We start from the raw sequence: 57,671 nt of genomic DNA, 5'->3' as shown, positions 1-57,671 counted from the left end.
GGAGTATAAAACAATTAATATTTGGCAAAAATACAAACAGCTTCCTTTAGAAGATCAGGAATCTTCAAGTTTGAAAGAAGCGATGCGTCATTTAGATTATACTGTTAATATTAAATGGGTAATGCAGCATTTTAATGTTGCGGTTAAGTATATTGATCAAAGTGGTATGGGAGATGGCGAAGCAACCGGAGGAAGCGACTGGCGTAAATACATGCATCCGAAATATCAAAAAAGGATATTTTTTCCGGAACTTTGGTCTAAGGATGAAATTGAAAATTGGGGACAGGAACAATAAAATAATAATTTAAGTAGAATTGAATAAATAGATTAAGTTTGAAATACGTTTTAACATTTATAATTGCATTAACTCTCGTCGTATCTTGTAAAAAATCAGATAAAGAAACGGAAAAAAAGAAACTGGTAAAGAAGGAAATTCCCCAAAAAGACAATTCGGATTTTGGGTTTAATTTTGCTGACTTTAATGTGATTCAGGATACCGTCAGAAAAGGAGATACTTTTGGAACAATTATAAGTAAACAAAACATTGGAGAACGTAAAATTTATGAAATTGTAAACAGTATTAAAGATACTTTTGATGTTCGTGTGATTCGTCCTAATAAGGCTTACACGATGTTGCGTTCTAAAGATAAAACCAATAAGCTTCAGGTTTTTGTATATCAGCCAAATGATTTAACCTATTATATTTTTGATCTTCGGGATTCGGCGGTGGTGGCTCACAAAAAAGTCAGACCGGTTACTTTTAAAAGAAGATTAATTACCGGAGTTTTGAAAGGTTCTTTATCGGAAACTTTATCGAATGCGGGGGTTGCAGCTAATTTGGCTAGTCAGATTACAAAAATTTATTCCTGGTCCATCGATTTCTTCAAGTTGAAAAAAGGAGATCGTTTTGGGATTGCTTTCAACGAGCGCTACATAAATGACACTATTTATAATGGAGTAAGCGATGTCGAAGCTGCTTTTTTTGAATACAGAGGCAAGATTATGTACGCTTTCCCATTTGTGCAGAATGAAGCTTCGGGAAAAGTTGATTATTATGATGAGGAGGGTAAGACGATGAAAAATTTCTTCCTGAAATCGCCAATTAAGTTTAGTCGAATTACATCGAGATTTACTATGAACCGATACCATCCTGTTCAGCATAAATGGAAAGCGCATAAAGGGACTGATTATGCGGCTCCAACCGGGACTCCTATTATGACAACAGCCACCGGGGTTGTTGAGAGAACAGGTTATACTGCCGGAAACGGAAATTATGTTAAAGTAAAACACAACGGAACATACTCGACTCAGTATTTACACATGTCTAAAATTCTGGTAAGACGCGGGCAACATGTCAATCAGGGAGATGTTATTGGAAGGGTAGGGAGTACCGGTTTAGCAACAGGGCCGCATGTGTGTTATCGTTTTTGGAAAAATGGAGTACAAGTGGATGCTTTAAGGTTGAAATTGCCTACAGGAACACCAATGGAAAACAGAAATAAAGCAAGATTCTTAAAAACGATTGAGCCGCTTAAGAGAGAGTTGGACAGTGTTGGTAATTTATAATGCGAATTGGTAATCCCTGAAAATATAAAGGAGAAGTAGTTGTTAGCAACTTGCTTCTCTTTTTTTTATGTAGAAACTGGTTGGTTTTTAAATTATATAGTGGGGATTTTTCCGGCTATTCGAACTAAATTCAGTATTTTTACGACCATCTAAAAACACTAAAAACAAATATATAAATGGCTTTAAGTACACTAAATCCAACGCTTACTGCTTCATGGAAGAAGCTTGAAAAACATTTTGAAGAATTGCAACATGTTTCCATGCAGGAAATGTTTAAACAGGATGCTTCAAGAGCAGAAAAATTCAGTATTCTGTGGAAGGATTTTCTAATTGATTATTCTAAAAATATAGTGAATCAGGAAACAATGAATTTGTTGCTTGAGTTAGCTAATGAAATGGGACTTAAAAAAGGAATTCAGGATTATTTTGAAGGAGGAATCATTAATCAAACCGAAAACAGAGCGGTGCTTCATACAGCTTTAAGAGCCAAAGAATCGGCGGTGATTAATGTAAATGGTGTGAATGTTGTTCCGGAGGTATATGAGGTAAAAAATAAAATTAAAAATTTTACAAACGAAATTGTTTCGGGCAAAAAAACCGGATATACCGGAAAAGCATTTACCGATGTGGTGAATATCGGAATTGGAGGTTCTGATTTAGGGCCGGCAATGGTGGTGGAAGCTTTGCAATATTACAAGAATCAGTTGAATGTTCATTTTGTTTCCAATGTTGACGGTGACCATGTAAATGAAGTAATTAAAAAATTAAATCCGGAAACAACGCTATTTGTTATTGTTTCCAAAACCTTTACAACTCAGGAAACTTTAACCAATTCAGAAACGATCAGAAAATGGTTTTTACAATCGGCGACTCAGGAAGATGTAGCAAAACATTTTGTGGCGGTTTCGACCAATTTGCAAAAAGTGACTGAATTTGGAATCAATCCGGACAATGTATTTCCAATGTGGGACTGGGTTGGTGGTCGTTTTTCCCTTTGGAGTGCGGTAGGTTTGTCAATCAGTTTGGCAGTTGGTTTTGAAAATTTTGAAGCTTTGTTGAACGGAGCAAACGAAATGGATGAACATTTTAAAACAGCTGATTTTGATCAAAATATTCCGGTTGTTTTGGCTTTGTTGAGCGTTTGGTATAATAATTTCTTTGGTGCCGAAAGTGAAGCTTTGATTCCATATACGCAGTATTTGCAAAAATTAGCGCCTTATTTGCAGCAGGGAACTATGGAAAGTAACGGAAAAAGTGTAGGTCGCGATGGTAAGGCTGTGGATTATCAAACGGGAACGATTATTTGGGGTGAGCCGGGAACCAATGCACAACATGCTTTCTTTCAGTTGATTCATCAGGGGACTAAAATAATTCCAACCGATTTTATTGGTTATGTTCAGTCGTTGTACGGAGATAATAATCATCACGATAAGTTGATGTCTAACTTTTTTGCTCAAACCGAAGCGTTGTTAAACGGGAAAGACGAGAGCAAAGTACAGGCAGAATTTGATAAACAGAGATTATCGGCTGAAGCGGCACAGTTTTTATTACCGTTTAAAGTATTTGCAGGAAACAAACCAACAAATACATTTTTGATTCAAAAATTAACTCCGAAGTCTTTAGGTTCATTGATTTCGTTATACGAACACAAGATTTTTGTTCAGGGATTCATTTGGAACATTTTTAGTTATGATCAATGGGGAGTAGAATTAGGAAAGCAATTGGCTAATTCTATCCTGGATGAAATTAATGCGAATGAAGTTAAAAATCATGATAGCTCAACTGCTTTATTATTAAGTCATTTTTTAAGAAATAAATAACATTTTGCTGGTTTTTGCTTAAATGTTTGATTATCAGTTCGTATTTTAAAAAGTACTGATTTTAAATGACAAAGCCCCGATTTGCTTTTAGTAATACGGGGTTTTTTTTATGTCTTTTTTGTTTATATTTGTTAAAAAAAATATCAAAACATGTACGTATTTATTCAAAAGTTTCATTCGGGTTGGGCTTATATAGCACTTGTATTGTTAGTAATTGCAGTAGTAAACGCTTTTATAGGTTTTACGGCTAAAAAAGAGTTTACGGCCAAAGACAGAAAGATTGCGATTTTTGGATTAATTGGAACTCATACACAATTGTTAATTGGATTGGTATTGTATTTTGTTTCTCCGCTTGGGTTTACTTCTTTGGGGCAAATGTCAGACAAAATGTTACGTTTAACTTCATTAGAGCATCCTTTAATTAACATCATTGCTATTGTGTTGATTACAATTGGATGGTCTAAACATAAAAAATTAACCACAAGCGAGTCTAAATTTAAAACATTTACTATTTTTTACGGTTTAGGATTAGTACTTATACTAAGTAGAATCCCTTGGTCGTTATGGTTTCAATAAAAACTTAGAAAAGTCCTTTTTAGGACTTTTTTTATCGAGGTATGGTTTTTGTTTTAAATAGATTTGAACTAAAAAGTTAATATGAAAAAAATAACAACACTACTTTTTTTATTTGCTGCGGTTGTTTTTGCCAACGCTCAAAGTGCTAAAACTTCCGAACAAAAGGTAAATAATCAACAAGTTGCCGGCCCGGAAGAAGATAATGTTCCGGGAAAACTTCCTTTTACAGTTGATAAAAAAGGTGTCGTAACTGATACTCTTTTTGGTGAAGCAATCGGGAAATTGAAAGTGTATAAAAAAAGTGTGCATGCTTCTTATTATGCCGATAAATTTAATGGAAAACGCACTGCAAGCGGATTGAAATTCAGCAATAGAGATTATACTGCGGCTCATAAAAAAATTCCTTTTGGAACTAAGCTGAAAATAACTAATGAAGCAAATGGGAAATCGGTATTTGTAGAAGTGATTGACAGAGGTCCTTTTGTTAGATCCAGAGAAATAGACCTGACTAAGAGAGCATTTATGGAAATTGCATCAAATAAAGGAGCCGGTTCTATTATTGTAACTATCGAAGAAGTTATAAAATAACTACCAGTTTTTAAAAGGATTTTTGCTCAAATACGAATTGTAATACCTTTTGTCATTGGTTACTTCTTCTCCCAACCAATCGGGTTTTTCAAACGATTCTGTTTCTGATTGAAGTTCGATTTCGGCCATTTCTAATCCTTCATTTTCACCGTAAAATTCGTCCACTTCATAAATGTGGTTCGCTATTTTTACTTCATAACGTGTTTTGTCGATAACTCCTGTTTCGCAAAGCAACAATAAATTTTGGGCATCTTCCACGGGAATTTCTTTTTCCCATTCAAAACGCGACATGCCGGAGGCATTGGAGTTACCTTTTACGGTAATATAAGCTTTATTGTCTTTTATTCGGATGCGAACAGTACGTTCCGGATTTGAATTCAAATAACCCTGTTTAATGCGTTTTTGTGAAAAAGCTTCGTTTTTATAAGCGTCTGATTTGACTAAAAATTTTCGTTCTATTTCCAGCATTTTATAAATAAGTTTAAAAGGTGTTTTTTACGGTTTTTTGATGTTCAAAAGTATCAAATATTTTGAGTTTATTGATTTCATTTTGAAAAATTGAGCCTAATTTTGTTCTATGTCCGAAATGAATCCGAATAGAAAAATCATACACATCGATATGGATGCTTTTTTTGCTTCTGTGGAGCAAATGGATAATCCTGAACTTCAGGGAAAACCTATTGCGGTTGGTGGTGCCGAAAATCGGGGTGTGGTGGCAGCGGCCAGTTATGAGGCTCGAAAATTTGGCGTTCGTTCGGCTATGAGCGGGATTTTGGCTAAGAGAAATTGTCCTGAAATTATATTTGTTCGTCCGCGTTTTGAACGATATAAGGAAATTTCGAATCAAATTCATAAAATTTTTCGAGATTACACTGATTTGATTGAACCGCTTTCTCTGGATGAGGCTTATTTGGATGTGACCCAAAACAAAAAAGGGAATCCCAGTGCCAGTTTGTTAGCGCAGGAAATTCGAAATCGTATTTATAATGAAGTGGGATTAACGGCTTCAGCAGGGATTTCGATTAATAAATTTGTGGCTAAAATTGCCAGTGATTATAATAAACCTAACGGGCAAAAAACGGTTACTCCTGAGGAAGTAATTCCGTTTTTGGAAGTTTTGCCTATTCGGAAATTTTACGGAGTTGGTAAAGTCACGACCGAAAAAATGTATCAGTTGGGTATTTTTTCCGGATTGGAACTGAAAAGTAAATCTTTAGAATTTTTAGAAAAACACTTTGGTAAGTCAGGAAGTTATTACTACAACGTAGTGCGCGGTATTCATAATAGTGAGGTAAAACCCAGTCGCATTGCAAAATCGGTGGCTGCCGAACATACTTTTGAAGTAAATCTTTCTTCTGAAGTTTTTATGTTGGAACAACTGGAACTGATTGCGAATAGTTTGGAGCGCAGACTTAAAAAGCATAAAGTTTCCGGAAAAACAGTGACTTTAAAAATTAAGTTTAGCGATTTTACACAGCAAACCCGAAGTAAAACTTTGCCTTATTTTATTGTTGATAAAGGTTTGATTCTGGAAACGGTTAAAGAATTATTATATCAGGAGCGCATGAAAGATTCCGTTCGTTTATTGGGGATTTCAATGAGTAATTTGAATACTGAAGTGAAAAAAGCTGTGGTTGCAGTGCAATTAAAATTTGACTTTTAAATAAAAAAAGAAACCCTTCTTTGTGAGAAGGGTTAGTATTGAATATTTTGTTACAAAATTAATCTCTGCTGGATAATTTGGAAAGTAATCTTAAGAATTCAACATAAAGCCAAACCAAGGTAATCATTAGTCCCATAGCACCAAACCATTCCATGTATTTTGGCATTCTTTTTTGAACACCTTGCTCAATTTGGTCAAAGTCTAAAAATAAGTTTAAGGCTGCAATTACAATTACAAAAACACTGATGCCAATACTCCATAAAGAATTTCCATAATGTACAGGCTGGAAGCTTGTAAATAAAGAAAACAACCAGGAAATTAAATAATAAGTTGCAATCGCTAAGGTTGCGGCTAATACAATCGATTTAAATTGTTCGGTAACTTTTACAATTTGATATTTGTATAATCCTAAACAAACGGCAAAAGTGACAAAAGTAGCTCCAACAGCCTGGATAACAATACCCGGATATTGAACTTCAAAAATAGCTGAAATTCCTCCGATAAATAAGCCTTCAAACAGGGCATAACCCGGAGCAAGATAAGATGAATACTGCGGTTTGAAAGAGGAAATAACCACCAGAATTAATCCGATTATTGCTCCTCCGATAGCGGGGATAATAGGGTTCATTCCATTAAAAGTCAACCACCAGATTACCATTGCCGATGCTGTAAGTAATAAAAATAATAAAATGGTTTTGTTGATGGTTCCTGAAAGCGTCATTTCTTGTTCGGAACCAATTACAGTTGCTTCGTGTACTTGTTCGGTTCTCGAAGTTGACGAAAAGCTTTTATTGTTTAAAAACGGATTTTTAGATTTAAAATTCATAATACATTCATTTTATATTAGTCAAATATAAATTTTATTTTGCATTTGAATGTTTAAATAGTCTTAAAATTTTCGCAGGATAATTCCTGAAGAATTATTTTGAAGATAAAATTTGTTATTCGCTATTTAAAAATGAATTTAGTTCCGTTGAAAGTTTTTTGAATAAAAAAATCCGTCACGATAAATCGGGACGGACTTAGTATTTAAGGAAAATAGTTTTTTAGCTAATTTCAGAAACTCTCAAGGTATTAACCATTCCTCTTTCTTTAATAGGCATCGAAGCCAGGTTGATGATGTAGTCACCGGCTTGAACATGCCCATTTTCTTTAGCAATATTGTTGATTTCCGTTACAGTAGTATCTGTACTTTCTTCTTTATCATAGAAAAAAGTTCTAACACCCCATAGTAAGTTTAATTGCGTAAGGATTCTTTCGTTAGAAGTGAAAACTAAAATTTCGGCAGTGTTAGGTCTCCAGGCAGATAATTGAAATGCTGTGTAACCACTGTTAGTCATTGTAGAAATAGCTTTTGCTTCAATAGAATTTGCCATTACAGCAGCATGGCGACAAATAGTTTTAGTGATAAAACGATTCGTTTTAATTTGTGGTGTATTTTGTGGAACCTGAATTAACGGAGAGTTTTCTACTGCTTCGCAAATTTGAGTCATTTTTTTAATTACCTGTACCGGGTAGTTTCCGGCAGCTGTTTCTCCCGAAAGCATTACTGCATCGGCACCATCCATAACCGAGTTAGCAACGTCATTAACTTCGGCACGGGTTGGGGTTAAACTACTAATCATCGTTTCCATCATTTGAGTAGCAACGATAACCGGAATTCTGGCTGTTTTAGCTCTGCGGATTAAGTCTTTTTGTACTAATGGAACTTCGTGAGCTGGTAATTCAACTCCAAGATCTCCACGAGCCACCATTAAACCGTCGCAATAAGCTACAATTTTGTCCATGTTTTCTAATGCTTCCGGCATTTCGATTTTGGCAATAATTGGAATTTTGTATTCAGAGTGTTCTGCAATTAAATCCTGAAGATCTTTCAAATCCTGTGGTGTTTTTACGAAAGAAAGAGCAATCCAGTCTACTTTTTGTTCAATGGCAAAAATAGCGTCAGCGATATCTTTTTCTGTTAATGCAGGAAGAGAAATTTTAGTGTTTGGTAAGTTAACTCCTTTTTTAGATTTCAATTCACCACCTTGAATTACTTTGGCAACTACTTCAGTTTTTTTATCTGTAGAAACGATTTCGAAAATTAATTTTCCGTCGTCTAGTAAGATTCTTTCTCCCGGATTTACGTCGTTTGGAAAGTTTTGGTATTTCATGAAAACTCTTTCGGCAGTTCCTACAATGTCTTCGGCAGTAGTAAAGGTGATCAAATCACCGTCGTTTACAACAACGCCGTCGTTCATTACTCCAACACGAAGTTTTGGCCCTTGTAAGTCTGCTAGAATGGCTGTAGTGTATCCAAATTCTTTGTTAAGTCCTCTGATGATTTCAATTCTGTTTTTTACATCATTGTAATCAGCATGAGAGAAATTGATTCTAAATACATTTACACCTGCTTCAACCATATCTTTTATGGTTTCTCTCGTGCTGCAAGCAGGCCCAAGAGTAGCCACAATTTTAGTTTTCTTGTTTGTAGTAATCATTTGCGTTAAAAAATTAGATTGTTTTTAGATTTTATTTGTTTTGTTTCAACAGTATAAACTGCTGTTATATTGTCTATTGTATTTAATATTGTCTTTATTGTATTTACATCAATGCTGTCATCGGTGTTGTCTATTTTTAAAAAATAGTCGGCTTTTTTTAATTCGGGCAACAAATATGCTTTTGCTGAAATACCTTCCTCTGTGTTTGAAAATAAATCCTGAGCCTGAAAGTTATTGCCCGGTACAACTTCATTTTTGTTTTGAACCAAATTCCAGGACACAGTATTTTCTTCGTCATAAAAATAAAATCTCGAAAACATTGTTTCGCCTTCTTTGACATTTATATGAACTTCATCTTCGCTCTTGGCGAGATTTATGGGAAGTTTTTGATTGATAAAATATGCCAATCTATAATCGTCTAAAGATGTGTGAATTGCGATTAGATTATAGTCTATTTCGTCAAATTCATCAAGACTTAGTTTATGAACAGCCATCTTCTTTAAAAATAAAGATGTAAATATACTATTTCTCCCTAAGTTTAAGTGTTGAAAATACAAGGAATTCGTTAAATTTAAAACGAAAACGTTGTAGAGTAAAGAAAAATAGTCTTATTTTTTGTTCATTTTTTCCTGAAATGCAAAATAAGCGCGTTGGGAAGCTTTTTCTTCGGCTTTCTTTTTAGAAGTTGCACGTGCTTTTGCAACTACTTTTTCATCAATGCTTAATTTTACTCCAAATAAACGCTGCCCATCTATGGCGTTGTCTTCGTAAATGTCATAATGAAATTGTCTTTTTTCTTTTTGACACCATTCGATAATTAAACTTTTGTAGCTGATAACTTTTCCTTCCAGTCGGGGAATGTCAACATAAGGAGTAATTACTTTTTTTTGAATGAATTTTTCGCAGAAAAAATAGCCTTTGTCCAGATAAATAGCTCCAATGAGTGATTCAAAAATATTGCCGTGGATGTTTTCACCAAAATGTTGCACCGGAACTTTGCTGTCAACAAATCGTATCAGATCTAAATCTTTTCCCAATTCATTAAGGTGTTCTCTGCTGACAATTTTTGAGCGCATTTTAGTTAAGTAACCTTCGTCTCCGTGTGGTACTTCGTTAAATAAATGTGCCGCAATTACTGAGCTTAACATGGCATCGCCAAGAAATTCCAAGCGTTCATAGCTAACAGGATTTCCTGTTGCATCGGTTTTTCCGGAGGAGCGATGTGTAAAGGCTTTTTGGTAATGACTCAGTTTTCCAGGGGGAAATCCCAGTATTTTTTGGATGGCATCAAAAAAAATCCCGTCTTCTTGAGAACGGGATTTTTTGAATATTTTTTTGAATATACTCATAGTATCAAATTAGAATCCTAATTTTTTCACTAATACACAAGCATTATGACCTCCAAAACCAAAAGTGTTGCTCATAACCACATTCATTTCTCTTTTTTGAGCCGTATTGAAAGTGAAGTTTAATTTTGGATCGATAGTTTCGTCATCTGTAAAATGATTAATTGTCGGAGGAACAATTCCGTGTTTTAAAGACAGAATAGAAGCAATTGTTTCAATAGCTCCGGCAGCTCCTAACAAGTGACCGGTCATAGATTTTGTAGAATTCAAGTTCATGGTGTAAGCATGTTCTCCAAAAACTTGTAAAATAGCTTTTGATTCGGCCTGATCTCCAAGTGGAGTTGAAGTTCCGTGCATGTTAACACCATCAACGTCAGTTGGTTTTAAACCGGCATCTCTCAAGCAGTTTAGCATTACATTTTTGGCACCTAATCCTTCCGGATGTGGAGCTGTAATGTGGTGAGCATCAGCAGACATACCGCCTCCGCCTATTTCACAATAGATTTTAGCGCCACGTGCAATTGCATGCTCGTATTCTTCTAAGATTAACGCTCCGGCACCTTCACCTAAAACAAAACCATCTCTGTCTTTGTCCATCGGTCTTGAAGCTGTTTCAGGGGCGTCATTTCTTGTGGATAATGCGTGTAAAGCGTTAAAACCTCCCATTCCTGCAATAGTTACTGCGGCTTCAGAACCTCCGGTTACCATTACGTCAGCATGACCTAAGCGGATATAGTTGAATGCGTCAATAATAGCGTTTGTAGAAGAAGCACAAGCAGAAACAGTTCCGAAATTTGGTCCTCTAAAACCGTATTTTATGGAAATATGCCCGCAAGCAATATCGCCAATCATTTTAGGGATGAAGAAAGGGTTAAATTTTGGTGTCCCGTCACCAGCGGCATAGTTTAGCATTTCTATTTGAAAAGTTTCTAAACCTCCGATACCTGAACCCCAAATAACTCCTGCTCTGTCAACATCAATTTTGTCTAAATCGAAATTGGCATCTTCCATCGCCTCAGTTGCAGAAACTACTGCATATTGTGTAAAGCGATCCATTTTTCTGGCTTCCTTGCGATCAATAAAATTTTCAACATTGAAGTTTTTTAATTCACAAGCAAACTGTGTTTTGAATTTTGACGCGTCAAAATAAGTGATTGGTGCAGCTCCGCTAACTCCGTTAATAAGACTATTCCAATACTCCTCAACAGTATTACCTATTGGGGTAAGCGCTCCTAAACCTGTTACAACTACTCGCCTTAATTCCATACATTTAAATTTTGTTATGTATTAACAAATAAACCCACTCTCTTTACTGTATAATTATAAAGTAGTGGGTGATTTAGATTGTGTGTATCTTTTTTGATTGAAATTCAATCTGTAATTCTCAATTGAAAAAATAATAACACCCATACCTAAAATTCAGATATGGGTGAATATTTATTATTTTTTAGCTTCTTCGATGTAAGAAATAGCTTGACCAACAGTAGCAATGTTTTCAGCTTGATCGTCTGGAATTTGAATATCGAATTCTTTTTCGAATTCCATAATAAGCTCAACAGTGTCTAATGAGTCAGCTCCTAAATCATTAGTGAAGCTTGCTTCTGTTACAACTTCGTTTTCGTCAACGCCTAATTTGTCTACGATAATCGCTTTTACTCTTGATGCAATGTCTGACATAATCTTTAATTTTAGAATTTAATTTTGTGGCAAAAATAAAAAACTTTATTTTAAAACAACTATTAAGTTGATAAATGTGACATCTAAAATAAAAAATAATTTTAAACAAAGAGATATCAAAGCTATTTAATTTCGTTTTTTATTCTTTTTTTTGTGTGACTTAAATGAGATGAAATATGAAAAAAATTGTTGTTTTTGCTTCTGGATCTGGGACAAATGCTGAAAATATTATTAAATATTTTCAAGGAACGGCTCTTGCCGAAGTAGTAAGTGTTTTTACTAATAATGCAAATGCAAAAGTGATTGACAGGGCAAAAAATAATAATGTTCCTTGCGTGATTTTTACAAAATCAGAATTAAACGAAAGTGAATTATTACAAAAAATAAATGATATTCAACCTGATTTGATAGTTTTGGCTGGTTTTCTATTAAAATTTCCGGATGCTGTCATTGAGGCTTATCCGGATAAAATTATTAATATACATCCTGCCTTGTTGCCAAAATATGGCGGAAAAGGGATGTATGGGATGCATGTGCATAAGGCGGTTGTAGAAAACAGAGAAAAAGAAACAGGAATTACCATTCATTATGTGAACGAACATTATGATGAAGGGGCAATTATTTTTCAAAAACAGCTAACCGTTTTAGAGACTGATACGCCTGAGGTAGTGGCTGAAAAAATTCATGAATTGGAACAAAAGTATTTTCCGGGAGTTGTTGCTGATTTGTTAAAGGCTAAATCGTAAAATTGGAATATCAGGTACATATATATACTGATGGTGCTGCAAAGGGGAATCCCGGCCCCGGAGGTTATGGAGTCATTATGGAATTAGTGGGGACAACTCATAAAAAAGAGTTTTATGAGGGGTTTCGTTATACTACAAATAACAGAATGGAATTGTTGGCGGTAATCGTAGGGTTAGAAAAATTAAAAAATCCGAATATGAAAGTGCTGGTTGTTTCAGATTCTAAGTATGTAGTGGATTCTGTGGTTAAGAAATGGGTTTTAGGTTGGGAAAAAAAAGCTTTTGCAGGAAGAAAAAATGCCGATTTGTGGCAGCGCTTTTTAAAAGTGTATCGCAAACATCAGGTGGATTTTAAGTGGATTAAAGGGCATAATAGTCATCCTCAAAATGAACGTTGTGATGAGTTGGCTGTTTTTGCTTCCAACCAAAAGAGTTTGTCAATTGATGCTTTTTATGAAAATGAAGACGGAAAATTGATTTGATTTTTTATAAATTCACAAGATGACTAAATTCTTTTTTATTTTCATTTTTATGTTCTCCGGTTTTGTTTTTCAGCAAAGGCCGTGGGAGTTAGCTATTGATAAAGAAGGGATAAAGGTCTATACCCGAAAAACCGATTCGGTTGCAATAAAAGAATATAAGGTAACCATGCAGGTTAAGTCGCCAGTTGATACGGTGCTGAAAAAAATTCTTGATATAAAAAATCTTAAAAACTGGAGTTACAGGATAGCGGAGTCGGATTTGGTAAAAAAAATAAATGACTCGACCTGGATTTTTTATATCCATAATGATGTGGAGTGGCCAGTGAAAGATCGGGATCATGTTTCGAAAGTTCAGCTTCAAAAAAGAAAAGAGGATTATGTTGTTTTGCTTACGCCTTATAATGATTATGTGAAGGAGAAAAAAGATGTGGTTCGGTTAACAAAATTCAAAGGGATTTGGACTTTGAAAAAGTTGGATGCTAATCATACTCAGGTTACACAGCAGTTGTATGGTGATCCCGAATCTAATATTCCGGCTTTTTTTATTAATATGATGATAGCTAAAGCGCCTTTTTACACTTTTAGAAATATGAAGAGTCAGCTGGAGGCAAAAGCTGCTAAGTAATAAACTGAGCTTAAAACTTTGCAACTTTGCAAGAGATAAATTATCTTTGCAGCTTAAATTTCGAAATTCATAAAATGAATAAATTATTGATTGTTGGAACTGTTGCTTTCGACGCAATTGAAACCCCATTCGGAAAAACCGATAAGATTTTAGGTGGAGCGGGAACTTATATTGGGCTTTCGGCAGCTTTTTTTAACCTGCAATCAGCTATCGTCTCTGTTGTTGGAGATGATTTTCCTCAGGAATATATTGATTTACTGACGGATAGAAATATTGATATTTCCGGTCTTGAAGTAGTACAAGGAGGTAAAACTTTCTTTTGGAGCGGTCGTTATCACAATGATTTGAATTCAAGAGATACTTTGGATACGCAACTAAATGTTTTGGCCGATTTTCAGCCAAAGGTTCCTCAAAATTTTAAAAATGCCGATGTGGTGATGCTTGGAAACCTGCATCCGTTAGTACAAAGTGGTGTTTTGGATCAGTTAGAGAGCAAGCCTAAATTAGTAGTTTTGGATACTATGAATTTTTGGATGGATTGTGCTTTGCCTGAATTACTGGACGTTATTAAACGTGTAGATGTTATTACTATTAATGATGAAGAAGCCAGACAACTTTCGGGAGAATATTCTTTAGTGAAAGCTGCGGCTAAAATTCAGGCGATGGGGCCGGAATATGTGGTGATAAAAAAAGGAGAGCACGGAGCATTGTTGTTTCATGAAAACAATGTGTTTTTTGCGCCGGCATTACCATTAGAAGAAGTTTTTGATCCAACAGGGGCAGGAGATACTTTTGCGGGAGGTTTCGCCGGATTTATTACTCAAAGTGAAAATGTTTCTTTTGAGAATATGAAAAATGCAATTATTTATGGTTCCAATTTGGCTTCCTTTTGCGTGGAAAAATTTGGAACAGAACGAATGCTTAGTTTAGATAAAGAAGAAGTTGTGTCGCGATTAAAACAATTTAAATCATTGACACAATTTGATATAGAATTATAATGCTTTGAAGCCTCGGAAACGGGGCTTTTTTAATTAGTATTGTTTTTAATAGTTTAGTAAAAAACTCACACTACAAATAAATTTACAATGAGCGACGCTTTAAAACATGAATGTGGAATAGCTTTAGTTAGACTGCTTAAACCGCTTGAATATTACAAAGAAAAGTATGGTTCTGCCTTTTATGGGATACAAAAAATGTATCTGATGATGGAGAAACAGCACAATCGTGGGCAGGATGGGGCCGGATTTGCAAGTATCAAACTGGATGTGGAGCCGGGAGAGAGATATATTAGCCGAGTTCGTTCTAATCAGGCTCAGCCTATTCAAGATGTGTTTACTCAGATTAATGAAAGAATTAATGAAGAGTTGACTGCTAATCCGGAATATGCTGATGATGTGGCGGCGCAAAAAAAGAATATTCCTTATATAGGAGAATTGTTCTTGGGGCATGTGCGTTATGGAACTTTTGGTAAAAATAGTATTGAAAGTGTGCATCCTTTTTTAAGACAAAGTAACTGGATGCATCGTAACCTAATTTTGGCGGGTAACTTTAACATGACTAATGTTAAGGAGTTGTTTCAAAATTTAGTTGAATTAGGACAACATCCAAAAGAAATGGCTGATACCGTAACGGTAATGGAAAAAATCGGTCACTTTTTAGATAAAGAAGTAATGCAGTTGTATCAGGATTGTAAAGCGGAAGGTTATTCGAAACAAGAGGCTTCTCCGGTAATTGCAGAAAGACTGGATGTGGCTAAAATTTTGGCGCGTTCGGCTAAAAATCTTGATGGAGGATATGCTATGGCTGGTTTATTAGGTCATGGTGATGCTTTTGTATTTAGGGATCCGGCTGGAATTCGTCCGGCTTATTTTTATCAGGATGATGAAATTGTAGTGGTGGCTTCTGAAAGACCGGTAATCCAAACAGTTTTTAATGTCCCATTTGATGAAGTTAAAGAAATTGATCCGGGAAGTGCTTTGATTATCAAGAAAAACGGAGCGGTTTCAATGAAAGAAATTTTGACTCCAACGGTTAAAAAAGCCTGTTCTTTTGAGCGAATTTATTTCTCCAGAGGAAGTGACGCTGAAATTTATCAGGAAAGAAAAAATTTAGGGAAATTAATCCTGCCGGCAGTTTTGAAAGCTATTGATCAGGATACAGACAACACGGTATTTTCTTATATTCCAAATACAGCGGAAACTTCTTTCTTTGGATTGGTTGAAGCGGCTCAGGATTTTTTAAATCAAAGAAAAAACAATTGCATCTTAGAAAATAGAAATACGTTAACTGCAGAAACTTTAAAGGAATTATTAGAGGTTAAAATTCGTACCGAAAAAGTAGCGATTAAAGATGCTAAATTAAGAACTTTTATTACAGCGGATGATAGTCGTGATGATTTAGTAGCTCACGTTTATGATGTAACTTATGGAGTAATTAAGCCTGAAGATAATCTGGTGATTATTGATGATAGTATTGTAAGAGGAACTACGCTTAAAAAGAGTATCATCAAAATGATGGATCGTTTGAATCCAAAACGAATTGTAATTGTTTCTTCAGCACCACAAATTCGTTATCCGGATTGTTACGGAATTGATATGGCTAAATTAGAAGGTTTAGTTGCTTTTAGAGCGGCATTAGCACTTTTAAAAGAAAGAAATCTATATCATATTGTGGATGAGGTTTATGCAAAATGTAAATCGCAGGAAGATTTCAAAGATGTGGATGTGGTGAACTATGTGTCGGCTATTTATGAACCGTTTACCGATCAGGAAATTTCAGATAAAATTGCTGAAATGTTAAGCTCTCCGGAAATTAAAGCAGAGGTTAAAATTATTTTCCAAACAGTAGAAGATTTACATATAGCTTGTCCAAAAAATTTAGGTGACTGGTACTTTACGGGAGATTATCCTACGCCGGGAGGAAACCGTGTGGTGAACCGCGCTTTCATGAATTTTTATGAAGGTAAAGATGCCAGGGCATATTAATTGATAAATCACGTTATTTATCGGTTTTTTGTGTCGTTTGTCCTGAATATTTGTTATTAAGTTATATCTGAGATAAATTTGTCATACCATAATATTAGTAGGTTAAGTTTATGGTAGATTTGGGGCAAAAAAGGTGGAAGCAATTCCACCTTTTTTATTGGATTAAAGTTGAGTAAAGTAAATAGGGTAAAAGACGAGCGAAATATATATTTGGCTCGTCTTTTTTTATTAGAATAAAGTTCTAAAAAGATAAAATCAACTTTGGAATAAAAACAAAAAAAATAGACAAATAACTTTTTAGTCATTTGTCTATTCTCTATTTTCTGTATTCTTTTATCTAAAAATACTATTTTTCTGAAGCGTATCTTCTGGCTACTTCAGTCCAGTTAATTACATTGAAGAAAGCTTCGATATAATCTGGTCTTCTGTTTTGGTAGTTTAAGTAGTAAGCGTGTTCCCAAACGTCCATTCCTAAGATTGGAGTTCCACCACATCCAACACCTGGCATTAAGGGGTTGTCTTGGTTTGGAGTTCCGCAAACGTCTAATTTTCCATCTTTTTGTACACATAACCAAGCCCATCCTGAACCAAACTGTGTTGCTCCTGCTTTGCTGAATTTAGCTTTGAATTCTTCAAAAGATCCAAAAGCAGCTTCGATAGCAGCTAATAATTCTCCTGTTGGTTGTCCGCCTCCGTTTGGAGACATTACAGTCCAGAAAAGATTGTGGTTGTAAAAACCTCCACCATTATTACGAACAGCAGCATTAGACATATCAAGGTTGATTAATATGTTTTCAATTGTTTTACCTTCCATATCAGTACCGGTAATGGCAGCGTTAAGGTTAGTAGTGTAAGCATTATGATGTTTTGTATGGTGGATTTCCATTGTACGTGCATCAATATGTGGTTCTAGTGCGTTGTACGCATAAGGTAATTGAGGTAATTCAAAAGCCATGATATTTTTTGTTTAAGATTTATAAATAATTTATCCAAAATTAAACATTTAAGTTTGGAATTGGAAATACTTGTTCGTTAAATAAATGATATAATCTGTTTTTTTGTTATTTTTTATGAGAAAAAATCAATTGCTTTTTAGGATTTTAATCCCTTTTTTTGTTGATTTTCAATGTTTTGTTTTTGTTAAGATTGTGCCATTGCCATACAAATAATGCTGATTTTAGTTCCGGGTATTTTTAATAAAGCACGACTGCAGGCTTCGAGTGTGGCTCCGGTTGTGATTACATCATCAATCAGGATAAAGTGTTTGTTATGGTCTTTTTCGGTGAACTGAACATCAAAAATAGATTCGATATTTTGAGAACGATCTAAAAGGTTTTTTTGAGATTGTGTTTTCGAATAGACTTTTCGAAATAAAATGCCGTCGTTGTATTTTAGTTGTAATTTTTCCGAGAGTGATTTTCCGAAATTAGTAACCTGATTATAGCCTCTTTCTTTGAATTTTTTCGGGTGCAAAGGAACGGGTATAATTTCGTCGGCGCTTAAGGCCTGTATGGTAGTTTCTAAGTCTTCGGTGTACCATTGACCTAAAACATCTCCTATTTCCTGTTGCCCTTTGTATTTTAGATGATGAATAAGGTTTTGTACGATTCCTTTTTTGTGAAAATATAAAAATGCCGAAGCATGTTCAAGCGGAATTCTTCCGTAAAATTTCTGATAAGCTTCGTTTTCTTTTAATAAATGATGATTGGTAAGCGGGATATTATGACGGCAAATGCTGCAAATTACTTTTTCGTTAGTTAAAAGAATTGCTTCGCAACCCGGACAAATTTTAGGAAAAAAAAGATTTAAGATGCTGTTAAACATGTTTGAAGCTTTATTTGTTCTAAAATTATAAAAATCAAGGGTTCAAACTTTAATTATTTTCTTTTTTTTAAATACACTTTTTATATTTTTGCACCACTATGGCAAAACAAGAAGATATATTTAAGAATGTAGTTTCGCACGCAAAAGAGTACGGGTTTATTTTTCCGTCAAGCGAAGTTTACGATGGTTTAAGTGCAGTTTATGATTATGCACAAAACGGAGTGGAGTTAAAAAAGAACATCCGCGAATATTGGTGGAAAGCAATGGTTCAGATGAATGAAAATATTGTAGGGCTTGACGCTGCAATATTAATGCATCCAACTACCTGGAAAGCTTCCGGACACGTAGATGCTTTTAATGATCCGTTAATTGATAATAAAGATTCGAAAAAAAGATACCGCGCTGATGTTTTGATTGAAGATTATGCTGAAAAGTTAAATCAAAAAGCAATCAAAGAAATTGAAAAAGCCCGTGTTCGTTTTGGTGATGCTTTCAACGAGCAGGAATTTGTTGCTACAAATGCCCGCGTGAAAGAATATAAAGCTAAAGAAAGAGAAATTTTGGAAAGAATGGCTCGCTCTTTAGGGAATGAGGATTTGGCTGATGTAAAAGCGTTAATTGAAGAATTAGAAATTGCCTGTCCTGAGTCAGGTTCCAGAAACTGGACTGAAGTAAAACAGTTCAATTTGATGTTTGGAACCAAATTAGGTGCTTCTGCCGATAATGCAATGGATTTGTATTTGCGTCCGGAAACCGCTCAGGGTATTTTTGTGAACTTTTTAAATGTTCAGAAATCTGGTAGAATGAAAGTCCCTTTTGGGATTGCTCAAACAGGGAAGGCGTTTAGAAATGAGATTGTAGCCAGACAATTTATTTTCCGTATGCGTGAGTTTGAACAAATGGAAATGCAGTTTTTTGTACGTCCGGGAGAGGAAATGAAGTGGTATGAGCACTGGAAAGAAACTCGTTTAAAATGGCATTTGTCTTTAGGTCTTGGAAAAGAAAACTATCGTTACCATGATCACGAAAAATTAGCGCATTATGCTAATGCTGCTGCGGATATCGAATTTAATTTCCCTTTTGGATTTAAAGAATTAGAAGGAATTCATTCGCGTACTGATTTTGATTTAAAAGCACACGAACAATATTCAGGTAGAAAATTACAATATTTTGATCCTGAACTAAATGAAAACTACGTTCCTTATGTAGTGGAAACTTCGGTAGGTTTGGACAGAATGTTTCTGGCTGTTTTTGCAACTTCTTTGCAGGAAGAAACATTAGAAGATGGTTCGTCAAGAACAGTGTTGAAATTACCAGCTGTTTTAGCGCCTACAAAAGCGGCTGTTTTGCCATTGGTAAAAAAAGATGGTTTGCCTGAAATTGCACATCAAATTATTGCTGATTTAAAATGGAATTTCAATGTGGCTTATGATGAGAAAGATGCTGTCGGACGTCGTTACAGAAGACAGGATGCATTAGGAACTCCGTTTTGTATTACGGTAGATCATCAAACAATTGAAGATCAAACAGTAACTATTCGTCATAGAGATACGATGAAACAGGATCGTGTTAAAATTTCTGAATTGGCAGGAATTATCGAAAATGAAGTTTCGATGAAAAATTGGTTAATGAAGATGTAATTTTTTTATACAATTTTGATGAAAGCTCTCCTTTTTGGAGGGCTTTTTTCGTTTTTGAGATGAAATAATTGTAGAATTACGAAGATTAAAATAAAACAGAATTGCTCTTGGTCGGATTTATTTACCCTTTATCAACTAGTATCGGTACTTTATCGATTTCTCAGGCTATTTAATGTGAAAAATAAGTTAAATGTTTATTTTTAGCTAGTTGAAAGTTGTTGTTTTTTGCTAAAACCAATTTTTGATTTAGTTCCCCAAACTACCTATATAATTATACTTTAAACTAATGTTGTGCGATCTAATTATATTAGAAAGTGCCTCAAATGAATTATTCGTACGTTATTATTGATGACAGTCCAGAAAGTGTCATGGAAACCAAAGCAGTAGCTGAAGGTTTTTCTGAACTTACCTTTGTCGGCTCTGCTAATAACTACGAAGAAGGTTTGAATTTGATTTTAGAGCACAATCCTCAACTGGTTTTTCTTGAAATTGATCCTAAAAATAAGAAAAGCAACCTCTCCTTAGCATTGATTAACGAATTGTATCGTTATTTAAATGTAATTCCGAAAATAATAATTACTACTTCTAAAAAGGATTTTGCTTTCGAAGCCATTCAGTATCAGGTTACTGATTATTTGCTCAAACCTTTAGCGCGGATTGATTTTGTAAAGTTGGTCTTAAAACTAAAAAAAGCTACTGAAGTTTTGGAAAAAGTGGTTGAGACAGAAAAGTTAAAAGAGGAAGAAGACTCCAAAACCAGTTTTGTAGCCGAGCATGAGACACCAACAGTTACTGAGCCGCTTATTTTGTGTATTAAATCCTATGGAGATTATAGATATATTGATACCAGAGATATTTGTTATTTGCAGGCGGATAATAATTCAACGGATATTCATTTAAGTACAGGTGAAACCGTTACGGCTTTTAAAACGTTGAAACATTTTGAAAATGTTTTGTCTTTCCCTTTTGTTCGAATTCACAACAGTTATATTGTAAATAGTAATTTGATTTCCCGAATTCATACCGGAAATGCAGTGTGTTATATCAAAAATTCTGCTGCCAAAATTCCTTTCTCCAAATCATATAAGGCAAACATTGACCTTATTATTTCTGAAATTTCAAACGGAAATTATTTAGAAATCTAAAAAAGCACAGCCTGCTTTAACTTAATATTACTTAAAGTCAAGAAAACCTATTAGAAATACGGTAAGTAATGTATTGACTTCTTAAGTATGTATTCCTTTTTGTATCCTGCAAATGAAAATAGATCTCTTTTTTGTGAAATTTTAAAGAGGAATCATTTGAATTTCCAAAATAAGTACGTTTACCCAGATTTGAGGTTCATTCACTCACAAACGGGGTCATTCTACCATAAACGCCTGAAAACACTCATGAAATAAGGGTTTGCTGTGTAATTTTACATCAAGAAATAACGCAAAAGCGGTTTCAATAAATAAGTAAAAAAATATTAAAACATAAAAAACCCAAGTCATGAAAAAATCAATCGTAACAATCGGATTATTCTCTTTAATGTTAGTTTTAACTTCTTTCACAGCTTCTACTTCAATTGATGGAGGAAGTAGAAATATCAAAACAGATAATATCTCTAACATTGATGGAGGAAGTAGAAATATTAAAACTGATAACATTGCTAACATTGATGGAGGAAGTAGAAATATTAAAACTGATAACATTGCTAACATTGATGGAGGAAGTAGAAATATTAAAACTGATAATTAAAAAATTATTATACTGAATATAAAAAAAGCTACCATTTAGGTAGCTTTTTTTATGCTGTTAATTTAAAATTAGTATTTTTGAGAAATTCAAATTACTATTGAGAACAATTGATTTTAAATTACTTCTGGCTTTACTGTCGTTTGTTTTTTTTGGTTGTAACCATAAAGAAACAGGGGATAAATATCTTAAGGTTTCGAATGATAGTCTTTCTTATTATTTTACATTAGCTAATGATTTTAATCTGTCACGTGAGAAACGTTTAGAATATATTTACAAAGCAAATGAGATTGTTCTTCAAAACTCTAATGATTCTCTTAACAGGACAAACCTTTTTAAAATTGCCAATAGATACTTTAATGTTAATGATTGGAAAGGGTATAAGAAAACTGTAAATTTAATTTTAGAGAATTCTGAAAAAGTTGGAGATACTTTAAGTCTTGCAAAAGGATTTGGATATTTAGGAGATTACTACAGAGTGATTTCAGTTTCTGATTCTTCGTTTCTATTTTATAATAAGTCTGAGAAAATGTATGATAGGCTAAATAATAAATTTGAGTTAGCCAGAACACTCATAAATAAAGCAGATTTGTTATTTAGAGTGGGAGATTTTATTACTAGTGAAAAAGAGATTTTTAAAGCTTTAAGGATAATTAAGGATCATAAGAATCAAGAGGTTGCTAATGAGATAAATTATGATGCCTATAATATACTTGGTATGGTTTATAATGGTAGAGGAGAATATGAAAATTCAATAATGTATCATAATAAAGCGTTGAAAACTCTTGAACAAATGCAGATAATTGGTAAAAGTCAGACTATGGCTATTTCTTATTTGAATTTAGGGATGGTGTATGCTAGCTTGAACAACTATAGTATTGCTAAAAATTATTTTGAGAAGGGTATTGGACAGAAAAAAAAAGATAACTTAGATCCTACTATCGATGCTTCACTATTGGATAATTTAGCTTATGCTAAGTTAAAGCTTAATGATAAGCGAGGTCTTCCAGGTTTATTTTATGAATCACTTGAATTAAGAGATAGTTTGAAATTAACTTCAGGGGTGTTTATTAGTAAAATGCATCTGTCGGAATATTATAGTTCGAAACATGATACTGCGAAAGCCTTGCAATTTTCTAAAGAAGCGCTAGCCTTAGCCAGAAGTACAAATGTAGGGCGAGATGTGATGAGAGCTTTGAATCAAATTTCGGCATTAGATCCTAAAAATGCTTCGGCTTACACCAAAGAATATATCCGTATTAATGAACATTTGCAAAAAGAAGAACGAAAAATAGGAGAGAAATTTTCCCGTATAGAATATGAAACGGATCAGATAAAAGGTGAAAATTCGGATTTAGAGGCTAAAAATAGGCGACTGGTTTATTTTTTCTCCGGGATTGCAATTTTAGGAATGTTTATCTATATCATTAAATCACAAAAGGCGAAGAATAGAGAACTTTTGTATAAGCAACAGCAACAGAAAGCTAATGAGGATATTTATAACCTGATGATTTCCCAGCAAAATACAATTGAAGCTAACAGGGTTCAGGAAAAAAAACGTGTGGCTCAGGAATTGCACGACGGTGTTTTGGGCAGGATGTTTGGGGTGCGAATGAACTTGGAAGGCTTGAATCCGTTTAATGATGATTTAGCGGTTAGTCAGCGAAATGATTATCTGGCTGAATTGAAAAATATCGAACAGGATATTCGTGAAATTTCACATGACTTGAACAGGGAAAAATCAGAATTAATTAATAACTTCGTTGCCATTGTAGATAATCTTTTTGAGGAACAAAGGAAGACGTTTTCAGTAAAATTATTTTCGAGTATCGATTCTACTATTAGATGGGATTTAGCAGTCAATTCGGTAAAAATTAATTTGTACCGTATTATTCAGGAGTCTTTGCAGAATATTAATAAATACGCAAAGGCAACTACTGTTAAAGTTGATTTGAAAAAACAGGAAAATAGTATTTTGTTAACCATTACTGATGATGGAATTGGTTTTAATGTAAATCTTAAAAAGAAAGGAATTGGGTTGCAAAATATGATTTCGCGTTCTAAAGAGTGTAATGGAACTTTTAATGTAAAATCAGAAGTTGGTAAAGGAACCACAATTACGGTTAGTATTCCCTTAGAATAATATTAATATTTGATAAAGCAAATGACAACTGAAACCAAGCTCAAGAAAAACATTTTGATTGTTGATGATCATCCGTTTATTATTCAGGGATACAAAAATGCCATTACAAGATATAATCCAAATGCTTATGAGTTTGCAATTGCTGAGGCAAAAGACTGTCAGTCGGCTTTTGATTTAATTACTAATCCTGATACAGCTGTTTTTGATATTGCTTTTTTGGATATAAGTATGCCTTCTTATGAGGAAAAAGAACTGTATTCCGGAGAAGATTTGGCTAAATTAATTTTGCAATATATGCCTGATTGCAAGATTGTAATGCTAACGATGTTTACGGAGTTTTTAAAGTTAAAAACTTTGATAAATAATGTTAGTCCCAGAGGCTTAGTGATAAAAAATGATTTGACTTTTGACGAATTGTTAATTGCTTTTGATAAGGTTATTAAGGACGAAATATATTATAGTAAATCTATTTTGGAAATGTTAAGCTCGCATGATAATTCGATTGAAATAGATTTATTTGATAAACAGATTTTGTTTCATTTGTCCAAAGGAACCAAAATTCATGATATTCCTCAATTTGTACCAATTTCTCTAAATGCCATTGAATCCAGAAAGGAAAATCTAAAAGAGTTACTTGGTGTAGTTGATGGAGAAGATAGCGATTTGGTGAGAGCTGCTAAAAATAAAGGCTTGATTTTCTAAAAATATTGTAAAAATTAAAACCGCAAACTTAGAATAAATATTCCTGAATTTGCGGTTTTTTTATTGTAATAGTTTGGTGTGATTTATTCGCTGAGTGCGTTCCAACCTCTGGCTTTTAGAGGGATTTTAGTATTAGCTCGGGTAACTAAATGAATACCTTCTGCTTCTTCGGTCATGTGTCCAATGATAGTGAAATTTGGATTGCCTTTAATTTTGTCAAAATCTTCAATTGGAATCGTGAAAAGCAATTCGTAGTCTTCGCCGCCATTAATAGCGACCGTTGTGCTGTCAATATTGAATTCTTCGCAAACATTGATAAATTGAGGATCCAGTGGTAATTTGTCTTCGTATAAATTACAGCCAACATTAGATTGTTTGCACAAATGAATAATTTCCGAAGATAATCCGTCCGAAATGTCAATCATAGCTGTTGGTTTGATTTCCAAAGCATGCAATAAAGTACGAACATCTTTGCGGGCTTCGGGTTTTAATTGGCGTTCAATTAAATAGGTGTATAATTCTAAGTCAGGTTGCGAATTTGGATTTACCTGAAACACCTGCTTTTCTCTTTCTAAAACCTGCAATCCCATATAGGCAGCACCTATATCGCCGGTAACGACTAATAAATTAGTTGGTTTGGCACCATTTCTATATACAATTTCTTCTTCATCAGCTTCGCCTAAAACGGTAACACTAATGATTAATCCTTTTTGAGAAGAAGTGGTGTCTCCGCCAATCACATCTACTTTGTATTCATTGGCTGCCAAAGTAATTCCTGCATATAATTCTTCTAAAGCTTCGAGTGTAAAACGATTGGAAACCGCAATCGAAACCGTGATTTGTGTCGCTTTGGCGTTCATAGCGCAAATATCAGAAACATTGGTCACAACTGCTTTGTATCCCAAATGTTTCAAAGGCATATAAGCTAAGTCGAAATGAACGCCTTCGACCATAATATCGGTTGAAACCACTACTTTTTTGTCTTTAAAATCCAAAACAGCTGCGTCGTCACCAATACCTTTTAAAGTAGAAGCTTGATTTATCTCAAAATGTTTGGTCAAATGTTCTATCAATCCAAATTCGCCCAATTGAGCGATGCTGGTACGTTGCGGGTTTTTATCTTCAATCATAGTCATTGCGAGGAACGAAGCAATCGCCGTTCTTTTATTTATAGTTTCAAAGTGGCAAAGATACAATCCCGAAGCTTCGGGAGCAAAGGTTTTGGCTAATTAAAAACAATCTATTTAGGGGGTGTAGATTTTACTTTTTAATAAATTTTTGAAAAATGAAAATCCTACTGACAAACTGTTGTCACCAGCCTGATTTAATTTTGAAGTATTGAAAAATTAAAACTATAAAATTATGAAAACATTAGCTGCACAAGTTATTACTCCTGAAGATTTATTGAAACACTGGCAAGGGCATCGCGCCTTAACGCGTCGGGTAATTGAATTATTTCCGGAAAAAGATTTTTTCGAATTTTCAATTGGTGGAATGCGTCCTTTTTCAAAATTAGCCGATGAGCTACTGGCAATTGCGGCTCCGGCCTTAAAAGGAATTGTAAATCGCGATATTCAGCCTTATACTGAAGGGAAAGAAAAATTGATTTTCAAAGCGCAATATCTTGAAAAATGGGACGAAGCTACTGCCGAGATTGATAAATATTGGCAACAATTATCAATCGAAGATTTTAATGAAACTTTTAATCTTTTCGGTCAGTATGAATTCCCAATTATTCATAACATTTTATATTTTATTGATAACGAAGTGCACCATCGTGGTCAGGCTTATGTGTATTTAAGAGCATTAGGAATTGAACCTCCTTTTTTCTGGGAAAGATAAATACCATTAATGTTTTGAATCTTACCATTAAGAGATTAAGATAAATTAAGTCTAAATTCTCTTAATTTCTTAATGGTTTATAAAAAAGGTACACTCTATTAGTAAAGCTCCTGAAATGTTTTTTAAGGAGCTTTTTTTTATAAAAGTCGTTGTTTGTTGATTTCAAGTAATTCCAGAATTCTGGTTTTTAAACTTGCCGGTTCTAAAATGCTAGCATAATCTCCAAACATCATATACCAGCGCGAAAATCCCTCCATAGTATCACGTGACATAAAAGTCATTTCGATTTTGTCGCCTATTTCTTTTTCTGAAACAAAGCCATAGTATTTTCGATCAGAAGTTAAGTATTTGCTGATTTTCTTATCTATAAGAATCCGAATTTTAGTAGTTGGAATCTCTTTGCTTTTATCCAAATAGGTTTCTAACGCATCATGTTCTAGCGAAAATGGAATTTCGGTTTTTTTGATTTCGTGAACACGATCAGCTCGAAATTGCCTGTAGTCTTTTCGCAAATGACAATAACCTAACATATACCAATTGTTATTATCGTGAAAAACACCAACGGGCTCAATTTTTCTTTCTGTAATTTCATCTGAATTGAAAGCCTCGTAAGAAAGAATAACTTGTGTTTTTTCGGCAATACTTTCAAAAATGGTGGCTAAGGTATTGGGAGATTTGTCATTAAAAAGCTTTTCGGAAGATTGCATTAAAACATTCGATTCGATGTTGGAAACCCAATCTTTGTCATCACTTCTAAGTACCGCTTTTAGTTTGTACATCGCCGATGCATAGTGATTTCCCAGAGTAACATCTGTAAATTTTTGCATTAATTTTTCTGCAGCAATAAAACTACTGGCTTCTTCCCGGGTAAACATTACGGGTGGTAATCGGTAGCCGTCCATCAAAGCATAACCCACACCGGCTTCACTGTAAATAGGAACTCCCGAAGCTTCCAGTGTGCGAATATCACGGTAAATAGTTCGTAAACTCACTTCAAAACGATTTGCCAATTCCTGTGCTTTTACAATCTTTTTGGATTGCAACTGAATCAAAATAGCAACAATTCGGTCAAATCGTTTTGGGGTTTCGTCCATTTTTTATTTTTGAAGTTTTAGAGTTTCGGAGGTGCTAAGTTACTAAGTTTATAGTGATTTAGAGACTTCATCTCAATCCAATAATCGTTCAGTTTTGCCTTAGCCATTCTATCTAAAACAATTTTTTGATGCTCAATTGGAATTTCAATTGACTTATTAATGTTTTTTTCTTTGCTGATTTTCTTCATTGTATAAGTTTAAGCTTTAAATTTTCTAAAAGATTGTATCATTTCATAAATGCCAAAGGCAACTGCAATCTTTCCAATTATAAACGGCACTAGACTAAGAAAGCAATTAAATTTCAAAATGTTATCTCCTTCTTGGTAATATTCATTTTTAAAATCAGTGATTAAAAAGAATCTAAAATAACCATAAATAAAATCTGCCCAGTTGCTTAAGTTTAAATGACTTGTCAAGGTTTTCAAAGATGAAAAAAAGTGTAAAAGCACCAAATCCAGATAATAGTGTGAATTTAATAGCTCTTTTCCAATCTGTTCCATATTCAGATGCTAAATCACTAACTTTAAGTATGAATAAATCTCGAGATATTTTTCAATGTTCTTATAAAAACTAATTCTTTTTCCTGCGAAAACAATATTATCAAAAAGAAATTTAGAATTAATCTTTCCTAAATCAAAATTTGTAATTTCATCAAATTCAATTCTACAATTAGAAGTTGAATATTCTTTTGAGTATATAATACTCTCAAATTCAACTTCTGTAATTTTTTCCATAACGCAGTTTTCTTCTTCTAAAAATAAACAAAAAAACCCTGACAATTTTCATCATCAGGTTTTCTCTTTATTCTTTATTCTTGCTTCTTTTTTCTAAAAAAGAATTAGTCATTCAATTTCAAAACAGCCATAAACGCTTCTTGTGGAATCTCTACGTTTCCTACCTGGCGCATACGTTTTTTACCTTTTTTCTGTTTTTCTAATAATTTACGTTTACGCGAAATATCTCCACCATAACATTTGGCCGTTACGTCTTTACGTAGAGCTTTAATCGTTTCACGGGCAATAATTTTGGCACCAATTGAAGCTTGAATTGGAATTTCAAATTGTTGTCTTGGGATTAACTCACGCAATTTTTCACACATTTTTTTACCAATAGTGTAAGCATTATCAGCGTGGATTAGAGCAGAAAGAGCATCCAGTTGATTGGCGTTTAATAAAATATCCATTTTAACCAATTTGGATTCTCTCATTCCGATTGGATGGTAATCAAACGAAGCGTAACCTTTAGAAACCGTTTTTAATCTATCATAGAAATCGAATACAATTTCGGCTAATGGCATATCGAAGTTTAGCTCAACACGCTCCGTAGTTAAATAGGTCTGATTGGTGATTAAACCACGTTTTTCAATACACAAACTCATTACATTACCCACGAAATCTGCTTTAGTAATGATGGTTGCTTTGATGTATGGTTCTTCTACACGGTCTAGTTTTGTTGCGTCCGGTAAGTCACTTGGATTGTTTACGATAATTGGAGTGTCTGGTTCTTTTTTGGTATATGCCAAATACGAAACGTTAGGAACTGTCGTAATTACAGTCATATTGAACTCACGCTCCAAACGCTCCTGAATAATTTCCATGTGCAACATTCCTAAGAATCCACAACGGAAACCAAATCCTAAAGCAGCAGAACTTTCAGCAGAAAACACTAAAGACGCATCGTTCAATTGTAATTTTTCCATAGAAGCTCTAAGATCTTCAAAATCTTCGGTGTCAACAGGATAAATTCCGGCAAATACCATTGGTTTTACATCCTCAAAACCGGTAATCATGTTGCTGGTTGGCGTTTTTGCATCGGTAATGGTATCACCCACTTTTACTTCCTTAGCTTCTTTAATTCCGGAAATCAAATAGCCAACATCACCAGTAGAAATTTTATTTTTAGGTACCTGATTTAATTTTAAAGTTCCCACTTCGTCAGCAAAATATTCATTACCGGTAGCCATAAATTTAATTTTCTGACCTTTGGTAATTTCACCGTTTACCACTCTAAAGATAACTTCGATTCCTCGGAAAGGATTGTAATGGGAATCGAAAATCAAAGCTTGTAAAGGCTCTTCAGTATTTCCTGATGGAGGAGGAATCTTTTCGATAATGGCAGCCAGGATATTTTCAACTCCAAAACCGGTCTTACCCGAAGCGTGAATAATATCTTCTAAGTCACATCCTAATAAATCAATAATATCGTCACTTACTTCTTCCGGATTAGCACTTGGTAAATCCACTTTGTTTAAGACCGGAATAATTTCCAAATCGTTATCCAAAGCCAGATATAAGTTAGAAATAGTTTGCGCCTGAATACTCTGAGCAGCATCTACAATCAACAAAGCACCCTCGCAGGCAGCAATAGAACGGGAAACTTCATAAGAGAAATCCACGTGTCCCGGAGTGTCAATAAGGTTCAGAATGTATTCTTCTCCCTTATATTTATATTCCATTTGGATGGCGTGACTCTTAATGGTAATCCCACGCTCACGCTCTAAATCCATGTTGTCCAAAAGCTGCGCCTTTTCTTCACGAGCTGTAACGGTTTGCGTAGCTGCTAATAATCGGTCAGCCAACGTACTTTTTCCGTGGTCAATATGTGCAATAATGCAAAAATTTCTAATATGTTTCATTTCTTCTTGGTATCATTTTTTTTGTCTTGTCTCTTTTGGGCGTTCCCCTTCGGGTCGGGCTTCCCGATAGCTATCGGGACGCTCTATTTTTACTGCCGAACACCGGCAGTAAAGGATGCCGCTGCAACCCCTAACACAATCCCGAAAAACAAGGCAATTAATCTGCAAATATACGCTAAATTCTATACGTTCAAAGCGTATAATTAGTAAACTAATTGCTTATGTAATAAGTCTTTCCTATTTCTTCTTTTATCATTTCGTTTAAAAAACGTAATTTTGCAGCAAATTTGAGAAGATGATTAAGATTGGCAACATAGAATTACCTGATTTTCCACTATTATTAGCGCCTATGGAGGACGTGAGCGATCCGCCATTTCGTCGTTTGTGTAAAATGCATGGTGCCGATATGATGTATTCTGAATTTATTTCTTCGGAAGGCCTAATTCGTGATGCCATCAAAAGCCGAATGAAGCTGGATATTTTTGATTACGAACGCCCGGTAGGAATCCAAATTTTTGGTGGTGATGAAGAAGCGATGGCGCTTTCGTCTAAAATTGTTACAACTGTAAATCCGGATTTAATTGATATTAATTTTGGCTGCCCTGTTAAGAAAGTAGTTTGTAAAGGAGCCGGTGCCGGAGTTTTGAAAGATGTCGATTTGATGGTGCGTTTGACCAAAGCGGTGATTGATAGTACTAATCTTCCGGTGACAGTAAAAACCCGTTTGGGTTGGGATGATAATTCGATCAATATTGATGAGGTTGCCGAGCGTTTGCAGGATATTGGTGTTGCAGCTTTAAGTATTCATGCCCGAACCCGTGCGCAAATGTACAAAGGTCATTCCGACTGGTCGCACATAGCGAGAGTGAAAAATAATCCACGAATTACAATGCCTATCTTTGGGAATGGAGATATTGATACGCCGGAAAAAGCATTGCATTATAAAAACGAATACGGAATTGACGGAATCATGATTGGTCGTGCCGCAATTGGTTATCCGTGGATTTTTAACGAAATCAAGCATTATTTCAAAACCGGAGAGCATTTGGCAAAACCTGCCGTTGCTGACAGAGTGGAAGCGGTTCGCAATCACCTGACCTGGGCAATGGACTGGAAAGGGGAGCGATTAGGAATTGTAGAAACGCGTCCGCATTATACCAATTATTTCAAAGGAATTCATTCGTTTAAAACTTTCAAACAAAAGCTGGTTACTCTGGATCATCCGGAGGAATTATTTGCGGTTTTGGATGAAATCAAAGAAGTTTATTCGAATTACGAAGTGGTGTAGTTTTTTAATCCAATAACTTTTCACTCACACGACTACTCGCAATTAGCGAAGCAATAAATCCCAGTGTGGTAATGGTTGCCATGACGATTACAACATTTTCCATCGAAAAAACTACAGGATAAGCCAGCGTTGGAGTAATCATAATCCATTCAAAATGTTGTTGTAAAAGCACAATAACAATTCCCAGAGCAAGGCCGATTAGTCCGCCAAAAACACTTAGTAAAGTCCCTTGAAGTAAAAATATTTTTCGCAGACTTTTAATTTCTGTTCCCAGATTAAAAAGGGTTTTTAGATTCCCTTTTTTGTCCAGAATCATCATAATCAGAGCTCCTATGAGGTTAAAAAGTGCCACAATAATGACCAAGGTGAAAATTAAATACACCGCGATATTCTCAGTGTTCAACATTTTATATAAGGATTCGTTGAGTTGCGCGCGGTTTTTTACGGTGATTTTTCCGTTAAAAATGTTCTTTAATTCTTTAATAATTGCATTTTCATCGGAGTTAGGTTTTTCTTTGAGTTCAATTCCGGAAACCTGATTGGATTTGTATTCCAATAATTCCTGAGCCAATCCTAAATCGGCAAAAACATATTTGGAGTCCAAATCTTCATTTATGGCATAAATCCCAATTGGAAAAATTTCAGATGAATTGAAGGCATCTTCGGCGCTTTCAATGTTTCCTTTTCCGGCTTTTGGAACTAAAACTTCCAGATGGTTATTGAAATCCATTAAGCCTAAAGAGAGTTTTTGCACAAAACCAAAACCCACAACTACCTGATAAGTGTTTTTTTCAAGCCATTGGCCGTTGTAAAGTATTTTGTTAACGTTGTTAACGTTGCTGTAATTGGAGTCAACGCCTTTTAGGTAAGTGACCTCCTGTTTGTTGTTGAAGGTAAATAAAACGCGTTCTTCAATAATTTTGGAAAAAGCCGCAACACCTTCAATTTTTTTGATTTTGTTCTCTTGTTCGGGAGTGACTAAAAAAGATTTACCAAGTGTACTCGATATTTTTAAGTCGGGGTCAATGTTGTTGCTAAATGAAAGACTAAAAACTTTTAGTCCGCTAAAAACCGATAAAACCACAAACAAAGCCATCGCGCCTACAATAATTCCCATGCTCGCAATACGATTGATGATATTGATGGCATTGTTTTTACTGTTGCTGCGAATGTAGCGTTTGGCTATGTAAAGCGGAAAATTCAAATGCTTAAAATTGTTTTCTTCGGTCTAATAAATCTCTGTTTTCAATTGGATTTTCTTTGTTTTTCAAAGCATTGTCAATTTTTTCAATATAATCCAAAGAGTCATCGATAAAGAAAACTAAATTAGGAACACGGCGTAGTTGTTTGCGGACACGTTGCGCTAAATCGTGCTTAATCAAAGGAGTGTTTGATTTAATCCCTTCCAAAGTTTCCTGAGCTTTTTCCTGAGGAAAAATACTCAAATATACGGTTGCTACAGATAAATCGCTGGTTACAGAAACTTTGGATACCGAAATAACCAAATTACTAACTCCGTTTTTTCTCACTTCACCTTGCAGAATATCCACCAAATCTTTTTGAATAACTCCGCCTATTTTTTTCTGTCTGTTTGTTTCCATAGTGCAAAAATACTACTTTTAAGCATTCAACGAACAATTTTATAATTTCTGATTTTTTTGGGCTTTTTAGTTTTGCTGAAACATTTGAAATTAAAAATTGTTAATCAGCAATCAAAAATCTAAATGCAAAGACATTCTTTTTCAATTTATGACGCATCAGCAGGTTCGGGTAAAACTTATACTTTGGTAAAAGAATACCTGAAAATTATTCTCACTTCGCCTAAAAATGATGCTTACCGTAATATTTTGGCGATTACTTTTACCAATAAGGCGGTACACGAAATGAAAAGCCGGATTGTGGGTAGTTTGTCTGAATTTGCAAAAGACGAACCTTCGCAGAAAGCCTTAGATTTAATGCAGGATTTGGTAAATGACACTCAGGATTGGGATAGAAAATTGTCGCTGAATGTAATCAAAAGTAAATCGCAACAAATCATCAAGCATATTATTCATAATTATGCTGCTTTTGATATTTCGACCATCGATAAATTTACGCACAAGGTGATTCGTGCTTTTGCACACGATTTGAATTTACCGATGACTTTTGAGGTGACTTTGGATACCGAAAATTTATTAACCGAAGCAGTTGACGCTATTATTGCACAAGCCGGAGAAGATGATGTTTTGACTAATTTGCTCGTCGATTTTACCATGGAAAAAACCGATGACGATAAGTCCTGGGATGTTTCCCGTGAAATTCTCGAAACAGGAAGATTGATTTTGAATGAAAACAATCGTAACGAAATTGTGCAGTTTCAGGATAAATCTATTGGAGAATTTGTTGAAATCAAGAAAAAATTAGCCGAAATCTGTAAAACACTGGAAAAAGAAACGGTGGTTTTGGCAGAGGAAGCTTTGTTGTTGATTGAAAAAAACGGAATTGACTCTAAATCTTTTTCCAGAGGCACTTTTCCAAATCATTTGGCGAGTATCCGCGATGGAAAATTTAATCCGAAGAATAAAACGTTTCATGAGTTTGACGATATTGCTATCAATAAAACGGCTAAAGACCGGGCGTTGATTGAAAATATTATTCCGGATTTGTTGCAACTTTTGGATAAGATTTATAAGATTTTTGAAAAAATAAATTTCTACAAAGCTTTTTTGAAAAACATCACACCGCTTTCGCTACTCAATACGGTAAGTAACGAATTGGCGAAAATTCAGGAAGAGCAAAATGTGCTTTCTATTTCGGAATTTAATGCAATTATTCAGCGCGAAATTCAAAATCAGCCGGCTCCTTTTATATATGAAAGATTGGGCGAGCGTTACCGTCATTTTTTTATTGACGAATTTCAGGATACTTCCGAAATGCAATGGAAAAATTTAATTCCGCTTATCGATAATGCGCTTTCCGGTCAGGATGATTACGGAAATAAAGGGACTTTGATGATTGTGGGTGATCCAAAACAATCTATTTACCGTTGGCGTGGTGGAAAAGCCGAACAATTTATTGAATTGAGTAAGGACGAAAATCCGTTTAACAATCCGGATAAAAAAATTGAACATCTGGATAAAAATTACCGTTCGTATTCTCAGATTATTGAATTTAATAATGATTTTTTCAGGTCAATTGCATCGGAGTTTGAACAGGAAGATTATAAAGATTTATATGAAAATCATAGTCATCAGCATACTAATGCTAAAAAAGGAGGTTATGTAAATATTTCTTTCATTCCAAAAACAGAGGAAACAGAAAATGAGGAAGAAGTTTTGGGTAAAACGGATTTGTATCTTTTGGCTACGCTAAATACTATTCAAAAAGTGCTTCGGGAAGGTTTTGAGTATAAAGATGTTGTGATTTTGACCCGTAAACGTGATCAGGGAATTGCGATAGCGAATTATTTGACCGAAGAAAGGATTCCGTTGTTGTCATCGGAAACTTTGATGATTCAAAATGCGACCGAAGTTCGTTTTGTGATTCACTTTTTAAGATACCTGAAAAATAATGCCGATTTAGAATCGAAGGCTTATTTCTTGTATTACATCGCTGAAAATCTTCCGGAACAGTTGGCGGAACATGATTTTATTGCTCAGGGAATGCAGCGAACAAGCGAAGAGGATTTTGAACAATGGTTGTGTAATTTTGACATTTCACTTTCGTTTCAAAATATTCGAAAAAAATCTTTATATGAAGCGGTAGAATTGATTGTTTTAAAATTTATTTCAAATAAGGATCAAAGCCAAAGTGCTTATGTACAATACTTTTTGGATATTGTTTTGGAACGGGATGTGCGTAATCAGGCTGGAATTGCTGATTTTCTGGATTTTTGGGATAAAAATGGTTCTAAATACAGTATTCCGTCTCCCGAAGGAAATAATGCAGTGCGAATTATGACGATTCATAAATCAAAAGGATTAGAGTTTCCGGTGGTGATTATGCCTTTTGCTGAAGAGGATTATGGGCGAAAACCGAAAGACAAACTATGGCTGGACACTGATGAAATGGACTTGGGGATGCCAAAAGTTTTAATCGATAATAGTGCAGCAATTGAAGGTTTTGGGGAAAATGCCAAAAAAGTGTACGGGCAGAAAAAACAGGAAGAGTTGTTGGATAACATCAATGTTTTGTATGTGGCCTTAACCCGTGCCGAAGAGCAGTTGTATTTGATTTCTAATATGAATTTGACCAACAAAGGCGAAGTTAAACAGGGAGATATGTCTTCTTTTTTTGTTAATTACTTAATCAGTAAAGGTTTATTTGAAGAGAATAAATTAGAATACGAATTTGGTGAAAAGACAAAGCTTTCTTTGTTGGTTAAACATGTTGATGCTTCAAAACCGATTGAAAGCGTTGTGGAAATTTTAGAGCCTAAGAAAGTAAAAATTGCACAACAGGAAGCTTTAATGTGGGGAACGCATCAGCAGGAGTCTATCGAATATGGGAATGTGATACATGAAATCATGTCTTTTGTGAAATCAAAATCGGATGTGGATGTGGCTGTTGAAAAATCGGTTGAAAATGGTTTGATTCATGTGGAGCAAAAAGAAAAAGTGTCGGAAACAATTTTGAAAGTGGTAAATCATGCTTTGTTAGTGCCTTTTTTTGCGGAAGGTAATGAAGTGTTAAATGAGCAAACGATTATTCAAAAAGAAGGAAGGATTATTAAGCCGGATAGAATTGTGATTGATAGAAATAAAGAAGTTTTGTTGTTGGATTATAAAACAGGGGCTTATCAGGCTAAATATCAAAAACAGTTAGAAGAATATCAACTGGCGATTGAATTAATGGATTTAAAAGTTGTTCAAAAAGCATTGGTGTTTATCGGTCAGGAAGTGAAAGTTGTGTATTTGTGATTTTTTTTTTGGTGTTTTTTGAAATAGAAATTTGATTTTTTGCGGTTTCTGGTTGTTAAAATTATGAGGATTTGTTTTGTTAAGTACTAATTTTTATGGATTTAGTCAGTTTAAAATACCTTACATGTATCTTTTTTTTTAACATTCTATTTTGTAGTTAAAAAATTACGCGTTATTTTTGTCTGTAATTAACTAAATTGTAATTAAAAAAATTAAGTATGAAACATCTTAACAGACTTTTTGTTGCTGTGCTGATGGCTATGGGGGTTAGCTCTCAGGCGCAAGACAGTAACAATCCATGGGCAATTGCTTTTGGAGTAAATGCCGTGGATACTAGAACTAGTGCAGGCGGAGGTAATAATTGGTTAGATCGTCATTTTTCTCAGCCATTTGATGTGAAAAACAATTGGAATATTCTGCCTTCAGTATCTTATTTAAGTGTATCCCGTTACGTGGGAAGCAATTTTACAGTAGGACTTCAGGGTTCTGTTAACAAAATTGATAAGTTGGTAACTTTTGATCCAACTGCTCCGGGTCACGATGGTAGGGGTATGATTGTTACTAATCCAGGTGATTTAATGTATTATGGAATTGATGGAAAAGTGAAATATAGTTTCATGAATCTAATCAAATCTCAAGTTATTGATCCAAGTTTACACTTAGGAGGAGGTTATACTTTCTTAGGAGATAGTAGTTTTGGAACTGTTAATGCAGGTGCCGGATTAGCTTTTTGGGTTTCTCAAAATGTTGGTATCGAATTAGGAACTACTTATAAAAAAGCATTTGATAGTTCTGATCCATTGCAACGTTCTCACTTCCAACATACAGCTGGTGTTGTTTTCAAATTTGGTGGAAAAGACACTGACGGTGACGGAGTGTATGATAAAGACGATGCATGTCCTGAAGTTGCAGGTTTAAAACAATTCAACGGTTGTCCTGATACTGACGGTGACGGAATTATTGATTCTGAAGATGCATGTCCTGAAGTTGCTGGTTTAGCTTCATTGAAAGGATGTCCGGATGCTGATGGTGACGGAATCACAGACGCTGAAGATGCTTGTCCTAATGTAGCTGGTTTGGCTTCATTAAAAGGATGCCCGGATGCTGATAAAGACGGTGTAGCTGATAAAGACGACAAATGTCCTAACGTAGCTGGTCCAAAAGAAAACGCAGGTTGTCCTTGGCCAGATACAGATAAAGATGGTGTAGCTGATAAAGATGATGCTTGTCCTGAAGTTGCGGGGCCTGCTAGTAACAAAGGTTGTCCTGAAGTAACCCCAGAAGCTATGGATCAATTGAAATCTCAAGCTAGATTTATCTACTTTAACTCTGGAAAATCAACATTTAAATCTGCTGACGTTCCTAAGAGATTAGACGCTATGGCTGCATTGCTTAAAAACTACGCAAACTCTGAGTTCTTAATCGAAGGACACACTGATAGCGATGGTTCTGAAGCATTCAACCAAAAACTTTCTGAAGCCAGAGCTGCGGTAGTGAAAAATGCTTTATTAGACAGAGGAATCTCTCCTAGTAAATTGAAATCAGTAGGATATGGTGAAACTATGCCAATTGCTACTAACAAAACTGCTGCTGGTAAAGCATTAAACAGAAGAACTGAAGTGAAATTAATCAAATAATTTCTTCTAAATAATTATTGAAAAACGCCCCGTTTATCGGGGCGTTTTTTTATTTTTATGCTATGATAAATAGTACTTTTCTAGATAAAATAGCTCAGGTTTTAATTGAAAAATATTCGGATAGGCTGGTTAAAACCATAATAGTTTTGCCTAATAAAAGAGCCAAAGTTTTTTTGATGGAAGCTCTGAGGAAAAGGGTTTCAAACAATATTCTGGCTCCAAAAATTATTAGCATTGAAGATTTTGTTCAGGATATTGCCGGAATTCGGACTGTTGATGCAATCGAATTGCTGTTTGAATTTTATGAGGTTTATTTATCGGTTACTGAAAAACCAAATCAGCAATCTTTTGAATTGTTTGCCAATTGGGCCAAAACACTTTTACAGGATTTTAATGAAATAGATCGCTATTTGCTGGATCCAATTCATGTTTTGTCGTATCTGAAAGATATTGAAGACATTAAAAAATGGGGGATTGACGTGGAGAATAAAACTCAATTATTGGAAAAGTATATTGATTTTTGGAAATTATTACCTCTTTATTATCAGTCATTATACCAGCATTTATTGAATAAAGGCATCGGTTATCAGGGATTGATTTATCGCGAAGCGGTGGCAAATCTTACTCATTTTTCCAATAATGTTGTTGATGCGGAGTTCGTTTTTGCAGGTTTTAATGCCTTGAATGCTTCTGAGGAAAAAATTATCCAACATTTGTTAGCCAATGATCAGGCTCAAATTTTTTGGGATGCCGATCAGACCTTTTTAAATGACCCTTATCACGATGCCGGATTGTTTTTACGACGTTTTAAAGAAAATTGGAAACAGTATAAATTCAATCCTTTTGAATGGATTGTGGATGATTTTTCGCAATCTAAAAATATTCAAATTATTGGTACTCCAAAAAGTATTGGTCAGGCTAAAATATCCGGTAAAATTATTGAACAAATTGTTGCTCAAAATCCTTCGGACAAATTAGATAAAGTAGCTATTGTCCTTGGCGAAGAAAATCTTTTGGTTCCCTTGTTGTATTCTTTGCCTGCATCAGTTGGGGCTTTGAATATCACGATGGGTTATTCGGGGAAAAATAATCCTGCTCAAATTTTGATTGCCAAATTATTTAAAATGCATACGAATGCTTTGTCGAGAAAATCTTCGAGTTATGTGTTTTATTATAAAGACGTTTTGGATATTCTGACGCATCCGCTGATAGAGCCTTACGCTAAAACCTCCCGTTTGGTTAATACTATCAATACTAATAATTATACATTTATCAGCCATCAGAAATTGATGGAATTGAATCAGAGTCCATCGGATTTGTTCTTGTTGCTTTTTAACAAATGGGATGATAATTCGTTAGCGGTGTTGCAATCTGTTTCGGAATTATTATTGACTGTAAAACAGAATTTAAGCAATGATAATGAAGAGGAAAAAATCACTAAAGCCTTTGTTTATGCTATTTTTAAAGTGATTAACAAACTGATTACGTACTATTCAAAACATCGCCATATTGATAAAATTGAAACGTTGCATGCTATTTATAAACAGCTTATTGATTTAGCCGAAGTTTCTTTTGAAGGAGAACCTTTAAGTGGTTTGCAGATTATGGGAGTTTTAGAAAGTCGTGTGCTGGATTTTGAAACTGTGATTGTGACCTCTATGAATGAAGGGAAATTTCCCGCCGGAAAATCGCAAAATTCCTTTATTCCTTATGATGTAAAAAGAGAATTGGGATTGCCAACCTTTAAAGAAAAAGACGCGATTTATACCTATCATTTTTATCATTTGTTGCAACGCGCTAAAAATGTGTATTTGCTGTACAACACCGAAAGTGAAGGTTTGGATGCCGGTGAAAAAAGCCGTTTTATTACCCAATTAGAAGTTGAAAAACAGCCAAATCATAATTTGTCTCACGAAATTTATAATGCGATTTTGCCCGAAACAGCATATAAACCTATGGTTGTTGAAAAATCTGCAGCGGTAATGACGCGTTTGACTGAAATTGCCAAAGATGGTTTTTCGCCATCAGCTTTAACAAGTTATATAAGGAATCCGATTCAGTTTTATTTTCAAAAAATACTGCGCATTCGCGAGGTAGAAGAAGTAGAGGAAAATATAGCGTTGAATACTTTGGGGACGATTATTCACGAAACCTTATTGGCTTTATATACGCCTTTCATTGGAAAATTCATTTCGGAGGCTGATATTGAGAATTGTTTTAAACTAATTGATGCTGAGGTTTTAAAGCAGTTCAAAATTGTTTACAAAGAAGGCGAAATCAAAAAAGGGCGAAATCTTTTGGCTTTTGAGGTGGCTAAACGCAATGTTTTTAATTTCCTGAAAGTGGAATTGGCGCGTATAAAAGCTGATGAAGCGATTAAAATTATGGCGCTGGAACAAACATTTCAGCGTGAACTCATTCATCCTGATTTGCCGTTTCCGGTTTTAATCAAAGGAAATGTCGATCGAATTGAAGAATGCAATGGTGTCATCCGAATTATTGATTATAAAACAGGAAAAGTCGAAAAAGGAAATGTGAGTTTGAAATCATGGAACGGATTGACTCAGGAGCTTAAAAACGATAAAATCATTCAGGTTTTGGCTTATGCTTTTATGTATGAAAATGAAGCTAATGGAAAACCGATTGAAGCAGGAATTATTTCGTTTAAAAATTTAAAATCAGGATTTTTACCTTTTCAATTCAAAGAGGATAAAGACATTCAGCAAATTATTAACGATGAAGTAATGACTAATTATCTTGAACAAATTGTGTTGTTGTTAAAAGAAATATTAGACGAAACTGTTCCGTTTGAAGAGAAAATATAATTTTTTAACAACAAATCCCGATAGCTATCGGGACACAAAGGTTTTACGCAAAGCACGCTAAGATTAATTTGTGCTAATTTGTGTAATCTGTGTTTATATTAAACTTTCTTAAAAAAGTCTAACAAAACTTTAGTTAATTCGGCTTCGTTTTCAATATGGCTCATGTGTCCGTCAGGAAAAGTGACAAGTTGTACATCAGTTTCTTCAGTTTGTTCCAGATTTTCTTTGTAATTCAAAACCGGGTCTTTTTGACCCAGAATCAGCATTTTTGGATAAGGTGTCAGGTGTAGAATTACTTCACGATCCATCCTGGTTTTCATGCCTTCGAGCGAGGCTACGATTCCTTGTAAAGGTGTTTTTAAGGCTTCGTTTTTTACTGTTTCTATTTTATCTTTGAGTCTTTCACGGTTTTCTTCGCTGAATAAATTGGCAATCGAAAGTGATATGAAATTGGTAAAAGATTGTTTTACCGCTTTAATGGCGCGATCCCTATTTGCTTTTCTTTCGTCGCTGTCAGCTCTGGAAGTGGAATTCAGTAAAACCAAAGCTTTTATATAATCAGGATATATTTCTGCAAAAGCCAAAGCTACATAACCGCCCATAGAATGACCCACAAAAATGGCTTTACGAATGTGTAATTTGCTTAAAACTGCATGAACTATATCGGCATTGTTTTCCATACTGTGAATATAGCCCATGCATTCTGTTTTGCCATGACCTAATAAATCAATGGTAATGACGCGGTTTTTCTTAGTAAATATGGCAATATAGTTGTCCCACATTTGTTGGTTTTCCAAAAAACCGTGTAGCAAAACTACTGCCGTTCCTTTGCCGGAATCAGTATAAGCGATTTTAGTGTTTTTATAGAGAATGGAATTCAAGGGAGAATTTTTTATGAGGCAAAAATAAAGTTTTTTATTTCAAAACCTTGCAGGTTGTAAAATTTAAAACCGATTATCCCCATCCAATAAGTTTCCTAAACCTCCCAGTAAACTACCTTCGTCGCGGCTGTTTCCGCCAGCTTTTGGTGCAGAGGCAATGATTCTGTCGGCAAGGCGGCTAAAAGGAAGTGATTGTATGTACACGGTTCCCGGACCGCGAAGTGTGGCATAAAATAAACCTTCACCACCAAAAATGGAATTTCGAATTCCACCTATAAATTCAATATCATAATCAATGTCCTGTGTGAATCCTATAATACAACCGGTGTCAACTTTAAGTATTTCGCCGGCTTTTAATTCTTTCATAGCCATCGTTCCTCCGGAGTGAACAAAAGCCATTCCGTCGCCTTCAATTTTTTGCATGATGAAACCTTCGCCGCCAAAGAGTCCGCGACCTAATTTTCTTGAAAATTCAACACCTACAGCGACTCCTTTGGCAGCGCAAAGGAATGCGTCTTTTTGGCAAATGAATTTTCCATTGAATTGGGTTAAATCAATAGGGAGAATTTTTCCGGGATAAGGCGAAGCAAAAGATACTTTGGCTTTGCCGTAATTTTGATTGATAAAAGCGGTCATAAAAAGACTTTCGCCCGTAAGAACTCGTTTTCCGGCACTAAGCAGTTTGCCAAAAATACCGGTTTGTTCCTGTGAACCGTCTCCAAAGATGGTTTGCATCTGGATATTATTGTCCATCATCATAAAGCTTCCCGCTTCGGCAATGACTATTTCCTGAGGATCTAATTCGATTTCAACGTATTGCATTTCTTCGCCAAAAATCTCGTAATCTATTTCGTGTGCTCTCATTTTTATTGGATTGATAAAATTTATAGCGACTAATTTAGTAAAAATCTTTCAATTTTATGCTGTTTTGCACAAGGGATGGAAGCGGCATCCTTTTATCTCGTTTTTAAAGAACGAGATAAAAGATATAGCGTACAGCCCGACCCGAAGGGATGTGCTATAAAAAAATTAACAAATGAAAATAACCGCAGATTCGCAGATTTTTTTATAATTGATTAAGTTTATAATCTGCGAATCTGCGGTAAAATATTTTTACCAACTCAAGCCAATATAAAAATGGCTCACATTTCTGCAAACCGTCTTTTCTCTTGTTTCTTTGCTCTAAAGAAGAAGAATTAAGAATTCATCAAGCTCTCGATTTCCTCGACTTCAATCGGGATGTTTTTCATTAGGTTGAAAGGTTCTCCTTTTTCCTGAATGACCACATCGTCTTCAATTCTGATTCCGAAGCCTTCTTCGGGAATGTAAATACCAGGTTCTACGGTAAAGACCATATTAGTTTGCATTGGTTCGTACAATAGTCCGTAATCGTGGGTGTCCAATCCCATATGATGCGAAGTTCCGTGCATGAAATATTTCTTATAAGCCGGCCAGTCCGGATTTTCATTTTGTACATCGGTTTTGTCCAGAAGTCCCAACCCAAGTAGTTCTGAAGTCATGATTTTACCTACCTCGTATTGGTAGTTTTTCCACAGCGTTCCCGGAGTCAGCATTTTAGCAGCTTCGTTTTTTACTCTCAAAACAGCGTTGTAAACGTCTTTTTGTCTGCTAGAATAACGTCCTGAAACCGGAATGGTTCGGGTTAAATCACTGGAGTAATTAGCATATTCGGCAGCAACGTCCAGCAATATCAAATCGCCTTCTTTACATTGTTGGTTGTTTTCAATGTAATGCAATACATTGGCATTATTTCCTGAGGCAATAATTGGGGTATAAGCAAAACCTTTAGAACGATTGCGAATGAACTCGTGGATTAGTTCGGCTTCGATTTCGTATTCCATCACATTTGGTTTTACAAATGAAAGCAAACGACGGAAACCAAGTTCAGTAATGTTACAGGCTTGTTGAATCAAATCGATTTCTTCGCTTTCTTTTACCGAACGCAGACGTTGCAAAATAAGATTGCTTTTGGCAACGGCATGCGCAGGGTATTTTTCTTTCCACCATTTTACAAAGCGGGCTTCACGGGTTTCAGTTTCAATTTTAGCACGATAATGTTCATTGGTATTGATATAAATCGTTTCGGAATACGTCATTAATTCGGCCAAGACTTTTTCAAAATCCTGTAGCCAATAGACCGTTTTGATACCTGAAACGGCAAAAGCTTCCTCTTTAGTTAATTTAGCACCTTCCCAAATGGCAATTAATTCGCTGGTTTCTTTCAGGAACAGTATTTCTTTTTGATTTTCATAAGGAGCGTCAGGAAATAAAAGCAGAATACTTTCTTCCTGATCGATTCCGCTTAAGTAAAAAATATCACGGTGTTGCGCAAAAGGCAAAGTGCTGTCGGCACTTACAGGATAAATATCGTTGGAGTTGAAAATGGCAACACTTTTAGGTTTCATTTGAGCCGTAAATTTGCTGCGGTTTTTTATAAATAAATGGCGGTCAATTTGATGGTATTTCATAGGGGAAAGTTTTGAAATACAAATCTAATCAATCTTGTTTAAATAGACTATAGCATAGTTTGTGATGAGATAAATAATACCGCAAATTCGCAAATTTTAATAGCTGCTAATGCGGAAAAATATATATTAACCGCAAAGACTGCAAAGATTTTTCGCAAAGGACAGAAGATAATTTTTAAAAAATAATTTGCGAATTCGCGGTTTTAATATTTAATCAATCCATTTGTAATAGCGTGCGCCAATTAATGTTGGGATTTCTTTTTCGATACGGTCTAAAATCCATTCGTTTTTTGGAGTTTGAACGCTTTGTTTTTGTTCTTTTTTATGGAGTCTTTCGTAAGTTTCAAAATCTATTTCGAAGCTTTTTTTTAAGGTTTCAAAAAGTTTTGTGTTTGCCATTACCGATTTCCATTCGTCCTGAATTGTTCCTTCGAATACTTTGGATTTAGAACCGCTTCCGTAAGCAAGGAAACCAAAAGTGTTGCCTGTAATTTCTTTGTTGGTATCATAAAAATGAGCCAAAGTAGAAAGGAATCCCATGAAAACAGAACCCGTATATAGGTTTCCGATTAAGGAAGAGGCTAATTCGGCCGGCATTAATTTTTCCTGAACAAAGTTTTTGTATTCAGGAGTTTTACTGGTTTCTTTTAGTTTGTTTTGATATTCAGCCGGAGTTTCATTTCCAGTAATAACCGAATTTTCAGCATCCAAAGTGTAGATTTCAGATAACATACGGCGACCTTGATAAGAATAAGGCAGGTGCATGATGATGCTGTTCCAATTGTTATAAAGTGTGGCTGATGTTTCTTTTAATTTTTTGAACGAGAAATACGCATTACGGGTTCTGTCCATATAACATTGGTTCGAATATTGTCCGTCAAAAACAGGTTGGTCTTTGTGGATTTCAATTTCGGCTTCCAGATTGTCAAACCAGTTTTCGTTATTTGTGTTTCCGGTGATGGCTTCTTTAGAAATTGTTCGGTGTGGTTTGAAAAAATCAAAAACGCCTTTGGTATTTGTCGCCCAATTATTTTCAAATGCGATAATTCTTGGATTGGCAGTAATTAACATTGCCATGGCACCAGCTCCTTGAGTATATTCTCCGGTAGAATTTAAATCGTATTTGGCAAAATCAGTAGTTACTACAATTGCTTTTTTAGTTGGATTGAGTTGAATAAAGTCAAGGCAATTTTGCATCGCATCCACTCCCCCAATACAAGCAAAAGTGAAATCGACAGCATCACATTCCGCTAAAGTGTTCTTGCCAAATTTTTGCTCCATTAAATCAATTAAGAATGAAGCTATCGGTTTTGCGTTGTCGATGGCGCTTTCGGTTCCTACATAAATGCGGGCAATTTCGTTTAAGTTAATCGCGTTGTCCTGGATTAATTTGGTTAAAGCGTTGGCTGCAAAAACCACGCTGTCCTGATGCGTGTCAGCTAAAGTCATTTTGATTAATCCTAAACCTTTTTCCAGTTTTTCGGGTTCTATGTTTCTGGCTTCTGCCAATGTTTTTATAGGTAAATGTAGTTTTGCTACATCAAAAGATATAGCGTCAATTCCGGTTTTCATTTTCAATTTTTTTTGGAATTGCAAAGATAAAATGATGCTTTAGAAATGTAGTTTTATTAACTACACAAAATAGTTGGTTTTTGTGTTTTTGTCAATTCGAAAGTAAAACATTCTTAAAATTATGGATTTTATATTTTTTAAGTTCTTAAAATGTAAATAATTGATTCTTTTTTTGTGGTAATTTATTGTTATTGTTTTTTTGTTTTGCAATTAAATGATTATAAATCAATGATTTAAAATGATTATTGCTTAGATAAAAGCTTTTGGGGCTTCAAACTTTATAATCTTTCTAAATAGTAGCGAAAAGGTTGTAGTTGGTTGCTAATTACTTTATTTTTGTGTACTTTTTTAAATTATATTCTAAAATATTATGGCAAAATCTGGATTATTGAAATCGTCAATAGCAAAAAAAGTAGCTATGGCACTTTCAGGACTTTTTTTGATGTTGTTCTTAGCACAGCATTTTTTTATTAATATGATGTCAGTATTTAGTGCTGATGTTTTTAATTCGATTTCTCATTTCATGGGGACCAATCCTTTGATTCAGTTTGTTATCCAGCCTATTCTTATTGTAGGTGTTGTGTTTCACTTCATCATGGGATTTGTTTTGGATATTCAAAACAAAAAAGCAAGACCGGTTGGGTATGCAAGTTATAATGGAGCAGCTAATGCAAGCTGGGCTTCACGTAACATGATTATTTCTGGTTCAGTTATTTTGGCTTTCCTGGCGTTACACTTCTATGATTTCTGGTTTCCGGAAATGGTTTATAAGTATATAGAATTCAATCCGGCTGATGAGACCCGTTATTTTCATGAATTAGCAGAGAAATTTGTAAGTCCGGTTCGTACTGGATTGTATAGTTTGTCTTTTATTTTGTTGTCTTTACACTTGCGTCACGGATTCAGTTCTTCATTTCAGTCTATAGGGCAAAACAATAAATATACAAAGGGAATGAAAAACTTCGGATTATGGTTTTCGGTAGTTGTTCCTTTAGGATTCGTAGTTATTGCATTATTTCATCATTTCAATCATTAATATTCAATTATAATGGCATTAGATTCAAAAATTCCAAATGGTTCAATTGCGGACAAATGGACAAATTATAAAGATCATATTAATTTAGTAAACCCTGCTAATAAACGTAATTTAGATATTATTGTTGTAGGAACGGGATTAGCCGGAGGTTCAGCAGCTGCTACTTTAGCAGAATTAGGATATAACGTAAAAGCATTTTGTTTTCAGGATTCTCCACGTCGTGCGCACTCTATTGCTGCACAAGGAGGTATCAATGCTGCAAAAAATTATAAAGGTGACGGTGACTCTGTTTACAGATTGTTCTACGATACTGTAAAAGGAGGAGATTACCGTGCTCGTGAAGCAAACGTATATCGTTTGGCTGAAGTTTCTGCTAATATTATTGACCAATGTGTGGCTCAAGGGGTGCCATTGGCTCGTGAATATGGTGGATTATTGGATAATCGTTCTTTTGGAGGAACTTTGGTTTCCCGTACATTTTATGCTCAGGGTCAAACAGGGCAACAGTTATTGTTAGGAGCTTATTCTGCCATGAACCGTCAAATTGGTCGTGGAAAAATTAAAATGTACAATCGTCATGAAATGCTTGAACTAGTAATCATCGACGGAAAAGCAAGAGGAATTATTGCTCGTAACTTAATTACCGGAGAAATCGAAAGACATTCGGCTCACGCTGTTGTTGTAGGTTCCGGAGGTTACGGAAACGTATTCTTCTTATCAACTAATGCAATGGGGTCTAATGCTACTGCAGCCTGGAAAATCCACAAAAAAGGGGCTTTCTTCGCAAACCCCTGTTATACTCAAATTCACCCAACTTGTATCCCGGTTTCAGGAGATCATCAGTCAAAATTAACGTTGATGTCTGAGTCTCTTCGTAATGACGGACGTATCTGGGTTCCTGCAAAATTAGAAGATGCACAGGCTATCCGTGAAGGAAAGAAAAAAGCAACTGATTTGGCTGAAGCTGACAGAGATTATTTCTTGGAAAGAAGATATCCTGCTTTTGGTAACTTAGTGCCTCGTGACGTAGCTTCCCGTGCTGCTAAGGAAAGATGTGATGCCGGTTTTGGTGTTAACAAAACTGGAGAAGCAGTTTACTTGGATTTTGCTGCGGCTATTCAACGTTACGGAAAAGAGCAGGCACATATTAAAGGATTGGATGAAAATGATAACGCTTTAGTGACTAAATTAGGAACTGATATTGTAAGAAGTAAATACGGAAACTTGTTTCAAATGTATTACAAAATCGTTGACGAAGATCCATATACTACGCCAATGATGATTTATCCGGCGGTTCACTATACCATGGGTGGAACCTGGGTTGATTATAACCTGATGACTACTATTCCGGGATGTTTCTCAATTGGAGAGTCTAACTTCTCTGATCACGGAGCGAACCGTTTAGGAGCTTCTGCTTTGATGCAAGGTTTGGCTGACGGATATTTCGTATTGCCTTACACAATTGGAGATTATTTAGCTCCGGATATCAAAATGGGACCTATTTCAACTGACAGACCAGAATTTGAAGAGGCTGAAAAATCAGTGAAAGAATTGATTGCTAAATTTATGAATAATAAAGGAACGCATTCAGTAGATTATTTCCACAAAAAATTAGGAAAAATTATGTGGAATAAAGTAGGTATGGCTCGTAATGAAAAAGGTTTGAAAGAAGCAATGGTTGAAATTGCCGAACTTCGTGAAGAGTTCTATAAAGATGTAAAAGTGCCTGGGACAGATAAAGAATTCAATCAGGAATTAGAAAAAGCCATTCGTGTTGCCGATTTCTTAGAACTGGGAGAATTGTTTGCTAAAGATGCTTTACATCGTAATGAATCTTGTGGAGGTCACTTCCGTGAAGAATACCAAACAGAAGAAGGAGAAGCACTTCGTGATGACGAAAACTTTGCTTATGTTGCTGCCTGGGAATACAAAGGAAAACCAAGTGATGCGGTATTACACAAAGAGCCGTTGAATTACGAAAACATTAAATTAGTACAACGTAGTTACAAATAGAATTTTGTCAAAAGTCGAAAGTCAAAAGTCTTAAAGTTAAGGCTTTCGACTTTTGACTTTAAGACTTTCAAACTAAAAAGATATGAAACTTACATTAAAAATATGGCGTCAAAAAAACGCTCAGGATAAAGGGAGAATGGTCGATTATAAAATCGACGGAATTGAACCTGATATGTCGTTCCTTGAAATGCTTGATGTATTCAATGAGCAACAAATCAATGCTGGTGAAGAGCCGGTAGCTTTTGACCACGACTGTCGTGAAGGAATTTGCGGAATGTGTTCTTTATTCATCAATGGAGAAGCTCACGGACCGGACAGAGGAGTAACTACCTGTCAATTGCACATGCGTATGTTTAAAGATGGCGATACTATCACTATCGAGCCATTCCGTGCTGCTGCTTTCCCGGTTGTAAAAGATTTAGTGGTGGACAGAAGTTCTTTTGACAGAATCCAACATGCAGGAGGATTTATCTCGGTAAATACTTCAGGAAATACAATCGATGCAAATACAATTCCGGTAAACAAAAAAGATGCTGATGCTGCTTTTGATGCTGCAACTTGTATTGGATGTGGAGCTTGTGTGGCAACTTGTAAAAACTCGTCGGCTATGTTATTCGTTGCTGCTAAAGTATCTCAATATGCTTTATTGCCACAAGGTCAGGTAGAAGCTGCAGACCGTGTATTGAACATGGTGAAACAAATGGACGAAGAAGGATTTGGTAACTGTACCAATACTGGAGCTTGTGAAATTGAATGTCCAAAAGGAATTTCTTTAGAAAACATTGCTCGTATGAACAGAGAGTACATGTCGGCAAGTTTGAAAGGATAATATTTTTTTTCAATATATTTTAAAAGCGCATTCATTGATTTGAATGCGCTTTTTTATTTATCTTTATTGGAAAACCATAATTGAATATGAGAGTAGCCTTAATCCAGTCGTCATTAGTTTGGGAAAACCCAAAAGCTAACCGAGTTTATTTTGAAGAAAAAATTAATGGAATTAGTGAGTCGGTCAATTTAATTGTGTTGCCCGAAATGTTTTCCACGGGTTTTACGATGAATCCTGCGGCAATTGCTGAAACGATGCGGGGAGAAACGGTCTTGTGGATGCAAGCTTTGGCGAAGGATAAAAAAACGGCTGTTACAGGAAGTCTGGTAATTGAAGACGGAGGTTGTTTTTATAACCGAATGCTGTTTGTTTATCCATCAGGTGAAATTTTGCATTATGACAAAAGGCATTTGTTTACTCTTGCAGGAGAGGATCAAATTTATACTGCCGGAGAGCAAAAGTTAATTGTTGATTATTTGGGTTGGAAAATTTGTCCGATGGTTTGTTATGACTTGCGGTTTCCGGTTTTTTCCAGAAATGTCGAAAACTACGATTTATTGTTGTATGTGGCGGGTTGGCCTGAAAAAAGGACTCAGGCTTGGGATGCGCTTTTAAAGGCGCGTGCGATTGAAAATATGAGTTATGTTGTGGGTGTAAACCGCATTGGAACCGATGATAACGGTCACGGCTATTCCGGACATACCCAAGTGGTGGATTGTTTGGGAGATTATTTGTTGGAACCCAAAAAATCCGAAGGGGTATTCCTATTGGTTTTAGACCGCGAAAGTATGCTGGCTACGCGCAAAGAATTGGGCTTTTTAAAAGATCAGGATCTTTTTAAAATGCTCTGATTTTTATGGCTTTTTCTTCTTTTTGTTTTTGTCGTCTTTTTTAATTGGTGGTGTATATGGTATGCTTACATCAAAAGTTTCGATGGCATCCCAATTTGCTCTGACATCTTCAATATCTTTCGAGTAATAAATAACTTCTTCAGCGTATTTTTTTTCTAAATAATTTCCTGAGTCGTATTTTTTATTTTTATTGTCATCATATATGATACGAAGATTGTAAACAGCTGGATTTAATAAGTTAAAATCAATTTCGCGATTCGATTCTAAATATTCAGAGGCAGTAATTTCTCCTTTTGAATCTATTAATTCTACTATAACCGGATAATGTTTTACGTTTTGTAATTTTACTTTTAAATTTCCGTAATCTTCCAGTTCTTTGGTGCTTATTTGGTAGTTTAAAGTGTCGTTAGTTTGTTCGAAAAAGTCAGTTAGAGCGCCAGGCAAAATTTGGAAAGCATATTTTTGAGCAGGTTCTTTTTTGAAGTCAAAAAATAATTTTTGACGGAATTCATCATAATTGGTGGTGAATTTTACCGCAGCAGAATCTTTATCAATTAATTTGATTTTGGATTCGTCAAATTTCACTAAAGGGGTTGTGGCTTCTAAAGCAAAAGAATCATAGAAACTGGCCGGGTTTACGGAACTTATAGTTAAACTGTCTTTCTTTTGATTTTTGATTTTTATGGCAAATGTTTTGTTGAAATCTCCCTGAGCAACTTCTACTTTTAAAGAATCGGTTTTAATTGGTTTAAACCAAATTTGTAACGAATCTTTTTTAGTTATTTTGCTAACGATGCTCGGTAGAATTTCGTTGTTATTTTTTAATGTGATTTTAGGTTTTGCATGAGTTTCTTTAAGGCTTCCTTCGTAACCCATGAATAATTTATTACCGGATTCCTGAGTGGGTTTGAAGGCTTTAAAAGGGATGTTTTCTTTGAATAATTCTACTTCGTATAAAGTGTCGTTCGGAATTGAAATAGTTTCTTTGATAAAACCGATTTTTTCGGTTTTTGGGTCGTATTTATTGTTGTTGTTTAAGTCTTTTAGTGCAATCAAACGGTATTTTCCGGCTTTTAGATTTTCAAGGCTAAAAGTTTTTAAACTGTCCAGAGTGTTGGTAATGTATCTTGGACTTTCTTTATAAATTACCGAGTCGTTGTATTTGTCGTTTATTTCGTAAAGCATCACCGAAATGAAGGCTTCTGCTTCTTTTTCGTAAGCATATTTTACTTTTCCGTTAAGTTTTAACGAGTCGATATAATCGCCGGTTGAAAACACATATTTAAACTGGTTCAACGGGTTACCTTCGTTGTTATCGGTTAAACTTTGTCCAAAATTAAAGCTGTAAGTAGTGTTGGGCTGTAAAGTATCTGAAATTTTAATCGTGATAAATTTACTCGCGTTTGTTGGTAAGATAAGTGGGTCATTTTTCATTGGCGGCGAAATAACCAATTGTTTTCTGAGGTTTTTCAGAATAACATTTTCGTCAAATTCCAGTCTGATTTGTTTGGCGTTGAAATTTGTACTAAAGTTTTTTGGAAAACTTGTTCTCAGACTCGGAGGGATAGTATCTTTTAATCCGCCGGTGATGCTGCCTCTTTTGGCACAACTTGCCAGAATGAGTACTAATACAACCGAAATATATTTTAATTTGTTTTTCAACATGAAATTCAGAATTTAGAATTACAAAATAACAATTATAATTACTGGAATTAAAACTTTTTATCGAATTATTAAGATTGTAAAATTAGTACCTTTATGAGGTGTTATGAATTTGTTGTTTCAGATTGAAAATCTTTGTGAGTGATGAAAAAAATAGACCATATAGGAATTGCGGTAAAAGATATGGCGGATTCTAATGTGTTATTTCAAAAATTGTTGGGTATTGCTCCTTATAAGCAGGAGGAGGTGGAAAGTGAAGGGGTTTTGACTTCTTTTTTTAAGAATGAAAGTTGTAAAATTGAACTTTTGGCTTCGACTGTTGAAGATAGTGTCATCGCGAAGTTTATTGAAAAAAAAGGGGAGGGAATCCATCATATTGCTTTTGAGGTCGAAAGTATTCCGGATGAGTTGGAAAGGCTGAAGGCTGAAGGTTTTGTTGTTTTGAATGAAATTCCTAAAAAAGGAGCCGATAATAAATTGGTAGTTTTTTTGCATCCTAAAAGCACAAATGGCATTTTGATAGAATTGTGTCAAAGTTTATAATTCTAATAATCAACGCTTTTTAGATGAAGTGTTTTGGCATGTGTAAAACAAGACTAAAAATATTTGGAGCAAACAAAAAATAGTAGTAATATTGCAAACTCTTAACCGGTCCTATAGCTCAGCTGGTTAGAGCACCTGACTCATAATCAGGTGGTCCCTGGTTCGAGCCCAGGTGGGACCACTAGTAAAATCAAGCCTTCACAGCAATGTGAGGGCTTTTTTGTTCTCATCAGTACAACATACGTACAACAAATTGTTGGACTTTACAAAGATAGTAAACTTTTCATTCTGTTTCAATTAGCTATATTTTTTAGTATTTTTACTCTTTATAATAAATTACTACTAATATGGCAGGTAGAATTGAAAAAGTTTTCTTCTTTATTCATAGGCAATTTGAAAAATTGAATGCTCTATTTAAATCAAAGATGGTTTCATTAATTGCTGCTCCTCTATTGCCTTTTTTAGTTGCTATATTGTGTGTTGTCCAAATAAGCAATAATTCTTTCATCATATTTAATTCAATAATTTTTTGCTTGGCTATTATTTTTACATTTTTACTGACAGTATCTTCCTTATATTTTTTAAAAGGAGATAATATTTTTAATCGATATAATAGAGAAAAATCAAATAATAATTTAACTCAATTTCAAATCAGTGAGATTAGTGGAGATATTGCTAACGAGAAATTAATTTTGGACATCCTAGAAAGTAACAAGGATAGAATCATTTATTATTATTTTGAACTGAGAAGAATAGAACTTTTTGATTTTGATACTACAATAGATGATTTTAAAAATTTAATTTCTAATTGTTTCAAAAAAACAAATGATAATTATGTTTTTAAATTGGAAGTTAGTGCTTATGAGGCACATTATTTTATTAGGGGATTTTTAGTTCCTTTTTTAGAAGAATTAAATGAGGATGTTGTTGTATCCAAAAAAGGGATTGCTTCACTCATAAAGTATAAGAATAATCAAATGTATCATCCAATAAACATAAATTCATTTTCAACTAAAACAAGAGTTAGTTATACTGAAGATCAAAAGAAATTGTATGATAGTGTTAAAATCAGGTGATTTCTCCGAATTAATACGTTACTGCCTCACGAACCCACGTTTCATTTCGTTTCATTCCAGTAGATTAGCCTCATAATTTTAATACAAATATTATGAGTCCACAAAAAATTATTGAGCAGTTAAATGAAATTAAAATGATGATTACAAAAGGTAATCAGTTCCAAAAAGAGATTTTTACTATTAAAGACCTGATGGCTTATACAGGCTTTTCAGATAGCACTATTCACAAACTTAGTGCTAAAAAAATGATTCCTCACAACAAACCTACCAATGGAGCCCTTTTCTTTGATAGAGTTGAAATAGTTGAATGGATAAGAAAGCATAAAGTGTATTCTGATGAGGAAGTTTTGTCTAAATTTTCGAAAGAATTAAAAAAATAAACATTCAAAATCTACTTTTGAAGACTTAGATTTTTTATCTAATTTCAATTGATTAATTTAAAAAATTGATATTATACACTTTTATCAATTATCTATTCCATCGATGGATAGGTACATATGAAGTACCATTATGCCAGGAATCTGTACAGGACAAAATTAGGGAAGTATTATCTAAATATTTAAAGATCAGGCTTGTTTTACTTGTATTAACCCATGCTGTCCTTGAGATCTTAACGAGGGAAAACTAGGAGCTTTTATTAGATCTTAAAAGAATAGATTAAATCTAACTTGTCGGTTCGAACCCCTCATTACCCACGAAAATCAACAATATAAAAGAGGACGATGCGAACCCTGTTTTCGAACCATTTTCTACAAGATTTGAAGGAGATTTCAATATGTTGTCTTAAAAATTAATATTTCTTTAAATGATACTAGATTATGATTTAAGAGAGTGACAAGTGATTGAAATAAGCATTTTTTATAAAAATCATAAATAATGCTTTTAAACGAATTTATGAGTTGTTTGAAGATATTATTCATTTGTAATATTTTATTTCGATTATTTTAGACTCCAAATAATTAAAAATGAGCGTTTATTCTTATAAAAAATAATTTCACAGAATGAATGTTTTCACAAATTAAATAGTATGAAAGCCAAAATTACTCTTCTTTTACAAACACTCCTGATTTTTACTTTTAATAGCCTAGATATTCAAGCCCAATCGAATGATTGTGATATTACAGGATCTACTTCTGGTAATTATACATTTCAATCCAATAAAAAAGTTTGCTTTTATAGTAATGCAACTTTAGGTGATGTAACTTTTCAAAATGGTGCCAAAATTTATATTGCTCCAAACGTTACTGTCATCATCCAAAATAACATTAATTCTTCAGGTGCTATTGAAATGAAAATTGAAGGTACATTACAGTTCTCTCAAGCTGTAACCATCAATGCTAACGTTAATTTAACGATAGGAACAAATGGTGTTTTAAAAGCAGGAAGTTCAGGCACCACTGATTTTAGGTTAAATGGTGCAGGGATAAATACAATACTAAATAATGGTCAATTTAATGTTGGCGTATTAGAACTTCAAAATTCTAATGGAACTTACACTTTTGATAATTCACCAAATGCCACGATTAACATTAATTCGAATATTAATATTAATGGTAAAAGTTACTTTAGAAACCAAGGAAAATTATTAATTAGAAATAGTTATAACTGTAACAATAGGAGTGTTTTTGTAAACTGCGGTGAAATGGTTTCTTCAGCTGGTTTTAACCTTGGAGGCGGAAAGGTCATTAATACAGGTAAGTTTACAGTAACTAGTAGCAGAGTAGATTTTGGTTCTTCAACGGCTCGATTTGAAAATTATGGTTCAGTTAACGTTCAAGGGTCAATGAATTTAGGAGGAACAGGTTGTGTTTATTATAACGAAGGTACAACTGTAGTTTCTGAAAGCTTTCAAAACGATGGGAACATTGAAGGTCCTGAAGTTGGATCAGCTAAATTAGGATATATTACCTGGAGAGGAAGAGCTACCATGAATAATGGAAAAATTGGTCCTAATTTAAATTTAATAAATTCAGGAGGAAGTTCTAATTTGTCAGGAATGTTTAATAATCCTTCTGCGATGAATTTTCAACAGGGAGTTATGTACAACTGTACTAACTGCCCGGCTCCTCAGATTAATTCAGGAGCTGTATGTAGAGAATTAGACGGAAACACTCCTGACATTGACGAGACCTGTAATGTGTATACTACTGTTCTTGCCGAACCTACCGAGGCTTTAGTGAGAAGTCTTAATGATACAGGTAAAGGGTTGTTTCCAGTAAAGCCATCTGGTCCTGCATATTTACCTAATGGAGGAGTTAAAGTAGAAGTAATCAAAAATTTCACAAGACGTCCTGAACAATGGAGATTATACCAACCTACCGCACTCACAGGAACAATTAATATAAAAGGTGTGCCAACTACTTTTAAGACAAAATACTTAGATTTAATTGGTGCTTATACTAATCCACTGGTGCTGGAAAGAACTGTTAAACTTGATTATGAAGTTACTTCAAAAAGTTTGAATACTACTACTCATGCCTACAGATATATCATAGGTATTGCCGGTTTATCCGATTCTAATGTAGCAGGTAAAGTAATTTCCTCAGTTCCATTGGAAGTAATTGGTAATATGGATGCTTATCAAACGGGTAAATACTCTTTCTTTAATGATACGACTCCTCCTGTTGCAGGACAAAAAGGAACTGTTTTTGAGTCTAATCCTAAAACTCCAAGTAGTGCTCCAAGTAACACCCTTACTAATGGTTACACTTTTTTTTATCTCCCAGATGACATAACTTCCTTTGAATTAGAAACAAAGGGAAATGATCAATATGGGTTTATTTTTGGTACACTAACAACAACAATTTCACCTACACCTAATGCTCCTACTTCCGGAGGCAATCAAACTGTTTGTTGGAATGGGAATACAAACCATACTTTAACAGCTACTGCAACAGCGCCACAAGGACAAATAGTAACCTGGTATGAAACTGCAACCGGAGGTAATCCTGTAGCTTCACCAACTCAGGTAGGAGTAGGAACAAAAACATATTATGCCCAATCTTCTAATCCTAACGGTACTTGTACAAGTTTAACACGAACTGCAGTCACGCTAACAATAAATACAACACCGGTTGCTCCGATTTCAGGCGGTAATCAAACTGTTTGCTCTGATAGAACTACAACTCAGACTTTAACCGCTACAGCAACTGTTCCTCAAGGATCGTCAGTTAATTGGTATACTACAGAAACCGGAGGATCTCCAGTAACTTCACCAACTCAGATTGGAGTAGGAACTAAAACATATTATGCTCAAGCATCAAATGGAATATGTTCTAGTTTAACTCGAACAGCTGTTACTTTAACTATTAATCCGGCAGCAGGAATTCCTACTACTGAGAATGTTGAATACTGTGCCGGCGATACTGCTCAAGCACTAAAAGCAACTGCAAGTAATCCTGATTATACATTATATTTTTATGATTCCTTAGATTCAACTCCTCAAGCATCCATAATTCCGATAACAACAACTGCGGGAGAATTCACTTATTATGTAGCTGAAGGCATCAATAATTCTTGTATTGGTGACAAAAAAGCAATTACTGTTATTGTTCATCCTAAATCTGTAATCACAACTGAACCGATAAATCAGAACATTACTTATGGAGATAATACTAATTTTTCAGTTACTGCAACAGATGTTACTTCATATCAGTGGCAAGTAAATAAAGGTTCTGGTTTTGAAAATATTACAAATAATACTATTTATTCAAATGCTACAACTGCTACATTAAACATAACTAAACCAACAGTTGCAATGAGTTCCTATACTTATCGTGCTATCTTAAAAGGCAGATGTACAGAAACAGAAACTCAAACCGTTAATGTAACCGTATCACCCAAAGCTGTTACTGTTACTGCTGATAACAAAACCAAAGTATACGGAGAACAAAATCCA

Annotated in this window: 50 protein-coding genes and 1 tRNA gene (1 of these 51 running past the window's edge); 30 read left to right on the top strand and 21 right to left on the bottom strand. The window is 34.7% G+C overall.

What is annotated here, in order from left to right:
- The 5 genes from H599_RS0114640 to H599_RS0114620 form a co-directional block, all read left to right on the top strand.
- Window positions 1-295, top strand: the 3' portion of a protein-coding gene (locus H599_RS0114640) for a tryptophan 2,3-dioxygenase family protein (protein ID WP_026714819.1). Its footprint begins 641 nt before the window's first position; only the last 295 of its 936 coding nucleotides appear in the window; its start codon lies beyond the left edge, outside the window; the stop codon is at window positions 293-295.
- A 38-nt stretch (window positions 296-333) separates the two neighbouring features.
- Complete coding sequence (locus H599_RS0114635; RefSeq protein ID WP_026714818.1) at window positions 334-1,566, top strand: peptidoglycan DD-metalloendopeptidase family protein; 1,233 nt, start codon at window positions 334-336, stop codon at window positions 1,564-1,566.
- Between the two features lie 176 nt (window positions 1,567-1,742).
- A complete protein-coding gene (gene pgi, locus H599_RS0114630) occupies window positions 1,743-3,386 on the top strand; it encodes a glucose-6-phosphate isomerase (RefSeq protein ID WP_026714817.1) in 1,644 nt (547 codons plus the stop codon).
- 150 nt (window positions 3,387-3,536) lie between these two features.
- Complete coding sequence (locus tag H599_RS0114625) at window positions 3,537-3,962, top strand: 50S ribosomal protein L27 (RefSeq protein ID WP_026714816.1); 426 nt, start codon at window positions 3,537-3,539, stop codon at window positions 3,960-3,962.
- 81 nt (window positions 3,963-4,043) lie between these two features.
- Window positions 4,044-4,550 carry a septal ring lytic transglycosylase RlpA family protein gene (locus H599_RS0114620; protein WP_026714815.1) on the top strand — a complete coding sequence of 169 codons (507 nt, stop codon included), beginning with the start codon at window positions 4,044-4,046 and terminating at the stop codon, window positions 4,548-4,550.
- Here the strand turns inward: H599_RS0114620 and H599_RS0114615 are convergent, their stop codons facing one another.
- Entirely contained in the window at window positions 4,551-5,018 is a 468-nt protein-coding gene (locus H599_RS0114615) for a CYTH domain-containing protein (RefSeq protein ID WP_026714814.1), read from the bottom strand.
- Between the two features lie 109 nt (window positions 5,019-5,127).
- Here H599_RS0114615 and dinB point away from each other — a divergent pair, with 109 nt between their 5' ends.
- Entirely contained in the window at window positions 5,128-6,213 is a 1,086-nt protein-coding gene (gene dinB / locus H599_RS0114610; protein ID WP_026714813.1) for a DNA polymerase IV, read from the top strand.
- A 58-nt stretch (window positions 6,214-6,271) separates the two neighbouring features.
- Here the strand turns inward: dinB and H599_RS0114605 are convergent, their stop codons facing one another.
- The 6 genes from H599_RS0114605 to H599_RS0114580 form a co-directional block, all read right to left on the bottom strand.
- Window positions 6,272-7,039 carry a Bax inhibitor-1/YccA family protein gene (locus H599_RS0114605; RefSeq protein WP_026714812.1) on the bottom strand — a complete coding sequence of 256 codons (768 nt, stop codon included), beginning with the start codon at window positions 7,037-7,039 and terminating at the stop codon, window positions 6,272-6,274.
- A gap of 220 nt (window positions 7,040-7,259) precedes the next feature.
- On the bottom strand, window positions 7,260-8,693 hold the full coding sequence (gene pyk, locus H599_RS0114600) for a pyruvate kinase (RefSeq protein WP_026714811.1): 1,434 nt from the start codon (window positions 8,691-8,693) through the stop codon (window positions 7,260-7,262).
- 8 nt (window positions 8,694-8,701) lie between these two features.
- Entirely contained in the window at window positions 8,702-9,190 is a 489-nt protein-coding gene (locus H599_RS0114595) for an IPExxxVDY family protein (protein ID WP_026714810.1), read from the bottom strand.
- Window positions 9,191-9,304: 114 nt separating this feature from the next.
- On the bottom strand, window positions 9,305-10,045 hold the full coding sequence (locus tag H599_RS0114590) for a ribonuclease III family protein (protein ID WP_026714809.1): 741 nt from the start codon (window positions 10,043-10,045) through the stop codon (window positions 9,305-9,307).
- 9 nt (window positions 10,046-10,054) lie between these two features.
- Window positions 10,055-11,308, bottom strand: coding sequence for a beta-ketoacyl-ACP synthase II (fabF, locus tag H599_RS0114585; protein ID WP_026714808.1), 1,254 nt, complete (start codon window positions 11,306-11,308; stop codon window positions 10,055-10,057).
- Window positions 11,309-11,482: 174 nt separating this feature from the next.
- Entirely contained in the window at window positions 11,483-11,719 is a 237-nt protein-coding gene (locus H599_RS0114580) for an acyl carrier protein (RefSeq protein ID WP_007137004.1), read from the bottom strand.
- Between the two features lie 176 nt (window positions 11,720-11,895).
- Here H599_RS0114580 and purN point away from each other — a divergent pair, with 176 nt between their 5' ends.
- From purN to H599_RS0114555, 5 genes are all read left to right on the top strand, one after another.
- A complete protein-coding gene (gene purN, locus H599_RS0114575) occupies window positions 11,896-12,465 on the top strand; it encodes a phosphoribosylglycinamide formyltransferase (protein ID WP_026714807.1) in 570 nt (189 codons plus the stop codon).
- Between the two features lie 2 nt (window positions 12,466-12,467).
- Complete coding sequence (gene rnhA / locus H599_RS0114570) at window positions 12,468-12,947, top strand: ribonuclease HI (protein WP_026714806.1); 480 nt, start codon at window positions 12,468-12,470, stop codon at window positions 12,945-12,947.
- 19 nt (window positions 12,948-12,966) lie between these two features.
- A complete protein-coding gene (locus tag H599_RS0114565) occupies window positions 12,967-13,572 on the top strand; it encodes an START domain-containing protein (RefSeq protein WP_026714805.1) in 606 nt (201 codons plus the stop codon).
- A gap of 74 nt (window positions 13,573-13,646) precedes the next feature.
- Window positions 13,647-14,570 carry a PfkB family carbohydrate kinase gene (locus H599_RS0114560; protein WP_026714804.1) on the top strand — a complete coding sequence of 308 codons (924 nt, stop codon included), beginning with the start codon at window positions 13,647-13,649 and terminating at the stop codon, window positions 14,568-14,570.
- A gap of 87 nt (window positions 14,571-14,657) precedes the next feature.
- Entirely contained in the window at window positions 14,658-16,556 is a 1,899-nt protein-coding gene (locus tag H599_RS0114555) for an amidophosphoribosyltransferase (RefSeq protein WP_026714803.1), read from the top strand.
- Window positions 16,557-16,902: 346 nt separating this feature from the next.
- Here H599_RS0114555 and H599_RS0114550 read toward each other — a convergent pair whose 3' ends face one another.
- Both H599_RS0114550 and H599_RS0114545 read right to left on the bottom strand, forming a co-directional pair.
- A complete protein-coding gene (locus H599_RS0114550) occupies window positions 16,903-17,511 on the bottom strand; it encodes a superoxide dismutase (RefSeq protein ID WP_026714802.1) in 609 nt (202 codons plus the stop codon).
- A 185-nt stretch (window positions 17,512-17,696) separates the two neighbouring features.
- Entirely contained in the window at window positions 17,697-18,380 is a 684-nt protein-coding gene (locus tag H599_RS0114545) for a ComF family protein (protein WP_026714801.1), read from the bottom strand.
- A 98-nt stretch (window positions 18,381-18,478) separates the two neighbouring features.
- Between H599_RS0114545 and H599_RS0114540 the strand changes: the two genes are divergently transcribed.
- From H599_RS0114540 to H599_RS0114515, 5 genes are all read left to right on the top strand, one after another.
- Window positions 18,479-20,020, top strand: a complete 1,542-nt coding sequence (locus H599_RS0114540) for a glycine--tRNA ligase (protein ID WP_026714800.1) — start codon at window positions 18,479-18,481, stop codon at window positions 20,018-20,020.
- A 323-nt stretch (window positions 20,021-20,343) separates the two neighbouring features.
- A complete protein-coding gene (locus H599_RS0114535; RefSeq protein ID WP_026714799.1) occupies window positions 20,344-21,165 on the top strand; it encodes a LytR/AlgR family response regulator transcription factor in 822 nt (273 codons plus the stop codon).
- Between the two features lie 346 nt (window positions 21,166-21,511).
- A complete protein-coding gene (locus H599_RS0114525) occupies window positions 21,512-21,760 on the top strand; it encodes a hypothetical protein (protein WP_155960793.1) in 249 nt (82 codons plus the stop codon).
- A 97-nt stretch (window positions 21,761-21,857) separates the two neighbouring features.
- Window positions 21,858-23,900: a tetratricopeptide repeat-containing sensor histidine kinase gene (locus H599_RS0114520; RefSeq protein WP_026714796.1), complete on the top strand. Its 2,043-nt coding sequence runs from the start codon at window positions 21,858-21,860 to the stop codon at window positions 23,898-23,900.
- 21 nt (window positions 23,901-23,921) lie between these two features.
- Window positions 23,922-24,602, top strand: a complete 681-nt coding sequence (locus H599_RS0114515; protein ID WP_026714795.1) for a response regulator — start codon at window positions 23,922-23,924, stop codon at window positions 24,600-24,602.
- An 83-nt stretch (window positions 24,603-24,685) separates the two neighbouring features.
- Here H599_RS0114515 and thiL read toward each other — a convergent pair whose 3' ends face one another.
- A complete protein-coding gene (thiL, locus tag H599_RS0114510) occupies window positions 24,686-25,732 on the bottom strand; it encodes a thiamine-phosphate kinase (RefSeq protein ID WP_026714794.1) in 1,047 nt (348 codons plus the stop codon).
- Between the two features lie 232 nt (window positions 25,733-25,964).
- Here thiL and H599_RS0114505 point away from each other — a divergent pair, with 232 nt between their 5' ends.
- Window positions 25,965-26,444 carry a DinB family protein gene (locus H599_RS0114505; protein WP_026714793.1) on the top strand — a complete coding sequence of 160 codons (480 nt, stop codon included), beginning with the start codon at window positions 25,965-25,967 and terminating at the stop codon, window positions 26,442-26,444.
- A 137-nt stretch (window positions 26,445-26,581) separates the two neighbouring features.
- Here the strand turns inward: H599_RS0114505 and H599_RS0114500 are convergent, their stop codons facing one another.
- From H599_RS0114500 to lepA, 4 genes are all read right to left on the bottom strand, one after another.
- The gene (locus tag H599_RS0114500; RefSeq protein WP_026714792.1) at window positions 26,582-27,538 is read right to left on the bottom strand and encodes a helix-turn-helix transcriptional regulator; all 957 of its coding nucleotides are present in this window, start codon (window positions 27,536-27,538) and stop codon (window positions 26,582-26,584) included.
- Between the two features lie 17 nt (window positions 27,539-27,555).
- Window positions 27,556-27,726, bottom strand: coding sequence for a hypothetical protein (locus H599_RS20815; RefSeq protein WP_155960792.1), 171 nt, complete (start codon window positions 27,724-27,726; stop codon window positions 27,556-27,558).
- Window positions 27,727-27,735: 9 nt separating this feature from the next.
- The gene (locus H599_RS0114490; protein WP_026714791.1) at window positions 27,736-28,038 is read right to left on the bottom strand and encodes a hypothetical protein; all 303 of its coding nucleotides are present in this window, start codon (window positions 28,036-28,038) and stop codon (window positions 27,736-27,738) included.
- Between the two features lie 338 nt (window positions 28,039-28,376).
- Entirely contained in the window at window positions 28,377-30,173 is a 1,797-nt protein-coding gene (gene lepA, locus H599_RS0114480; RefSeq protein WP_026714789.1) for a translation elongation factor 4, read from the bottom strand.
- A gap of 295 nt (window positions 30,174-30,468) precedes the next feature.
- On the opposite strand from lepA, the gene dusB reads away from it, so the two are divergent.
- Window positions 30,469-31,461: a tRNA dihydrouridine synthase DusB gene (dusB, locus tag H599_RS0114475; RefSeq protein WP_026714788.1), complete on the top strand. Its 993-nt coding sequence runs from the start codon at window positions 30,469-30,471 to the stop codon at window positions 31,459-31,461.
- 4 nt (window positions 31,462-31,465) lie between these two features.
- Here the strand turns inward: dusB and H599_RS0114470 are convergent, their stop codons facing one another.
- On the bottom strand, window positions 31,466-32,665 hold the full coding sequence (locus H599_RS0114470; RefSeq protein ID WP_026714787.1) for an ABC transporter permease: 1,200 nt from the start codon (window positions 32,663-32,665) through the stop codon (window positions 31,466-31,468).
- A 4-nt stretch (window positions 32,666-32,669) separates the two neighbouring features.
- Entirely contained in the window at window positions 32,670-33,062 is a 393-nt protein-coding gene (gene rbfA / locus H599_RS0114465) for a 30S ribosome-binding factor RbfA (protein ID WP_026714786.1), read from the bottom strand.
- 123 nt (window positions 33,063-33,185) lie between these two features.
- On the opposite strand from rbfA, the gene H599_RS0114460 reads away from it, so the two are divergent.
- The 3 genes from H599_RS0114460 (at window position 33,186) to H599_RS0114450 (ending at window position 40,821) form a co-directional block, all read left to right on the top strand.
- Complete coding sequence (locus H599_RS0114460; RefSeq protein WP_026714785.1) at window positions 33,186-36,359, top strand: UvrD-helicase domain-containing protein; 3,174 nt, start codon at window positions 33,186-33,188, stop codon at window positions 36,357-36,359.
- Window positions 36,360-36,577: 218 nt separating this feature from the next.
- Complete coding sequence (locus H599_RS0114455; protein ID WP_026714784.1) at window positions 36,578-37,996, top strand: OmpA family protein; 1,419 nt, start codon at window positions 36,578-36,580, stop codon at window positions 37,994-37,996.
- 62 nt (window positions 37,997-38,058) lie between these two features.
- Window positions 38,059-40,821: a PD-(D/E)XK nuclease family protein gene (locus H599_RS0114450; RefSeq protein WP_026714783.1), complete on the top strand. Its 2,763-nt coding sequence runs from the start codon at window positions 38,059-38,061 to the stop codon at window positions 40,819-40,821.
- 98 nt (window positions 40,822-40,919) lie between these two features.
- Here H599_RS0114450 and H599_RS0114445 read toward each other — a convergent pair whose 3' ends face one another.
- From H599_RS0114445 to H599_RS0114425, 4 genes are all read right to left on the bottom strand, one after another.
- Window positions 40,920-41,702 carry an alpha/beta fold hydrolase gene (locus H599_RS0114445; RefSeq protein ID WP_026714782.1) on the bottom strand — a complete coding sequence of 261 codons (783 nt, stop codon included), beginning with the start codon at window positions 41,700-41,702 and terminating at the stop codon, window positions 40,920-40,922.
- A gap of 63 nt (window positions 41,703-41,765) precedes the next feature.
- Complete coding sequence (locus H599_RS0114440) at window positions 41,766-42,566, bottom strand: TIGR00266 family protein (RefSeq protein WP_026714781.1); 801 nt, start codon at window positions 42,564-42,566, stop codon at window positions 41,766-41,768.
- A 332-nt stretch (window positions 42,567-42,898) separates the two neighbouring features.
- Window positions 42,899-44,191: an aminopeptidase P family protein gene (locus H599_RS0114430; RefSeq protein WP_026714780.1), complete on the bottom strand. Its 1,293-nt coding sequence runs from the start codon at window positions 44,189-44,191 to the stop codon at window positions 42,899-42,901.
- Window positions 44,192-44,401: 210 nt separating this feature from the next.
- Entirely contained in the window at window positions 44,402-45,763 is a 1,362-nt protein-coding gene (locus H599_RS0114425; protein WP_026714779.1) for a hydroxymethylglutaryl-CoA synthase family protein, read from the bottom strand.
- Between the two features lie 370 nt (window positions 45,764-46,133).
- Between H599_RS0114425 and H599_RS0114420 the strand changes: the two genes are divergently transcribed.
- The 4 genes from H599_RS0114420 to H599_RS0114405 all read left to right on the top strand — a co-directional run bounded on the left by H599_RS0114420 (window position 46,134) and on the right by H599_RS0114405 (window position 50,492).
- Entirely contained in the window at window positions 46,134-46,799 is a 666-nt protein-coding gene (locus H599_RS0114420) for a succinate dehydrogenase cytochrome b subunit (RefSeq protein ID WP_026714778.1), read from the top strand.
- Window positions 46,800-46,811: 12 nt separating this feature from the next.
- Window positions 46,812-48,812 carry a fumarate reductase/succinate dehydrogenase flavoprotein subunit gene (locus H599_RS0114415; RefSeq protein WP_026714777.1) on the top strand — a complete coding sequence of 667 codons (2,001 nt, stop codon included), beginning with the start codon at window positions 46,812-46,814 and terminating at the stop codon, window positions 48,810-48,812.
- An 82-nt stretch (window positions 48,813-48,894) separates the two neighbouring features.
- Window positions 48,895-49,641 (top strand): succinate dehydrogenase/fumarate reductase iron-sulfur subunit, encoded by a 747-nt coding sequence (locus H599_RS0114410; protein WP_026714776.1) that lies wholly within the window; start codon window positions 48,895-48,897, stop codon window positions 49,639-49,641.
- An 86-nt stretch (window positions 49,642-49,727) separates the two neighbouring features.
- Window positions 49,728-50,492, top strand: coding sequence for an amidohydrolase (locus tag H599_RS0114405; protein ID WP_026714775.1), 765 nt, complete (start codon window positions 49,728-49,730; stop codon window positions 50,490-50,492).
- Window positions 50,493-50,495: 3 nt separating this feature from the next.
- Here H599_RS0114405 and H599_RS0114400 read toward each other — a convergent pair whose 3' ends face one another.
- Window positions 50,496-52,157 carry an Ig-like domain-containing protein gene (locus H599_RS0114400; protein WP_026714774.1) on the bottom strand — a complete coding sequence of 554 codons (1,662 nt, stop codon included), beginning with the start codon at window positions 52,155-52,157 and terminating at the stop codon, window positions 50,496-50,498.
- A gap of 141 nt (window positions 52,158-52,298) precedes the next feature.
- Here H599_RS0114400 and mce point away from each other — a divergent pair, with 141 nt between their 5' ends.
- The 5 genes from mce to H599_RS19850 form a co-directional block, all read left to right on the top strand.
- Entirely contained in the window at window positions 52,299-52,697 is a 399-nt protein-coding gene (gene mce, locus H599_RS0114395; protein ID WP_026714773.1) for a methylmalonyl-CoA epimerase, read from the top strand.
- Window positions 52,698-52,804: 107 nt separating this feature from the next.
- Window positions 52,805-52,878: transfer RNA gene (locus tag H599_RS0114390), tRNA-Ile, on the top strand.
- A 166-nt stretch (window positions 52,879-53,044) separates the two neighbouring features.
- Window positions 53,045-53,773 carry a hypothetical protein gene (locus H599_RS0114385; protein ID WP_026714772.1) on the top strand — a complete coding sequence of 243 codons (729 nt, stop codon included), beginning with the start codon at window positions 53,045-53,047 and terminating at the stop codon, window positions 53,771-53,773.
- Window positions 53,774-53,865: 92 nt separating this feature from the next.
- On the top strand, window positions 53,866-54,153 hold the full coding sequence (locus H599_RS0114380) for a helix-turn-helix transcriptional regulator (RefSeq protein WP_026714771.1): 288 nt from the start codon (window positions 53,866-53,868) through the stop codon (window positions 54,151-54,153).
- A 647-nt stretch (window positions 54,154-54,800) separates the two neighbouring features.
- Window positions 54,801-57,671: Ig-like domain-containing protein (locus H599_RS19850; protein ID WP_035141702.1), on the top strand; the 2,871-nt coding region annotated here is incomplete at its 3' end.

The sequence above is a fragment of the Flavobacterium daejeonense DSM 17708 genome, assembly GCF_000425425.1.
Lineage (GTDB): Bacteria > Bacteroidota > Bacteroidia > Flavobacteriales > Flavobacteriaceae > Flavobacterium > Flavobacterium daejeonense.
The sequence above is the reverse complement of the archived record's forward strand: the minus strand, read 5'-3'. Positions and strand labels throughout refer to the sequence as shown.

Excerpts from the sequence above, each read along its gene's own strand:
- pgi (WP_026714817.1), top strand. The coding sequence starts at position 1,743 with ATGGCTTTAAGTACACTAAATCCAACGCTTACTGCTTCATGGAAGAAG.
- H599_RS0114625 (WP_026714816.1), top strand. The coding sequence starts at position 3,537 with ATGTACGTATTTATTCAAAAGTTTCATTCGGGTTGGGCTTATATAGCA.
- H599_RS0114620 (WP_026714815.1), top strand. The coding sequence starts at position 4,044 with ATGAAAAAAATAACAACACTACTTTTTTTATTTGCTGCGGTTGTTTTT.
- H599_RS0114615 (WP_026714814.1), bottom strand. The coding sequence starts at position 5,018 with ATGCTGGAAATAGAACGAAAATTTTTAGTCAAATCAGACGCTTATAAA.
- dinB (WP_026714813.1), top strand. The coding sequence starts at position 5,128 with ATGTCCGAAATGAATCCGAATAGAAAAATCATACACATCGATATGGAT.
- H599_RS0114605 (WP_026714812.1), bottom strand. The coding sequence starts at position 7,039 with ATGAATTTTAAATCTAAAAATCCGTTTTTAAACAATAAAAGCTTTTCG.
- H599_RS0114595 (WP_026714810.1), bottom strand. The coding sequence starts at position 9,190 with ATGGCTGTTCATAAACTAAGTCTTGATGAATTTGACGAAATAGACTAT.
- H599_RS0114590 (WP_026714809.1), bottom strand. The coding sequence starts at position 10,045 with ATGAGTATATTCAAAAAAATATTCAAAAAATCCCGTTCTCAAGAAGAC.
- fabF (WP_026714808.1), bottom strand. The coding sequence starts at position 11,308 with ATGGAATTAAGGCGAGTAGTTGTAACAGGTTTAGGAGCGCTTACCCCA.
- H599_RS0114580 (WP_007137004.1), bottom strand. The coding sequence starts at position 11,719 with ATGTCAGACATTGCATCAAGAGTAAAAGCGATTATCGTAGACAAATTA.
- purN (WP_026714807.1), top strand. The coding sequence starts at position 11,896 with ATGAAAAAAATTGTTGTTTTTGCTTCTGGATCTGGGACAAATGCTGAA.
- H599_RS0114565 (WP_026714805.1), top strand. The coding sequence starts at position 12,967 with ATGACTAAATTCTTTTTTATTTTCATTTTTATGTTCTCCGGTTTTGTT.
- H599_RS0114560 (WP_026714804.1), top strand. The coding sequence starts at position 13,647 with ATGAATAAATTATTGATTGTTGGAACTGTTGCTTTCGACGCAATTGAA.
- H599_RS0114555 (WP_026714803.1), top strand. The coding sequence starts at position 14,658 with ATGAGCGACGCTTTAAAACATGAATGTGGAATAGCTTTAGTTAGACTG.
- H599_RS0114550 (WP_026714802.1), bottom strand. The coding sequence starts at position 17,511 with ATGGCTTTTGAATTACCTCAATTACCTTATGCGTACAACGCACTAGAA.
- H599_RS0114545 (WP_026714801.1), bottom strand. The coding sequence starts at position 18,380 with ATGTTTAACAGCATCTTAAATCTTTTTTTTCCTAAAATTTGTCCGGGT.
- H599_RS0114540 (WP_026714800.1), top strand. The coding sequence starts at position 18,479 with ATGGCAAAACAAGAAGATATATTTAAGAATGTAGTTTCGCACGCAAAA.
- H599_RS0114535 (WP_026714799.1), top strand. The coding sequence starts at position 20,344 with ATGAATTATTCGTACGTTATTATTGATGACAGTCCAGAAAGTGTCATG.
- H599_RS0114525 (WP_155960793.1), top strand. The coding sequence starts at position 21,512 with ATGAAAAAATCAATCGTAACAATCGGATTATTCTCTTTAATGTTAGTT.
- H599_RS0114515 (WP_026714795.1), top strand. The coding sequence starts at position 23,922 with ATGACAACTGAAACCAAGCTCAAGAAAAACATTTTGATTGTTGATGAT.
- thiL (WP_026714794.1), bottom strand. The coding sequence starts at position 25,732 with ATGATTGAAGATAAAAACCCGCAACGTACCAGCATCGCTCAATTGGGC.
- H599_RS0114505 (WP_026714793.1), top strand. The coding sequence starts at position 25,965 with ATGAAAACATTAGCTGCACAAGTTATTACTCCTGAAGATTTATTGAAA.
- H599_RS0114500 (WP_026714792.1), bottom strand. The coding sequence starts at position 27,538 with ATGGACGAAACCCCAAAACGATTTGACCGAATTGTTGCTATTTTGATT.
- H599_RS20815 (WP_155960792.1), bottom strand. The coding sequence starts at position 27,726 with ATGAAGAAAATCAGCAAAGAAAAAAACATTAATAAGTCAATTGAAATT.
- H599_RS0114490 (WP_026714791.1), bottom strand. The coding sequence starts at position 28,038 with ATGGAACAGATTGGAAAAGAGCTATTAAATTCACACTATTATCTGGAT.
- lepA (WP_026714789.1), bottom strand. The coding sequence starts at position 30,173 with ATGAAACATATTAGAAATTTTTGCATTATTGCACATATTGACCACGGA.
- dusB (WP_026714788.1), top strand. The coding sequence starts at position 30,469 with ATGATTAAGATTGGCAACATAGAATTACCTGATTTTCCACTATTATTA.
- rbfA (WP_026714786.1), bottom strand. The coding sequence starts at position 33,062 with ATGGAAACAAACAGACAGAAAAAAATAGGCGGAGTTATTCAAAAAGAT.
- H599_RS0114460 (WP_026714785.1), top strand. The coding sequence starts at position 33,186 with ATGCAAAGACATTCTTTTTCAATTTATGACGCATCAGCAGGTTCGGGT.
- H599_RS0114455 (WP_026714784.1), top strand. The coding sequence starts at position 36,578 with ATGAAACATCTTAACAGACTTTTTGTTGCTGTGCTGATGGCTATGGGG.
- H599_RS0114450 (WP_026714783.1), top strand. The coding sequence starts at position 38,059 with ATGATAAATAGTACTTTTCTAGATAAAATAGCTCAGGTTTTAATTGAA.
- H599_RS0114440 (WP_026714781.1), bottom strand. The coding sequence starts at position 42,566 with ATGAGAGCACACGAAATAGATTACGAGATTTTTGGCGAAGAAATGCAA.
- H599_RS0114430 (WP_026714780.1), bottom strand. The coding sequence starts at position 44,191 with ATGAAATACCATCAAATTGACCGCCATTTATTTATAAAAAACCGCAGC.
- H599_RS0114425 (WP_026714779.1), bottom strand. The coding sequence starts at position 45,763 with ATGAAAACCGGAATTGACGCTATATCTTTTGATGTAGCAAAACTACAT.
- H599_RS0114420 (WP_026714778.1), top strand. The coding sequence starts at position 46,134 with ATGGCAAAATCTGGATTATTGAAATCGTCAATAGCAAAAAAAGTAGCT.
- H599_RS0114415 (WP_026714777.1), top strand. The coding sequence starts at position 46,812 with ATGGCATTAGATTCAAAAATTCCAAATGGTTCAATTGCGGACAAATGG.
- H599_RS0114410 (WP_026714776.1), top strand. The coding sequence starts at position 48,895 with ATGAAACTTACATTAAAAATATGGCGTCAAAAAAACGCTCAGGATAAA.
- H599_RS0114405 (WP_026714775.1), top strand. The coding sequence starts at position 49,728 with ATGAGAGTAGCCTTAATCCAGTCGTCATTAGTTTGGGAAAACCCAAAA.
- H599_RS0114400 (WP_026714774.1), bottom strand. The coding sequence starts at position 52,157 with ATGTTGAAAAACAAATTAAAATATATTTCGGTTGTATTAGTACTCATT.
- mce (WP_026714773.1), top strand. The coding sequence starts at position 52,299 with ATGAAAAAAATAGACCATATAGGAATTGCGGTAAAAGATATGGCGGAT.
- H599_RS0114385 (WP_026714772.1), top strand. The coding sequence starts at position 53,045 with ATGGCAGGTAGAATTGAAAAAGTTTTCTTCTTTATTCATAGGCAATTT.
- H599_RS0114380 (WP_026714771.1), top strand. The coding sequence starts at position 53,866 with ATGAGTCCACAAAAAATTATTGAGCAGTTAAATGAAATTAAAATGATG.